The organism is Pseudoalteromonas sp. BZB3 (assembly GCF_040104455.1).
GTDB lineage: Bacteria > Pseudomonadota > Gammaproteobacteria > Enterobacterales > Alteromonadaceae > Pseudoalteromonas.
Map to the genome: position 1 here is coordinate 230,685 of NZ_JBECOS010000012.1, position 47,218 is coordinate 277,902.

General features: G+C 41.1%; 34 protein-coding genes (1 of these 34 running past the window's edge). 15 read left to right on the plus strand and 19 right to left on the minus strand.

Annotated elements, in window-relative coordinates; translation table 11 throughout:
- Positions 1 to 183, minus strand: partial view of a M28 family metallopeptidase gene (locus ABMY35_RS14580; protein ID WP_349286875.1) — the start only. 1,197 nt of this gene lie to the left of the window's left edge; 183 of the gene's 1,380 nt are visible here — the first part of the coding sequence; it begins with the start codon at positions 181 to 183; its stop codon lies beyond the left edge, outside the window.
- Positions 184 to 800: 617 nt separating this feature from the next.
- Between ABMY35_RS14580 and ABMY35_RS14585 the strand changes: the two genes are divergently transcribed.
- Positions 801 to 1,406, plus strand: coding sequence for an arylesterase (locus tag ABMY35_RS14585; protein WP_349286876.1), 606 nt, complete (start codon positions 801 to 803; stop codon positions 1,404 to 1,406).
- Between the two features lie 83 nt (positions 1,407 to 1,489).
- Here ABMY35_RS14585 and ABMY35_RS14590 read toward each other — a convergent pair whose 3' ends face one another.
- A complete protein-coding gene (locus tag ABMY35_RS14590) occupies positions 1,490 to 3,352 on the minus strand; it encodes a DUF885 domain-containing protein (protein ID WP_349286877.1) in 1,863 nt (620 codons plus the stop codon).
- Positions 3,353 to 3,725: 373 nt separating this feature from the next.
- On the opposite strand from ABMY35_RS14590, the gene ABMY35_RS14595 reads away from it, so the two are divergent.
- The 6 genes from ABMY35_RS14595 to ABMY35_RS14620 all read left to right on the plus strand — a co-directional run bounded on the left by ABMY35_RS14595 (position 3,726) and on the right by ABMY35_RS14620 (position 9,814).
- Positions 3,726 to 3,893 (plus strand): DUF2986 domain-containing protein, encoded by a 168-nt coding sequence (locus ABMY35_RS14595; protein ID WP_083496681.1) that lies wholly within the window; start codon positions 3,726 to 3,728, stop codon positions 3,891 to 3,893.
- A gap of 68 nt (positions 3,894 to 3,961) precedes the next feature.
- Complete coding sequence (locus ABMY35_RS14600; protein ID WP_349286878.1) at positions 3,962 to 5,062, plus strand: hypothetical protein; 1,101 nt, start codon at positions 3,962 to 3,964, stop codon at positions 5,060 to 5,062.
- 117 nt (positions 5,063 to 5,179) lie between these two features.
- Positions 5,180 to 5,809: a hypothetical protein gene (locus ABMY35_RS14605; RefSeq protein WP_349286879.1), complete on the plus strand. Its 630-nt coding sequence runs from the start codon at positions 5,180 to 5,182 to the stop codon at positions 5,807 to 5,809.
- 1 nt (position 5,810) lies between these two features.
- The gene (locus ABMY35_RS14610; protein WP_349286880.1) at positions 5,811 to 6,554 is read left to right on the plus strand and encodes a DUF3307 domain-containing protein; all 744 of its coding nucleotides are present in this window, start codon (positions 5,811 to 5,813) and stop codon (positions 6,552 to 6,554) included.
- Between the two features lie 200 nt (positions 6,555 to 6,754).
- Positions 6,755 to 7,129 (plus strand): transporter substrate-binding domain-containing protein, encoded by a 375-nt coding sequence (locus tag ABMY35_RS14615; protein WP_349286881.1) that lies wholly within the window; start codon positions 6,755 to 6,757, stop codon positions 7,127 to 7,129.
- A 366-nt stretch (positions 7,130 to 7,495) separates the two neighbouring features.
- Positions 7,496 to 9,814, plus strand: coding sequence for a collagenase (locus ABMY35_RS14620; protein ID WP_349286882.1), 2,319 nt, complete (start codon positions 7,496 to 7,498; stop codon positions 9,812 to 9,814).
- A gap of 115 nt (positions 9,815 to 9,929) precedes the next feature.
- On the opposite strand, the gene zapE is transcribed toward ABMY35_RS14620, so the two are convergent.
- The gene (zapE, locus tag ABMY35_RS14625) at positions 9,930 to 11,009 is read right to left on the minus strand and encodes a cell division protein ZapE (protein WP_349286883.1); all 1,080 of its coding nucleotides are present in this window, start codon (positions 11,007 to 11,009) and stop codon (positions 9,930 to 9,932) included.
- 210 nt (positions 11,010 to 11,219) lie between these two features.
- Positions 11,220 to 14,018, minus strand: coding sequence for a pullulanase-type alpha-1,6-glucosidase (pulA, locus tag ABMY35_RS14630; RefSeq protein ID WP_349286884.1), 2,799 nt, complete (start codon positions 14,016 to 14,018; stop codon positions 11,220 to 11,222).
- A 288-nt stretch (positions 14,019 to 14,306) separates the two neighbouring features.
- Here pulA and ABMY35_RS14635 point away from each other — a divergent pair, with 288 nt between their 5' ends.
- The 3 genes from ABMY35_RS14635 to ABMY35_RS14645 all read left to right on the plus strand — a co-directional run bounded on the left by ABMY35_RS14635 (position 14,307) and on the right by ABMY35_RS14645 (position 20,100).
- Positions 14,307 to 17,099 carry a TonB-dependent receptor gene (locus tag ABMY35_RS14635; RefSeq protein ID WP_349286885.1) on the plus strand — a complete coding sequence of 931 codons (2,793 nt, stop codon included), beginning with the start codon at positions 14,307 to 14,309 and terminating at the stop codon, positions 17,097 to 17,099.
- Positions 17,100 to 17,173: 74 nt separating this feature from the next.
- Complete coding sequence (locus ABMY35_RS14640) at positions 17,174 to 18,673, plus strand: tryptophan halogenase family protein (protein WP_349286886.1); 1,500 nt, start codon at positions 17,174 to 17,176, stop codon at positions 18,671 to 18,673.
- Positions 18,674 to 18,852: 179 nt separating this feature from the next.
- Positions 18,853 to 20,100, plus strand: a complete 1,248-nt coding sequence (locus tag ABMY35_RS14645) for a glutamate-5-semialdehyde dehydrogenase (RefSeq protein ID WP_349286887.1) — start codon at positions 18,853 to 18,855, stop codon at positions 20,098 to 20,100.
- 341 nt (positions 20,101 to 20,441) lie between these two features.
- On the opposite strand, the gene ABMY35_RS14650 is transcribed toward ABMY35_RS14645, so the two are convergent.
- The 11 genes from ABMY35_RS14650 to ABMY35_RS14700 form a co-directional block, all read right to left on the minus strand.
- Positions 20,442 to 20,924 (minus strand): hypothetical protein, encoded by a 483-nt coding sequence (locus ABMY35_RS14650; RefSeq protein ID WP_349286888.1) that lies wholly within the window; start codon positions 20,922 to 20,924, stop codon positions 20,442 to 20,444.
- 9 nt (positions 20,925 to 20,933) lie between these two features.
- Positions 20,934 to 21,830, minus strand: a complete 897-nt coding sequence (locus tag ABMY35_RS14655; protein ID WP_349286889.1) for a hypothetical protein — start codon at positions 21,828 to 21,830, stop codon at positions 20,934 to 20,936.
- 124 nt (positions 21,831 to 21,954) lie between these two features.
- On the minus strand, positions 21,955 to 22,149 hold the full coding sequence (locus ABMY35_RS14660; RefSeq protein WP_349286890.1) for a hypothetical protein: 195 nt from the start codon (positions 22,147 to 22,149) through the stop codon (positions 21,955 to 21,957).
- Between the two features lie 129 nt (positions 22,150 to 22,278).
- On the minus strand, positions 22,279 to 28,086 hold the full coding sequence (locus ABMY35_RS14665) for a DNA repair ATPase (RefSeq protein ID WP_349286891.1): 5,808 nt from the start codon (positions 28,084 to 28,086) through the stop codon (positions 22,279 to 22,281).
- Between the two features lie 217 nt (positions 28,087 to 28,303).
- Positions 28,304 to 30,466: an SPFH domain-containing protein gene (locus ABMY35_RS14670; RefSeq protein ID WP_349286892.1), complete on the minus strand. Its 2,163-nt coding sequence runs from the start codon at positions 30,464 to 30,466 to the stop codon at positions 28,304 to 28,306.
- An 84-nt stretch (positions 30,467 to 30,550) separates the two neighbouring features.
- Positions 30,551 to 31,153, minus strand: coding sequence for a DUF1449 domain-containing protein (locus ABMY35_RS14675; protein ID WP_349286893.1), 603 nt, complete (start codon positions 31,151 to 31,153; stop codon positions 30,551 to 30,553).
- A 32-nt stretch (positions 31,154 to 31,185) separates the two neighbouring features.
- Positions 31,186 to 31,524 (minus strand): hypothetical protein, encoded by a 339-nt coding sequence (locus tag ABMY35_RS14680; protein WP_349286894.1) that lies wholly within the window; start codon positions 31,522 to 31,524, stop codon positions 31,186 to 31,188.
- A 5-nt stretch (positions 31,525 to 31,529) separates the two neighbouring features.
- Positions 31,530 to 32,216 (minus strand): PspA/IM30 family protein, encoded by a 687-nt coding sequence (locus ABMY35_RS14685; RefSeq protein ID WP_349286895.1) that lies wholly within the window; start codon positions 32,214 to 32,216, stop codon positions 31,530 to 31,532.
- Positions 32,217 to 32,230: 14 nt separating this feature from the next.
- On the minus strand, positions 32,231 to 32,641 hold the full coding sequence (locus ABMY35_RS14690) for a DUF2170 family protein (protein ID WP_130255955.1): 411 nt from the start codon (positions 32,639 to 32,641) through the stop codon (positions 32,231 to 32,233).
- Between the two features lie 198 nt (positions 32,642 to 32,839).
- Positions 32,840 to 33,313 (minus strand): NYN domain-containing protein, encoded by a 474-nt coding sequence (locus ABMY35_RS14695; protein ID WP_058031979.1) that lies wholly within the window; start codon positions 33,311 to 33,313, stop codon positions 32,840 to 32,842.
- A gap of 98 nt (positions 33,314 to 33,411) precedes the next feature.
- Positions 33,412 to 33,618, minus strand: a complete 207-nt coding sequence (locus ABMY35_RS14700; RefSeq protein ID WP_349286896.1) for a hypothetical protein — start codon at positions 33,616 to 33,618, stop codon at positions 33,412 to 33,414.
- Positions 33,619 to 33,875: 257 nt separating this feature from the next.
- Here ABMY35_RS14700 and ABMY35_RS14705 point away from each other — a divergent pair, with 257 nt between their 5' ends.
- The gene (locus ABMY35_RS14705; protein ID WP_349286897.1) at positions 33,876 to 34,391 is read left to right on the plus strand and encodes an RNA methyltransferase; all 516 of its coding nucleotides are present in this window, start codon (positions 33,876 to 33,878) and stop codon (positions 34,389 to 34,391) included.
- Between the two features lie 11 nt (positions 34,392 to 34,402).
- On the opposite strand, the gene ABMY35_RS14710 is transcribed toward ABMY35_RS14705, so the two are convergent.
- Together ABMY35_RS14710 and ABMY35_RS14715 are read right to left on the minus strand one after the other, a co-directional pair.
- Complete coding sequence (locus ABMY35_RS14710; RefSeq protein WP_349286898.1) at positions 34,403 to 34,936, minus strand: DUF6436 domain-containing protein; 534 nt, start codon at positions 34,934 to 34,936, stop codon at positions 34,403 to 34,405.
- Positions 34,926 to 36,407, minus strand: a complete 1,482-nt coding sequence (locus tag ABMY35_RS14715; protein ID WP_349286899.1) for a methyl-accepting chemotaxis protein — start codon at positions 36,405 to 36,407, stop codon at positions 34,926 to 34,928. Before ABMY35_RS14715 ends, ABMY35_RS14710 begins: the two co-directional genes overlap by 11 nt.
- A 327-nt stretch (positions 36,408 to 36,734) precedes the next feature.
- Between ABMY35_RS14715 and ABMY35_RS14720 the strand changes: the two genes are divergently transcribed.
- Positions 36,735 to 39,542 carry a hypothetical protein gene (locus ABMY35_RS14720; protein ID WP_349286900.1) on the plus strand — a complete coding sequence of 936 codons (2,808 nt, stop codon included), beginning with the start codon at positions 36,735 to 36,737 and terminating at the stop codon, positions 39,540 to 39,542.
- A 39-nt stretch (positions 39,543 to 39,581) separates the two neighbouring features.
- On the opposite strand, the gene ABMY35_RS14725 is transcribed toward ABMY35_RS14720, so the two are convergent.
- Positions 39,582 to 40,370, minus strand: coding sequence for a thioesterase family protein (locus ABMY35_RS14725; protein WP_349286901.1), 789 nt, complete (start codon positions 40,368 to 40,370; stop codon positions 39,582 to 39,584).
- Between the two features lie 267 nt (positions 40,371 to 40,637).
- Between ABMY35_RS14725 and ABMY35_RS14730 the strand changes: the two genes are divergently transcribed.
- The 3 genes from ABMY35_RS14730 (at position 40,638) to ABMY35_RS14740 (ending at position 44,790) form a co-directional block, all read left to right on the plus strand.
- Positions 40,638 to 40,904 (plus strand): hypothetical protein, encoded by a 267-nt coding sequence (locus ABMY35_RS14730; protein ID WP_349286902.1) that lies wholly within the window; start codon positions 40,638 to 40,640, stop codon positions 40,902 to 40,904.
- Between the two features lie 364 nt (positions 40,905 to 41,268).
- A complete protein-coding gene (locus tag ABMY35_RS14735) occupies positions 41,269 to 42,705 on the plus strand; it encodes a chitinase (protein WP_349286903.1) in 1,437 nt (478 codons plus the stop codon).
- 261 nt (positions 42,706 to 42,966) lie between these two features.
- On the plus strand, positions 42,967 to 44,790 hold the full coding sequence (locus ABMY35_RS14740) for a PKD domain-containing protein (RefSeq protein WP_349286904.1): 1,824 nt from the start codon (positions 42,967 to 42,969) through the stop codon (positions 44,788 to 44,790).
- Positions 44,791 to 44,863: 73 nt separating this feature from the next.
- On the opposite strand, the gene ABMY35_RS14745 is transcribed toward ABMY35_RS14740, so the two are convergent.
- Positions 44,864 to 46,966, minus strand: a complete 2,103-nt coding sequence (locus ABMY35_RS14745) for a cache domain-containing protein (protein ID WP_349286905.1) — start codon at positions 46,964 to 46,966, stop codon at positions 44,864 to 44,866.
- Positions 46,967 to 47,218 lie beyond the last annotated feature (252 nt).

A 47,218-nucleotide genomic window follows, 5' to 3' on the forward strand; every position in this document is an offset into this window, starting at 1 on the left:
CGTATGGCGCGTGCCAAAGCTGACAAGTTTTTTGATGTCTTTTTCAATATTCGCCGCCGATATGGCTTGATTGATGTCATGAAGTTTATGTTGATCGATGTATTCTATTTGCGTCTTTGCATTCACTATTGTCGCAACCAGACTGAATAACGATGACAGTGCAATGGGTATGAAGCTCTTCATGTATTGTCGCCTTTTTTATTGTTTTAACGTTTAAGTTATGCCTTTACGGCAAGTCTCACAAGTAGAGCCATCTTGCTATACGGTGAGTTCATCCCGTACGTTTTCATAGTAGAAACATTTTTTATGAATGCACTGTCTGCATCATTTAAAATTAATAATAAAGGATGCTTTTATATGTATTCTAACGACAATAGTTGCATGTTCTAAAAATTAGGTGCAGATTTAGGAACTTGATAATGATTCTTAATAAACTTTTTAATAGGGCGTCTCTTTTAAATGGCAAAGCAAGTCTTTAAACCAAGCTCATATTTTTTAGCTGCGTTTTGTTTTTTGGCTTTATTGGTATTCAATATGATTGAAGATAACATTTATAGTGTAATGTTGTTTTTCTGCTTATTTTTCCTTTCTTTGCTCTTTGGTATTAACCAACGTTTTAACCTACTTAAATTTAAAGAGCAGAAAACGAAAAAGCCCACTACGTTTAACACCTTTCAATAGGTGAATAACGTAATCCTAATTGTTGCTTCTTAAAGCAGTCCTTTATATTCTTTTCAATCGTTTACTTGATGTTGCTTATATCTTGTTAAAAGCAATTTTCTCACAGCTAAGGTTTAAGCATGCATTTTTTGAAAATATTCAGCTTACTTTTCATTTTCTTTTTAACAGGATGCAGTGATGCGCCTAAGCTAACCCGTTTACAGCAACATGATGTTATTCTGGCCTTTGGTGACAGCTTAACGCAAGGTGTTGGGGTGTCTAAGCAATATAGTTATCCAAGTGTGCTTGAGACACTCTCTGGTGTGAAAGTAATCAACGCTGGTGTGTCAGGAGAAACAACCAGTGAGGGGCTAAATCGATTTACCGATGTCATTGAGCAACATGCGCCTGCTATTGTTATTTTATTAGAAGGGGGCAATGATATTTTACAAAATAAAAACCTCGATGAAACCCAAGCAAATCTGAATGACATGATCGAAATAGCAAAAAGCTACGGCGTTGAGGTTGTGCTCATTGGGGTGCCTCAAAAAAGTCTTTTTTCGAGTTCTGCGCCGCTTTATCAAATTCTAGCAGACAAGCATCAAATTGTATTTGAGCCCTCATTAATCGCTAAGCTAATGAAAAAGCCATCCATGAAATCTGATTACATTCACTTCAATAGGGCTGGTTATGAAACGATGGCTGAATCAATTCATCAACTTCTAAAAGACAATGGGGCGTTGTAGCCACTAGCTTTTAAACCTGCCGGATTCTAAAAACGACAATAAAAAAGGAAGCTTATCGCTCCCTTTAATGGCTGGACTTTGACTTAACTTTTTTGTGCTGTTATCCAAGCATCAACATCACTTTCAACAATGGCCAGTGGGCGTGCACCTTTAAGCAAAATCAAATCATGAAACGCTCTTATATCAAACTTGTCACCGAGCTCAGCTTTGGCTTTATCGCGCAATTCAACAAACTTAATCATGCCTAACTTATAACCTAGCGCCTGACCCGGCCATGCAATATAACGGTCTATTGCCGACACCACATCACTCATCGCTGAACCCGTGGCTTCTGCGAAATATTCGATTGCTTGCTGACGAGTCCATCGCTTGTGGTGCAAACCGGTATCAACCACTAAACGCGCTGCGCGGTAAGCTTCAGCTTGCAGACGGCCTAGGTCACCAAATGGATCATTTTGGTACATACCCATTTCATAAGCGACTAGTTCAGAGTACAGTGCCCAACCCTCAATGAAACCGTTAAATGATGCATTTTGACGCATTAGGCCAATATCTGTTTGCAACATATTTAACGCAATTTGGAAATGGTGGCCAGGTACTGCTTCATGATAAGTCAATGTTTTTAAACCAAAGATTGGGACTGCTTTCATGTCTTTTAGATTAATCGCAAAAATACCCGGACGACTGCCGTCCAGTGATGGGGCATTGTAATACCCTCCTGGTGCTCCAGCTTCAACGGCTTTAGGAATGCGTTTTACTTCAACCGCTTGTGGAGGTAAAGATGAGAATAAGTTGAGCGCTTTCTCTTCTATGGTTTTAATTTCACCACGTAAAAACGCTAATAGTTCCTCGCGACCTTCATCGCTGTCAGCAAATAAGAAGCGCGGCTCTTCGCTTAGTTTTTGCATGCGCTCGCCAACTGAGCCTTCTGTATAGCCGTTCGCTATTAAAATCGCATCCATCTGCTCTGAAATCCGTTTCACTTCAGCTAAACCCACATTATGGATTTCTTCTGCTGTCATAGCTGAGTCGGCTAAATAAGTGATCTCATGTTGATAAAACGCTTCACCGTTTGGCTGTGCCCAAATGCCTACTTTTTTCGGCGCAGTTGCCTCAAGGGCTTGCATATCTTTACTTACTTTGGCAAAGGCAGGATAAATCTCCGACTCAACAATATTCGCTGCTTTTTTAACTAAAACTGCTTTGGTTTTATCATCAAGCGTTTTGAGCTCATTAAGTTTCTCAGCAAAACTACTCACCAATGGGTGTTCAGATGCATCTGGTGCTGTGAAATTATTTAAATACCCTAAGGTGTTCGGAAAAAGTGGTTTAGGTAAGATAATGCCTTTGCTAGCATCATCTGCCAACTTGCTGCGTACCTGTTCTGTTAAATTTGCAAACGCAGACAAACGCTTAAGATAATCTGTTGCATCTTTTTCTGACGTAACAGCGTGCTGATCTTTCAATATATTTGGAATATCAATTAATGGGCCTGAAATTTGATTTACTACATATGGTAAATGCCCGCCCCACGTATCAATATAACCACCACTGAACTGCTTATCACCCGCATAATAACGAGCTATCACTTCATTTACGGCAAGATGTAAGCGGTCTTTCTCAGAGAGGTTTTTACTCTGTAATGCGTTAAGTTGCTCCGCCGCTTTGTCCATATCAATTTGCAGGGCTTGCATGCCTACCAATGAGTAATTTGGTAAACGATCTGCGTATTGACCAAACTCAGTGCTATCTAGTTTTAAAGACGTTGCTAAAGCAGGCTGATGATTGATGAAGTTTTTCGTGTAGGTATTAACCACGCTGTCGACTTCAGCTCGACTTACTTGAGCTTGTTGCGCCGCTACTGACTTTGTTTTTTGTGTTGTTTCAGTAGAGCAGCCAGCGAGTACCGCACAAACGGCAAGCGCAGTTAGGGTGTGTTTGATCATATTTGGCTCCAAAGTATTCTCATCAATATCCTAGTTTTATTGCCTGTAAATATTGATGCTTTTTATTATTCAGCTCAATTTGCACATTGTATACAATTAAAGTTTTTGTGCTAGTACAATAAGAAAGTACTTGTCGCTTTTTTGCTTAATGAAAAACAGTTATACCAGCCCTCTTAATTAAGCGCTCTATTTTTAGGCAAGGAAAACTGCTCGATAGCACGGCAAAAATTTTGCTGTTTAGTTGCTCTAAATAAAAAATTTTTAACAAAGCTAGCGTCAGTTTTAATCCCTCAAAATGATTGAGTATTATTGAGGGTTAGTATTAAAATAGCGCTCTATCAACTTAACGGGATTGGCTGCATACGCCCCAACTATGAATAGACGTAAGAAAATCTACGAAAAGCTAAAGAAGAAAGACAAAAAAGCAAATGAAAAATTGCATAAAAGCAATAAGCCAAAGTACATTTCTAAAGCTGAACGTGCCAAGTTAGAAGCCGAACAACAAGCTCAAACTGACAGTTCAACAGAAATTTGCGATTAGCAGTCATTCCTGTTTAATATGCCCTAATCAAAATACGTTTTATGCTGCTTTTAAGGATGAATAGCACAATGAAGTTGAGCCTCTTTTCTTTTACTTTTTTACTTATCACACTTGCATCTACCTCAGGGTGTAACAGCACTTTAGGGCTAAAAAAACAACAAACTAATCGTGCGCCTCACTGGTTTATCAAACCGGTTCATAATCAAATCATCGGATTTATTGGTGCAGCAGCAAAGTATGACAGCCTAGGTAGAATTAATATCTCTGGCAGCAGAAAAGCGGCCTTAGTCAAATTACAAAGCCATCATCAATTCGCTATAACAGAAATAGACGCTAAGCAACTTGCAAACACCGCTAAGCTCCTTTTACCTTCAGGAAACACAGTGCGGTTTATGCCCGAGTTTTTCTATCAAGGGGTTATTTATAGTTACGCAACATTAGAGCAAGATGCTTTTGCCTTGAGCCAACAACAGACCCTCACAAGTTTATCCACGTGCCAATTTAATCAATGTAATCCAACATGGCTATGTGATGAGCAAGCAAACACCATTACTGGCGTAAGTTTTTATACCAGCTCACCCCACCAGCAGCTTTCAATGGCGCAACAAAATGCCACCTTAATCGCTAATTTACTTGGTAAGAGCCAAGTACATGCAACAGAATTTATCAGCCAATCTTCAGACTCTCACTCGAATCGGCACACTGTCAGTTTTAATCAGCAAAGTGATGTGAAAGCAAAGGTGGACCTACATCATGGTATGATTTTAAATGAGCTCTGTGAATATCATGGCACGCTAATCGGTAATTTTGTATTACCCATTAATTCAATTGAATTAGAAGAGAATTGGCAATCTCAAGCTATTTACCAAGACCGTAGTTTGATCAAAGGCAGCTTTGGTCATGGTGGAGCTATCTCGTCAGATTTATTACTCAGTACAGCCATAGAGTTAGCAATTAAAGACGCCTTAATAGAGTTAGCTAAAATCAAAGGGATCACCATTGAAAATAACAGCAGTTTGTCATTTAGCGATGGATTTTATTTTCTCTCGAAAAGTAAAATGACTGTCAATGAGCAGGTCTCAGGACAACTCCTCGATATCAAAATCAGCTATAAGAAAGAGAACCCTATTGTGAACGTATGGGTTCTTGAAGCAAACAATCAAATTTAAAGTCTAGTGATATCTGCAAATAGAAAACCACCAGAAATGTAACCAAGAGTGGTTACATTTGAACAGGCAACCAAAATAAGTTACATTAAATCAAGTTACTCATTTTGGTTACTTATTATGTCGATTTCACAAGAAAACTATATGGGCGTGCTCACCGCTGACATTGTGAACTCACAATCACTCCGTCAAAGTGATTATGAGCAATTGCTTGTTCAATTAAAGTATTACCTAACCGCTTTAAGAGCTGAATTTGGCGCAGAGTTTCATATTTTCCGTGGTGATAGCTTTCAAATCGCCCTGCCAAAAGCAAAAGCCTTATTCAAACAGGCCATTGCAATAAGACTATTCTTTATACAGCGAGGTTTAGATGTAAAAGTGAGCCTTGCCCACGGCCCAATTAAATTATCATTAGGTGGACTTGCCACCGCAACGGGTGAAGCATTGGTAAAAGCCGGTCATGGCCTTGATAATATAAAGCATCAACGCTTGGTCTATAACAATACCTGTGACGAAAGCTTTTTACTGAATATTCGATTTATTGATCTATTACTGGGTAAATTAAGCCACAAACAAGCCCAAGTACTGCTTTTATATCTACAACAAGATAAACCTGAGCATGCGCAGCTTGCAACACAACTCAGTACCAGCAGGGCAAATGTGACTAAATTACTTAATTTAGCTAACTACACCTTAATTGATGCATTTATCACATTGAGCAAGTCTTATATTTTCAGCAAGGAGACGTAATATGGCTGAATGGCAAACACTTTTATTATGGCTGGTCCTTGGTCATGTTATCGCCGACTTTTATCTGCAACCCATGAGTTGGGTGCATGACAGAAATAATAGGCACTTTAAATCAACTAAAGTCGTTTGGCACAGTTTAGTGCATGGTGTACTTGCCTTTATCGCACTGGTGGTATGGCAACACTGCTATGACTTTGGGGTCAGTAGTGCAGCTTTTGGTTATGCGACAATTATAACTATCAGCCACTATTTTATTGATATTGGTAAATCATATTCGAGTAAGGGAGTGATACCGTTTTTGCTCGACCAACTGGCGCATTTATTCGTCATTTTACTCATAACCCTTAATTTATCTGAGCCACTCTATATAAGTGAGCAGTTACTATCATTCATTAGCACACCTAGTAACCTCATCATTGGACTTGGCTATTTATTGGTACTGACACCAGCCTCTGTGATGATCAGAATGCTACTTGAGCGCTGGGCATACATGGGGAACGAAGAAGAAAGCTTACCGCAAGCGGGTAATTTAATCGGGCAACTTGAGCGAGTGCTTTTACTAACTTGTATTCTTATCGATAGCTGGGCAGCTGTTGGCTTTATTTTAGCGGCTAAATCAGTATTTCGTTTTGGCGATTTAACCGCAAGTAAAGACAGAAAGCTCACTGAATATGTGATGTTAGGCACGCTTGTAAGCATTTTAGTTACATTGAGTGTGGCTGGATTAATTTCAACTTTCTTATAGTATGATAGCCTTGCTCAAAAATTGATAAGAAAAAACATATATGCCACACCAAGCTGCCAGCAAATAACCATATCAGCACACCCTAACTACCCTCCTTTTCATTGGCGAAATGGAAATACCCTGACCGGAGCATCAATTGAAATAAGTGAACATATATTTGCAGAGTTAGGTGTAAAAACACATGTTGTTTACATGGGACCTTGGAAAAGGGTTCTAAAAAGCGCCAAAGATGCAAAATAGACTTTATACCCGCTCTGAAAAACACGCCTGAAAGAAGGGCATATTTAGAATTTACAGAAGAGAGCTTTGCGGCTAACTCAGTTGCTGTGTTTACTCGAAAAGGAGAAATAGCGCAACTCAATGGCCTGTGGCAACTATCGAATAGTCACGGCAGCATAAATGCAGGGGATAGACATGGTGAACAGATAGATACTTTTCTAAAACAACAACACAATATTCAGCAGATCCATGGAATTGCTCAGAACTTTCAAATGTTAAAGATGAAACGAGTTGATTATGTGCTCACAGGTTTACTATCCGCACAGGATTATCAAAATCAACGGGTTAGAAAATAAATTTGATGTTGTATTAAAGCTAAATAACTATGATGTACACAATGCTTTTACTCTACACTTTTCAAAAAAATGCCCGGAAGTAGTAAAACATTTCAACTTACGCCTTCGTGAATTAAAACAACAAAACAAGATCACACCAGTACTGCAAGATTATCAACAGGTATGGTTATCTCTCTGATAAAAATCAGCCTTCTACCTCTTAATTTAATCCCAAATTTACTATCTAAAAACACTGAAACCCTTTGCTTTCAGATCATTGCCTTATAATAAAAACACAACAACTGTATACAATATATATTATTCATGTTAAAAATTTATCCCTCTTTAACATCAAGCACTAAAAAACAACAAAAAAGAGAGCTAAAAATGAATAAGAAAAGATTACTAAGCTTGTGTATCGCTTTAGCATTAACAGGGTGTAATGGCAGTGATAATGCTCAACCTGAGATACCTAAAGTCGACGAACAATCTGATTCTGGATCAAATTCTGGTAACTCAGGATCAGACAGTGAAAACTCAAGTGAAAGCGGTTTTCCATACGCAGATGAGCCTAGTTTAACGTTAGATATGGTTAAAAAAGGCCTGACTACATCGGAACCCATAGGCTTTTACATCGACCTAGAAGAAGCTGCCCCAAGCTTATTAATTAGTGTAGGTCGTGGCGAGGGCGGCTTAGAACTGGGTGATCCTGATGTTTACATTAAATACGAAGGCCTCCCTGAAGCAGGTGACGCCCCCGTGTTTGACTGTGTATCTTTTAATAGCCCGAATAGCCACGAAACTTGCATAATCGATGACCCTCAACCTGGTAGATACAATATTCTCATAGACGCCTATGAGGACTCGTCAGTGAATGATGCGACTTTATTCGCAACGACTTCGCTTTTTGCTAGCAGCGAATTATGTGCTGATATGGTACAAATTCGCATTCAAGAAAAGATGACTGAAGAAGCAAAAAAGCGTATTTGTGACACCTTGATAGAAACCAAAGCTCGCTTCGAAACTGTACTTAATGACAAACTTTCCGCTGATACTGGCGTGCCTGTACCGAATGACTTAAATGAAATCACCAATATTAATATCTTTGCGAGTTTGTCGAACCATATGAGCTGGGTTGAACACTTATGGGACTCAGATAACAGTAGCGGCATTTATTTTGAAACTGCGCCGACTGAATGGTATCACGACTCAACCATCCTTACTTTTAACGCCCTAGAGTGGAGCGGTGGTCGTTCAGTTGTACGATCACTCGCTCATGAGTATGTACACGCGCTTGATGGCCGATATAACAAAGAAGGAGGTTATAATAGCGACCTTGGATGGTGGACAGAAGGGCTGGCTGAATATGTAGGAACCTATTACCAACGCCCATACCAAATGCTGATCGATGCTAATCAAGAAACAAGTTACTCGCTCAGCGATATTACAACTCCCACCATTAGTTACAGCTCTTTTTATGATTGGGGCACTTTAGCCGTCGCTTACATGATTGAGCAGCATCCAGATGAAGTTAAAACTCTCATTACGAATATGCGTGCTGGCGAATGGGAAACGGTGAGTACACAGTTAGCTGAGTTTTCAACTGCCTACGAAGAGAGCTTTAAAACATGGCGTACAACGACCTTAGTTGATAACTTTAAAGCAAGCGCACAACCTTTAACCTTTGGTGAAGCGATGCCAATTCACGGGCGTGGTGGCTGGGTATATAGTGTCACTCTATCAGAAGAGACATCCGCGTTAACCTTCAAAACATCTGGTGGCTCGACCAACGTAGATCTTTGGGTGAGCAAAGACTCACCTGCACACCCAGCTATAGAGCAGGCTGTGCTTTGCAGCTCAACTACCGAGTCATCCAATGAAGAAACATGTACGCTTGAAACACCAGAACAAGGCACTTACTTTGTCACAGTTGGCTCTGATTTCGCTGGCGCAGATATTCTAGATCTATATTTAACGGCATGTACGGGCACAGACTGTACTGTAAATTTACCAGCACCTATGGCACTGATCACACCTGTCGAACCATACTTACCTCACTGGCCAGAAAAAGGCACATTGGGCAGCTGTAATTTAGTTGAAACCTATGGCCGAAGCCGCCAGCAGATTGAAGGTTTCACCGTCAATAATAGCTCTGACAAAGATATTCAACTTTATTGGATCAACAACTACTCGGGTACTCAGCCAAGCTCTGCATTCCAAACATTAGCAGCAGGTGAGACATTCAGCGCGGATAATTGGGTGATCGGCGATCGTATGATGCTAGGCGATGTTGCGGGTAACTGTTTAGGGGTTGCCATCGTCAACGATACTGATAATAGCTTCGAAGTGGATGCTGAGTTTGTAAAAGATGCAGTGAACGAAGCCCCTATTCCTGTCGCAACCGCTGAAATTGGTAGCTGCGAATTACTCACCACATATTCTAGACAAAGTAACTATGCCCCTGAGTTTGCAGTACATAATCAGTCTGACACACCAGTAACACTGGCATGGGTAAACAACAGTGATGGGTCTTTATATTACGGTAACTATGGCACGCTCGAATTTGGCGACAATTACGCAAATAGTAATTGGGTTGTAGGCGACCGAATGGCACTGATGGGCAGTGATGGCCAATGTTATGGCGTCCTCGACCTAAATGACAGCAGTAACATTTATGTGATTGATGAAAGCTTATTTAAAGAATAACGCTTTTTAAAAACAGACCTAATTTGAGTCACCTGCAAATAGGTGGCTCACACAAATCAAAAGAAACAAGGATGTTCTTTTCTGACAAATGAAGTGTTGCATAACCTGATCATATTTAATCAAACGACCAGCTCTGCATTTCTACTAAACGGCTTTTGGTTCTCTCAAAAGCAAAAGCTAACTGCTCTCCCACATATAACTCGCTTAAATCACACTGTGCATCGATTATCAATAAACAACGCTGCTCGTAACACTCGTCAACCAGAGCAATAAAACGTCGCGCTTCGTCATCAAAACGGGCATTTTGAATGCTTGAATGTGCGCGTTGGTAACCGTCTTCTATACCTTGAGTTACTTGCTTTTCATCTGGTTCAGCGCCCATCTTTGGCACTTTGCTAATAAATATAACTCGGTGATTTTGTGCCAGCTCGATGTAATCTGCAGTTGCTCTTGGGGTTGAACATAACGCCATAAAGTCAAACAAGTAGCCGTGTTCACTTTTACCTAATACTTCGACTTCTCTGCGGCATATCTCTATTTGTGTAGTTTCTAACACGCCATGAGCGCGTTCAAATTGAGTTAAAAACCTTGCTTGATCCTGCACAAAGTAATGGGTGTAATTCGCACCATAAGCAAAACGGTGATCAACCTCTCCTGCCACATTAATGACCTCACACTTCAAAAGTAATAAATCTATGGTCGGCAAAAACCGCTCTCGCACTAAGCCATTTTGGTAAAGCTGCTCAGGATGCGCGTTTGAAGTAGTGACCAACACAACACCTTCTTTAAATAAGGCTTCGAACAGCCTTGCCATGATCATGGCATCACCAATGTCAGTGACAAAAAACTCATCAAAGCACAATACCTTGGCTTTGATGGCCCAATCTTTTGCAACGTGTTGTAAAGGGTTAAGCGTACCTTGAAGTGTGTTAAGCGCTTGATGCACTTGTGCCATAAAGTGATGAAAATGTAGCCGCTGCTTGGTCACCCCCGATAAATGTGCAAAGAACAAATCCATCAGCATGGTTTTGCCTCGCCCAACAGGACCATATAAATACAAACTTTGACATGGCTTGCCCTGTTCAAGTGTATTCGCCAACGTATCTAAGGCATTCAACGCGATAATTTGGGCAGGATCCTGAATCAGCTTTTGAGATTGAATTTGCGAAAAGTAACTATCAGAGAGAGTTGTCATATCAGAGCGAAATAGAATAAAGATTATCTGTCGATTATTTTACAGGTTTTGCTACGAAGATAAGACTAGTTTGACTTATTAAAAAGAAAAAAGCGCCGGGGGCAGCCGGCGCTTTTAGATTCGTATTCAAGGGGAATTGAATACCTTTACTCTCAGTAATTAAACCAGTATAGATGAAATCACTAAAAGTCCAGTAAAGTATAGGTCGTTTTACTTATACTTGACTAAGACCACTGTGCTCAGTGCCGGTACATCAATTCCCTCTGCTGTAATTTTTGTCTCTTTGACCACAGGGTCATGACCCTGTTTTAGCACTGGATGTAACTGGTAATCTTGACTTTCGACAACTTTGAATGAATTTTGTTCATTATTAGCGTTGAAGATCACCAAAATACGCGAAAATTTGTTATCTACAGCCTCACCCTGAGTATCATCTAACTGCATAACAATTAGACCTGATTGATGATTTTTATCATTCACTGATTTTTGCGTATTTAAAAATTGGACTTTTTGCTGAACTTGATCTGAGGTTGCAAGACGGAATAACTCAGAACTATTTCTGATTTTCAGCATATCGATAAACATGCCTTTTGCCAGTTTAATATCTGCTGAACTCACATCGTCTCGGTCTTGGTGACCAGCAAGTACCGTTTTGATTAAAGGCCAGTTATCTTTGTCTTTATCGGCAGGTGGTAGACCTACATCATAGTTATTGTTTTGCCCTGCAAAGTCTGTGGCATTAAACCAGTCTCCATAATCATAGCTGTCACGTAAGAATGACTTTGAACGTAATAGCTCAGATCCCATATGAATAAATGGAATACCTTGACCATACATTACATAACTCATGCTTTGTGCATGTAAGCGCACACGCTCAGTGGTCGTTAAATCAAACGCTAGGCGGTACTGGCTGTTGTCCCAAAGTGTTTGGTTATCGTGCTTAGACACATAGTTAATGGTGTCTGCCGGGTCAAACGCATAGCCTGTAGGTTGGTTGCCATAAGGAACGTCTTTACCTAAACGTTTATTTAACCCATTGTATTTATTTGCCAAATCATATTCAGCGAGATTACCCGCCATACCAATACGTACTTGGTCCATCGCCACAAAATAACGTTGTTTACTTTGTGCGTCAGTTTGTAATTCGTTAGGTAATGTCAGCAGACCATTACCTACTCCTTGTGTGACACGGGTATTGTTGCCAGGGCCTCTTATCGCATCACGAAGGCGATCACTGAATGTACCAATCTCAGTGCCACCCAACTCTAACTGACTGGCCTGCACAAATTGTGCATTATTGGCTACTTCACCAAAGTTCCAACCTTCACCATAAAAGTAAGTATCAGGATCAATTTCACGTACCAGCGCTCGCGCATGTAGCATTTCTGCTTTTGGCTGATGACCCATTAAGTCGAATCTGAAACCGTCAATCTTATAATCACGTGCCCAAGTCACCAATGAATCATTCATCAGCTTTGCCATCATGGTGCGCTCAGTTGCGGTGTTACCACAGGTATAGCAAGTTGATTGCTCAACAATGCCTGTTGTTGGATTTAAACGGTGGTAGTATCCCGGCACAATTTTGTCGAGCACGGAATTTTTCGCCAAACCAAATTGATGAGTATGGTTGTACACCACATCCATGATCACACGAAAGCCCATCGAATGAAGGTGTTGTACCATTTTTCTAAATTCAACAATACGCGTTACACCCATCGAATCTGTCGCATAACTGCCCTCAGGCACTGTATAGTGAAATGGATCATACCCCCAGTTATAGTTATCAAATTGACGAAGGGCACTAACAAGCTTTTGCGCTTTAGCTGAGTCTGTTGGGTAGCTTTTTAATACATCGACTGCTCGTGTGTCTTTATCCCAAGAGTATTGACACTCGCCTAGCTCAGGCAACTGCTTGCACACAAACTGCATGTTAGAGGTGTGACCAATGACAGTTTCAGCATCTTCGTTGATACTGCCTAAATCATAAGTCGGCAGCAGATGGATGTTATTTAAACCCGCATCTCTCAGTGCCGTTAAGTGCTTCATACCATCTGAATTCATATCGGTAAAAGCAAGATATTTACCACGCCAAGCACGGTTACTTAGCGCTTTATCACTAGCACTAAAATCGCGAATATGAGTCTCGTATAATATGTTATCTTCAGGCTTATTGATGCTTGGCACCGAATGACTTGCCCACCCGGCTGGCTGTGTGACTTTGTTGTCCAAGTCAACAACTTGTGCATGAGTACTGTTTGTGGACAAACTCAATGCATAAGGGTCTGTGGTAACAATTGTTTCGACTTTTTTCGTTTCTGGATGATAAACGGTGATTTCATACTGATAATAATCAAGCGCTGCGATATTGTCCGTACTTACCTGCCAGACGCCGGTGTTTTTATCTTCTTGCATTGCAATTTTATTAGCGGGATTGTGAAGACTATTACCAAATGCTAGTAGAGATACTCTTTGCGCTGTAGGTGCCCACAACTTAAATTGCACAGAATCTGCAAGTACGGTTGCCCCTAGATCAGACACTTCATTAGCATCATTCGCCGTTAGAGTATAAAGCGAATCTAATAGCTCCCCTTGCTGTACAAAGCTCACTAGCTCACCTTTGCTATCTACGACACTGACCTGCCCTTTCGCCCAGTTTTTCGCTTTTAGATTAGTAAGTGCAACTTTATATGCCTTAAAATCAGCTAAATGAGGATAACTAGCTGCAACCCAATTAGGCAACTCAATAGCCGTTAATGTCGCTAGCTGTGACATTTGTCCTTCAAGTAAAGTAGTTTTTAGCTCTAAGCTAAGCACCTTGATAGCAGGGTCAATCAATACTAATTCTGACGTTAACCAGTGCGCTGCATATATAGCTTGTGTTGTTTCTTGCTTTGCTTGGCGCATTTCTGCTTGTGATGAAGCAACGATTTGGCAAGCGCTAAGTGATGCTAATAGTGGGATTGTTGTTATTTTCAGAAGTAAACCCAAAGATTTTGTTACTTTGCGCATTGCTATACCTCATATTTACAAAACGATATTCAACTCGTTTATAAGGTACTGAATGCTCTATATTTGACACAACCAAATAGACAGTCTTTGCATACGTATTCAGAACCTATTAACTAAACTCATCATTATGAATACGTATGCATTAACTATTCATCAACACAACACGGCTATATATTAAGCTCCGACAACCCATAAATTGTTGGCATGACCGAACGATTACACAAGTTACTATAAAGTTTGGCATGTTAACGGTATAACCGAACACCTATGGCAACGGGGATAAAACAAATGCAAAAACTAAAACCAAGCAAAGTGACTTTGGCACTTTTAGCAAGCGGCTTTGCTGCAATGAGTGCACCAATGTTTGCTGCAGCACAAGATGCCGAAAACAAAGCACAGCAAGACGTTGAAGTAATAGAAGTAAAAGGTTTCCGCCGCTCGCTAGTTGAATCAATCAACGCTAAACGTTTTTCTACTAGTGTCGTTGAAACCATTTCAGCCGAAGACATCGGTAAACTACCTGACTCTTCGATCGCAGAATCTTTATCTCGCTTGCCAGGTCTTGCTACACAGCGCTTAGATGGCCGTGCAAGTAAGATCTCTATCCGTGGTTTCGGTGAAAATGAAAGCGGCACAACATTAAATGGCCGTGAACAAGTTTCTATCAGCGACAACCGTGGCGCTGAATTCGACCTTTACCCTTCTGAAATCATGAGCGGCGTAACCGTTTATAAAACACCAGATGCAAGCATCGAAGGTGAAGGTATTGCAGGTACAGTTAACCTACAAACAATCAAGCCATTAGACCAAGATGGTCGTATTATTCAAGTTAATGGCGTTATCGAAAAAACCAGCTTTGAAAAGCTAAACCCAGACGGTGAAGACCAAGGCCACAAGGCAACATTCTTCTACCTAGACAAATTCGCTGATGACACAATCGGTGTGGCATTTGCACTTAACACCATGAGCTCTCCAAACCAAGAAAAACGTTGGAATGCATGGGGTTACCCTGAGTTTGAACAAGATGGTAAAAAGTACTCTATCTTAGGTGGTGCTAAGCCATACGTTCGCTCTTCTGAGCTTGAACGTGACTCTATGATGTTCGTACTAGAAGCGGCACCGCGTGATGACGTACGTATGACCTTCGATGCACTATATGTAGATTTCTTAGACAAGCAGCGCCTACGTGGTATTGAAATTCCATTTGCATGGGGCCAAGGTACTGTAAGCGCAAATTCAGTAGATGATGCGTCAGGCTTTATTACCTCTGGCACAACCATGGGTCAACGTGTTGTAGTGCGTAATGATTACAACGAGCGTGATGCTGAGATGAAATCGTTAGGTTTCAATACAAAGTGGGATGTTAATACTGACCTAACTTTAGACTTTGACGTAAGCTACTCAAAAGTAGAAAAGAAAATTGTTGGTATTGAAAGCTACGCAGGAACAGGTCGAGGCAATGACCGTGGTGAAGCTGACACACTAAGCTATACACTTGACGGTGGTAACACGGGCGCGAAATTTAACCACAACCTTAACTATGCTGACTACGACCTGATTCAATTAGGCGGTCCTTTAAGCTGGGGTTGGAGTGGCGCGTTAAATGATGCGTTCAACGTAACAGGTACTGATTTTGAAAACCAACTACAAGATGGTTTCATTAATACACCTGAAGTTGAAGACGAACTTAAGTCACTGAAATTTGCAGCTACACAAGCAATCGAGAATGACTTTATCTCATCAGTTTCTGCGGGTATTTCATACCGTGACCGCGAAAAAGCGAAGTTATCAGAAGGCTACTTCTTAACGCTTTCAAGCTTCAAGTACCCAAGTAACACTGGCATGATGGTAGTACCTGAGCAATATCGTCTGGGTACAGCTAATCTAGATTTCATTGGCATGGGCGAAATGATTGCTTATGACGTAAACGGCCTTGTTCGTGATGGTTATTACTATGGCCTTCAAGAGAGCTTAACTAATTCATCTCACGCAACTAAGTCTTGGACTGTACGCGAAAAAGTAACTTCTTTATTTGTAAAAGCAGATATCGACACCGAAGTCGCTGACATGCCATTAAGTGGTAACATGGGTTTACGTTATGTGCGCTCTGAGCAGTCATCAAAAGGTAATGCGTTTAACACAGTGGATGGTAAGGTAGTTACTTCACCTACTGACATCAGCCATGATTACAATCACCTTCTACCAAGTTTAAACTTAACGTTAAAGCTAGACGACGACCAATCAGTACGTTTTGGTGCAGCGAAAACCATTTCTCGAGCACGTCTTGATGAAATGAATGCGTCATTCAGTGCAACATACAATCAGCAACCTGATTCTAATGGTAACAATTGGTCAATCGGCGGTGGTAACCCAGAGCTTGAGCCAAAAGAAGCATTTGGCCTAGACTTAACTTACGAAAACTACTTCAGCAGCGAAGGCTACTTTGCAGTTGCACTATTCCATAAAGACATTACTAACTGGCATTTCGACGGTCAATATGCGGTTGATATGACTGGTGTTGCAGATCCGGCAACTGGCGCTATTCCTGCAAACCCAAATGGTACAGGTAGTGGTAAAGTGAATGGTGGTGAAGGTACGCTTTGGGGTTATGAGCTATCAGGTACATTACCCCTAAACGTTTTCTCTGAAGCACTAGACGGCTTCGGTATTATCGCAAGCTACACAGGTGTTGAGTCTGATCTGAAAAACCCTGAAGGCGCAGAATACAAGATACCAGGTCTTTCAGAAAGTATTTCAACATTCACTTTCTACTATGAAAACCACGGTTTCTCTGCTCGTGCTAGCATGCGTAAGCGTGATGACTTCAAAGGTGACGTAAACGGTATCGGTTTCACAGCGACACAAGTAGACATCATGGGCGAGACAATTTGGGATGCACAAATTGGTTATGACTTTGGTGAAGGTGGCTTCAAAGATCTTGAAGGCCTATCTGTATTCCTACAAGGTTACAACCTAACTGAAGAACCATTCACTACGCTAAGCGGTGACAATGCGTTACAGGTACGTGATTATCAAGATTACGGCCGTAACTACTCGTTAGGCTTCGCATATAAGTTCTAAACGAGCGTGATAAAGCTAAGTTAGTTATGATAGCCCTTGCGATGAAAATCCAAGGGCTTTTTTGGGAGTAAATTATGCAAAACAAAATTAACGATGTCGTTATTGTTGGTGGTGGCACAGCAGGCTGGATGACAGCCAACTTACTCGCAAGGGTGCTAGGTAAAAGCATTAACGTGACTTTACTTGAGTCAGATGACATCTCGACCGTTGGTGTTGGCGAAGCAACCATTCCGCCAATTATGCAATTCAATCAAGCCATTGGTGTCAATGAACACGCCTTTATGCAGGCTTCAAAGGCGACTATTAAGCTCGGTATTCAGTTCGAAAATTGGCTAAAGCCTAAACATAAATATATGCATGCCTTTGGTAGCATAGGTAAAAACTTCCCGTTTTGTGACTTTCATCACTTTTGGTTAAAACAGCAAAACAAAAATGAACAAGTCAATAACCTCACTTATTGGGATTTCTCACTTAACTACCAAGCCGCTAAGCACAACAAGTTCCAGAAGCTCAAACATCTTCCTAACACTAACCTGCCGGGCATTGCCTATGCGTATCATTTTGATGCAGGATTATACGCCAAGTTTTTAACTGAACATGGCAAGCAGCACGGGGTTAACCATGTTATTGGTACGGTAAAGCAAGTTAATCAAAACAACGAAACGGGTTTTATCGAAAGCTTGTTACTTGATGATGACACACAGCTCAATGGTAATTTATTTATAGACTGTACCGGCATGCATGCTCTACTCATCGAAAAGACACTTAGTACGGGCTATGAAGATTGGTCACATTGGTTACCTTGCGACCGCGCTATGGCAGTCCCAAGTGAGAACGCAGAAACGGTAGTGCCTTACACACGCTCTATTGCTCGCCATGTTGGGTGGCAGTGGCAAATTCCGCTGCAACACAGAACAGGTAATGGCTTGGTTTACAGTTCAAAACACTTGAGCGACGAAGAAGCAAAACAAACGCTGCTTGGAAATCTGCCGGGCAAACCATTAAGTGACCCAAGAATTATAAAATTTAGAACAGGTCGTCGCAGAAAAGTCTGGAATAAAAACGTCATCAGCATTGGTCTATCAAGTGGCTTTTTAGAACCATTAGAATCAACCAATATTCATCTTGTGCAAAGTGTGGCAACGCGTTTACTCAAGTTCTTCCCACACAATGGCATTAGCCAAACCTTAGTCGATGAGTTTAACCGCTTGTGCAAAGCCGAAGTTGAAGGTATTCGCGACTTTATTATCTTGCATTACAAGTTAAATGCTCGAACTGATAGTGCGTTTTGGCGACAGTGTCAGCAAATGGACATCCCCGACACGCTGAAAACTAAAATAGATTTATTTAAACATACTGGCAAAGTACACTGCGAACCAAACGATTTATTTACCGAAATCGCATGGCAACAAGTGATGCTCGGGCAAGGTATTACGCCAACCGATACTCACCCACTTGTTGATGGGTTAAGTGATGAACAAATCGATGATATGATGGAAAGCTTACGAACGCTGGTCGATAAAACCGTCGAAAATATGCCTACTCACCAAGACTTTTTAATGCAATTCAAATAATCCCACACGCTTTATTATGCAGCCTGATGATTAAACTTTCAGGCTGTTTGTACCCACTAAAAACACATGCTAATAAAGTATGTGAATTTTCTTCATTGCCAAGCCATTAGTGGTTTAAATTCGAACCGATATAACGTTAGTATGTAATCGGTTTGGTCAATTATTTAGGAGAAAATAACATGGGTTTAATTCAATCATTATCACAGCAGGCAGCTAAGGCAGCCAAAGTACTAGCACTTCTCACAACAGAGCAAAAAAACCAAGTATTACAGGCTATGGCACATGCGCTGCGTGCCGAAACCGATCAGATCCTTGTGGCAAACCAAACCGACCTAACCCATGCCAAACAAAATGAATTAAGCCCCGCAATGATTGATCGCCTAACCCTAACACCCGCACGCATCGAAGACATGGCACAAGGTATCGAAACCATCGTATCGTTAGATGACCCTGTGGGCCAAACACGCAGCATGGGCACCCGACCAAATGGCATCGAAATCAATAAAATGCGTATTCCCCTAGGCGTGGTATGTATGATTTATGAAGCACGCCCAAATGTTACCGCGGATGCGGGCGCACTGTGCTTTAAATCAGGTAATAGCGTGATTTTACGCGGCGGTAAAGAGGCGCTAGCCAGCTCAATGGCCATTGCCAAGGTCATGCACAAAACTCTAGCTGAGTTTAATCTGCCTGAAGCACTTATTACCGTCGTACCCGACCCTGATCGCGGTTTAATGATGGAGTTGATGCAACAAAAAGAGTACATCGACCTGATCATTCCACGCGGCGGTGAAGGCCTTATCAACTTTGTGACCGAAAACAGCACTGTACCTGTCATTCAGCATTTTAAAGGCGTGTGTCATTTATATGTTGATAAGGACGCCGATTTAAACATCGCAGAAGCGCTGCTTTTAAATGGTAAAACTCAGCGTACTGGCGTATGCAATGCCCTAGAAGGCTTGGTGGTTCATAAAGACATCGCCGATAAGTTCTTAAGTCAGGTAGCGCCTATTTTGCGTGCCGCTAATGTGAAAGTGAATGCCTGTAAACGCGCTGCAAAATACTTTGACGACGTCACTGTTTTAAACGACAACGAATTTGGTGAAGAATATTTAGCGCTAGAAATTGCCATTCGCGTAGTAGACGATTTTGCAGGTGCAATTGACCACATCGACAAATTTGGTAGTCATCACACTGAAGTGATCTGTACTAAAGACCAAGAAATGGCCACGCTGTTTCAACGCAGTGTTGATGCATCTGTGGTCATGGTCAATGCGTCATCACGCTTCAGTGACGGCGGTCAGTTAGGTCTAGGCGCCGAAATTGGTATCGCAACCACAAAGTTACACGCCTATGGCCCAATGGGTTTAGAGTCATTAACTACTGAAAAGTACTTAGTGAATGGCACAGGTCAGGTGAGAGATTAATTTGATAACACCTTCCCTATAAAGGAATTATCAAAGTTTCTAAATCTGTAGGCGCGGGTTCACCCCGCGCTTTTTTTGCGCGAAATAAAAATCAGACTCACAGAACGATTACACACCATATCATGAACCTGTTAGTCACCCTTAACCTGTTAGTCACCCTTAACCTGTTAGTCACCCTGAACTTGTTTCAGGGCCTAATAAACACCAGGGTTATCTAACGGTGTGAGCAAGCCACCTTAGTACCGTTCGTATAGTAAAATAGCGGCCATGTAAGCGATTATGTAAGCTTTTTAGATCCACATAGAAAACGCCTGACCAGAAATAGTGGTCAACTTAAGCATTTACTGAATAGCCAGTGGTAGTATGTTCATTTGTTTTTCATCAAGATCTAAATATAAAAGGTTTAAAGATATAGTTTTATTTTCAACATGTTCTTTAAACTTAGCCATTAAGGTTGCATCTAGCTCGTCATAAAGTTCCATAGAATAAACAATTAATTTCAACCATTCAGATGAGCCTTGAAGAAACGGACCTATGGCCATTCTATCGAGTTGAATATCTCGCCCCTCTTCGACTGTTTTTAAGCCAAATAACAAAATAAAGTCATCGCCGTTCTCACCAATGGCAACCATATCGTTGTTATATTCACCGCCAAACCTGCCGGGGAGGATAGTTAAACCTTGCCTTGATGCAATGCTTTCAAAGAGGCCTGAACGTTTAACAGCATCAGTTGAAAATTCATTCATTGGTAAAGATAGCGCTTCAGATGGTTGCTCATCTGCTTGAACTGCTTGCTTGTCTTTTAAATTATCAAAAATTGTCATAAAAATTTCCTAGGGAAGCTTTTCCATGGGTTTTGAATTCAGTGTAATGTCTAAATTATATTCACCTTGTGGCTTGGGTGTAAAAGGGGCAAACTCACCATCGAATGTTTGATATATGTCTAGCTCAGCCAACACATCGACTTCGTCCCGTGTATAGTCAGCTAATGGGTTAACTGCTATTAAATGAGCGGGATAAAGCGGCATATCAACATCTAGTTCGTAGCCGGCCAATCTAGCCAACTTACCGTAGTAAAAGGCTGCAGCAGACATAAAGTGCTCTGAGCCGATGATACCATCTGCGCCGTTGCGGTTTTGCGCTACTTTTAAGCTACACAGTGTTTGCAGTGCACTTTCCATTTCTGTTTTATTACCCTTAGCGAGAGCCAAATAAAAGGCATTATCGGTTTGAAAGCGCTTCATAGTTCTGCCCGGCGGGTTTGCCAAAATATATTCAGCACGCTCACCTAGTAAGTCGAACTTTTGCTGCGCGGCTAACAGGTCTTGAAACGCTTGGAATTCAGTGGTGCCAACTCTATTTCGATTAATCCACTTTTGGTGGGTGTTATACACTGGCAACACATGTTGGCTATACCAATGTAATAGCTCAGCATTATCACTGAGTAATACCTCAAAGAGTGGAAACAGCCAGTTGCCATCTTCGGGCCGACACTGGAAACGTAAAATATGCGACTTTGCCGAAAAATACGCATATTGGCGCATGGCATCTAGGTCTTGTTCTATAAAGCACGCATAGAGAGCCAGTTTTATGTAATCATCGTTAAGAGCTAAAGCACAGCCTTTCCTGCTACCTTTATTATTACTCAATAATTCTATGGTACTTTTTAAATCAACACCCGACCATAAACGTTCTAGTTTCAATCGTCCAGTTTTCTCACAAATTTTCATATTTTTACCTTTTAAAAAAGGGGCATTGCCCCCTTTTGTTAATCATCAGCGCTTTTAATGGGTACAAACCACAGCTGTTTGGTATTGGGGTTAATCGCCGTAACCGCTTTGGTTAAACGGCAATTTAATCACCAAACTCAGATAGCTGAGTAAACATTTGGTCTTCAGTGTGTAAAGACTGGCCAAACAACAATTTTCTGAGTTTTATTTGAATGGCTCTTTGCTCACCTTGGTCACTGTTAAACTCGGTGTCATAAGCCTTAATATGCACTACACCGTTGTCTAGCTCTGTCACGTCTACCAAAGGCACATCGAACAAGGCTGATTTTTCTAAATTAACTGCATCAATAAATTAATGTTTAAATAGAGGCTCATTCACACAGCTCATTCTTTGATTAAGTAAATCGATTTGTAAAAACTCAGGGGCACTTGGCCCCTGAATGTTGTATTACAGCATATACGGGTTGTTTGAACTACTGCCCTCTTCTTTACTCGGCAAATGCTCTAACTGAGTGAGTTTGGCAAGAATGCCATCAAGCTTGCCCGATATTGCAGGGTCCAGCGCTTGATGTTTATCAAGGTGCTGAACAAAGCTTGGCAGTGTCACTTGTAGCAACTCAGTGAGTGCCGTTAATGATTGACCTTCGCTGCTTTGCTGTTGCGACTGTGCAGTATCAAACTGAGTATGTAGCCCCTCAAGCCTTTCAACCAGTTGGCTCAACACCGCACTGTGTTGTTGCTCACTTTGCTGGGCTTGTTGCTCAGCCTGCTGGTTGAGCTGTTTACTGTTTGCCTGTAAAGCTGCTTCAGCTTGAGACAGCCTATGCTTGAGTGCATCAAATTGCGTGTTCAATTCAATATCAAACTCCGCTGAAGCACTCGCCGCATTGTGCGCTTTAAAGTCTTGTATGCCCTGAGTAAGCGAGGTAACCCCTTGTGTTAAGGCTTTATTGAGCTGCGATGATGACTGAGCCTGACTGTTCACTAAGGCATCTTGCAATGCTTGTAAGTCCGACGCCTTGGGTTTGCCTTCGGTATTGGCAAGCAGCGCTTGGAAAACGTCAGTGTAGTTATGACTCAGCTGGGTTTTATTCAGTTTGTTAGCAATCACATTAAACGCCTGTGCAATGTCCACCAGCTTATTGGCCGTAAGCTCACCACTTTGCTGACTTTGTGCAACTTGGCTTTGCAAGGTCTGATTAATACCGTTCAGCCCTTCATTGATTGCCTCAGCTCCCTGTTGGTTTTGCTGTGCGCCAATTAACTGCGCTAGCGCCTCTGAATAATCAAAGCTTAACGTATCTTTGTTCAAGTTACCCGCAATTGTTGTCATAGCGTTATTTAATCTGGCTAACTCTTCGACAGCTAAGAGCGCCGGGCTGCCTGCATCATTCGCTCTATTAAGTCGTTCATAGTCACCACAAATTTGCGCCCAACGGGATTGCTCTTCAGCCGTTAACGTACCGCGGATGGTACCCAGTTTAAGTAAGTTTTCTTCACTGCCTTTACTGAGGGTTTGCGCTTCGCCGCGGTAATGATCACGAATAAGATTTTCGAGTTCATCATCGTTCATAGCTGCAACGACTTTTTCGGCCATCTTATTCATGTTTCGATAACTGCCTTGCAGTTTAAACGGTGGCTCTACGCGGTAGTCATTATCTTGAGCGGCTGAGGCAATGTACTGGGCATTCACTTTTAATACGGTGTCGCGAATGGTCAGTAGTTTTTGTAGCACCGAGACAATTTCATTGACTTGTGCCTGTGAGTAACCGTACTCTAACTCGTTTAACGAGATATCTTCACCTTCGGCAATACGTACCAACTTGTATAAGTCTTCCATATTGCGATTCGCCAATGGCGCTAGTACGGCATTGGAGGTCAATGCGTTTTCTACAAAACTCATGGAAAATTCTTGTTCACACCCACTGAGCGTGTCACCTAGGTTGTAGATATCGGCACGGTTTGCCAACATGTCTGGGATCTTAAAGCTTTCACCTGACTCGGTATAAGGGTTACCGGCCATCACAACCGCAAATTTCTTGCCACGCAGATCATAGGTTTTACTGCGACCATTCCATACACCATCAATACGACGAGAGCCATCACACAATGAAATAAACTTTTGTAAGAACTCAGGGTTAGTATGCTGAATATCATCGAGATACAGCATGACATTGTTACCCATTTCAAAACTTTGGTTTATCTTTTCAATTTCTTTGGCTGCGGTGGCATTAATGGCCTGCGATGGGTCGAGCGATACTTGATCATGCCCTATCGACGGACAGTTCACTTTCACAAAGGTTAAGCCTAAACGGTTTGCCACATATTCAATTAATGTGGTTTTACCATAACCCGGTGGAGAGATGAGCAGCAGCATACCCATTAAGTCGGTGCGCTTGTTGCCGCCTGAGGCACCAATTTGCTTGGCGAGGTTATCGCCGATGATCGGAAAGTAGACCTTATTTATCAACTGATTTCGAACAAATGAACTCAGCGGTTTTGGCTTAAACTCATCAAGCTGAAGACGCTCTTTTTGGGTCGCTAAAATATCACTCTTAAGAGATTGGAATGCAGAGAAACCAGTCACATGCTGCTCAATATAGGCATTAGTACGGGCAAAGAATGCCGCATAATCAAGTTGTAAAGTTTGATCTTGAATCGTACGATGCTGCCCCATTAAACCCGTTACTTGCTCAGATACATTGGCATCGTGGGCATAAAACCCTGCCAGTTTGTCATTGCTCAGCAACACCATAGTCGCCGCTTCAAGGGCGATGTTGATGTTAAATGCGCTGTTTTGGTCATTACTGCTTTGCGCTTGGCTGTTTTGCGAATAAGCCACTAACCAACTGAATAATAATTTGGCTTTGTCACTCATATGGCTTGCCGCTTTTAGGGCATTTTGTAACTCACCCCAAAAGCCTTTGCTTTTCGCACTGCTTTGGAACTGCTCAGCTAAGTTTTTAACTTTACCTGACACAATAAACTTTGCTTCAGTGTGCTTTTTAGCTAATTCATCTAATAGATATTGCGCACTTAACTGCAGCGAAAAGTCATTAAATACCGCACAAATATCCGCAATTTGCGCTGAATACGCTTTAATGTCGTCAGCTAATTGCTGAATTTGAGCATTATAAAAAGCGGTATCGTTAAACATGGTCTGCATTAAATGCGCTTGCTTGGCTGACTGCTGCAGTGCAGTAAACGCCTGTTTTGACAGTTGCACTGCATAAAGCTGCGCAACAATCCGTGAACCAACCGGATAAATCAGTAAATCTAAAGCCCGCTTTTGCGCTAATAGATTCGTTAAAATCGCGCACGCATCATGATCATGAATGCCCTTTTCGTATCCTTCTTGATACCTTGGCTCAGCAAATTTTTGTACCAAAGTCAGCAATTCATCTTTTTGAACCGCCTCATTCAACACATCAAAGTTTAAGCCTTGCTCACCTTTATTGGCGCATGCCAAAATCTGAGCGGCCAAGTATTCACCTCGATAGACATCGGCATTTTCAGAAACAAGGTTTTGCTCCCAATAGGCTTTGCCCGTTTCAAGCTGCGAACGAGTTGCTGGATCTGGAATTGGCTCAAAATACTCAGTACCCGTAAGGTGCAGCATTAAGGTATCGTCACGAGGCAAGAGCGTTAAATCAAGTGCTTGTTTATTAACACTAAAACCGTGCTTGCCTATGTTTACAAGGTTACCGCCTTGCACATAAATGTCTTGTTTATCTCGAAGGGCACGAATGCCCTGATCTTTACATGACTTCAGCTTAGATAAAATATCATCTGCTTTAATTTCATCGCCAATCTCTTGCAGCTCTTGGGTTAGCCCGCGTAGCTTGCTGATCATCGGATCTGACGCAAAGTAACTGTTGATCTTTTCAAGCTCAGTAAAGCTTTGCGAACGTCGAGTCACGCCTTGTAAAATACGTTCAGCGGCATTAGCAATGTTTAAAGCTCTACGCTGGCGCTCTTCCATCAACTGTTGTTTATGCGCTTCAAAGCTTTCGTATACATCGTCACGCTTAGCCATGATCTCGGCTAAGTATTCGTCGTACTCGCTAAAGTGAGACTCAAGTTCTTCTAACTGAATTAATAGTCGCGACAGTTGTTCGTCACACTGCTCTGGGGTTTTGGCATTGTTTAAGCTGCTGGTAATACTCTGGCTAAAGAGTTTAAAGCGTGCAGAAAACTCCGCTTTGGCTTCAACAGAGCCTAAGCTCTTGCGGCGAATTTCAATGCTTGCTTTAGCTCGGTTAACCAGGCCATAGACACCACTGACATCTTCGAGGATTTGCGTACGCACTCGACTGTCTTCGATGTCTAAATCGAGCATGGTGTGGTTAAGTAAGTCGAGCTCTTCGCTTAGCGTATCTAGCTGAGCTAAAAAGCCATTTAACTCAGTCACCGCCTCGCTTTTTTCAGAGGCAGCAGTGAGCTCATCAAGCTTATTATGATAAGGTGCAAGCGCCTTGTCTTGTTGTAAAAACTGCGCCGTTGCTTGACTGAGCTGTGCGGTTTTTTCATCAACGGTTTTAAGCTCCGCTTTTAAACCTGCAAGGTCAATGTACTTCACCTCTTCAAGGCTGATGATTTTGCCTTTTAATAGCTTTAAAGCATCTAACCCAGCGACAAATTCACTGGTTAACTTAAAGCTATCGGGGCGAATATCGCGTAAGGTGTCGACCACAGTTTGCTTTATATCAGCAAGAGACTTTAACGCTGTTTCTTGAATTTGTTTTACTTTTTCAAATTCATCAAGCACTTGCTCTGAGGTTTCAAAAATCTCATGTATCAGCGCGGTGAGTGCCTCGAAATCTGCTAACCAATGGTATCTATCAAGCACACTCCGTGCTTGTGCGATTAAGGCTTCATAGTGGTTGATATTTGGGTTTTGTTCACTGATGGCTTTACAAACTGAGTATAAGTCCGAAATACCACGAACTAAGTCTGGGTTACCTATTTTGCCTAGTATGCTGGTTGGTGCTGGCGCATTTGCGGCAAATTCGACAGAGCAAAATGGGCTTTGCCAAATTTGAATGGGATGAACACGCTCAGCTTCTTCTTTGTCCGCTTTGAAAGTCAGCGTTAAACCATCGTCATACACGCCATAACCATGGCAGTAGATTGGGTTTTGTAGATTCTTTTCTATTAGATTATAGGCAAAGAGTGCGTAACGACCTTCGTTTGGCTCGTAAAACACATACAATACATCTTCACCGTTGGGTGATTTTACCTGACGATGAAACTCTAGTTTCTCAATTTGATCATCAAAGTAGCGCGTTTGACCCGACTGAAGGTAATATCCACCCGGAAAAATAATACCGTGGTCATCTGGTAATTGAATACAGGCATCGCCAATGGCATCTTGACGAATAACCGCCTCAGTGCGGCAATTGAAGATAAAGAAACGCCAATCTTTTTCACGGTAAGGCTGCACTTTAAGTAAGATCAATTCACCCACTTGAGCGTATTCAAGCTCACAGTCGGCCAACGATTGATTTTTATCTTCAACAGGTTCTGAATAGATCCCCTCACCACTATCGGTGTTATTTTCGACTTTAATGGTTAAGTCGCCACCTGTGGTTTCGACAAAAATTTTGTCGAGTACGTTAATATGACCAAAACGCCCTTCTACGTGATCGGCACGGTCGGTTTTCACCCATTCAAAGTCGTAGTCTTGCTTATCTTGTAAGTCTCGCTCACCACGATTGTCGATATACTCAAGGGTGTTATCAGCTGCGATTTCCCAACGAAATACACGAACATCAGTGAGTTTTTCACCAATTTGGAAGCAAGCAAATACTTTGCCCGCTTGTTGGAATAAATGCTGTAAACGGGTTTCTTTGTAGTAAGTGTATAGCTCTTCAAAGTCTCTTAAAAAACGTGGATTAGTAAGAAACTTGGTTTCGCTTGGATAAGGCTCTACTTCATAGTGATCGTCCTGCTCAACCAGTTTTTGAACAGTGAAAACATCACTCACATGAATGTTTTTCTTTAATCCCAAGAATACGTTGTAAGCAAAAATAAGTTTATCGCCAATTAAGACAATGTCTCTTGGAATACAGTTGTGCTCTGTACGTACACGAGCACGACCTTTTACTTTCAGCTCAGTACTACCAAAGGTATCAACGCGTTGTTGGTTTAAATCATCGGCGAGAGTACGTAATTGTGTACCTGAGTTACTCAATCTACGCTTAATTAAGTCATAGGAGCCCTGTTCGAGCGCAGCTTCATTTGCTGGATCTGCCATAATCTCTTTGTCCAAATAATCTTTAAAGAAGTTGCCCTCAAAAAAAGGGCAAAGTACGTGTAACAAGTGAAGTGTTGTCGTAGCTGAGTATGTATCGCCGTTAACGACGACCTACAATTGAAACCCTATTTGCATGTAGGCCGGTGTTTAGCCCAACCTACATCGTTTGCACAAACAGTATTTTTGTCTACGGTAAACAACTCGCTACTAAGCTGCGCTAGTCTTGCTTTTCAACTTCTTTGGCATTGCCGTTTAACAATGAGCCGCCTAACATACCTAATAACTGCTGCTTTTCAGTCTCTGATGAGTTACTAAGCTGCTGCATAAGTTTGCTCATGCTAAGGTTTTTCATTGTTTCTGACGACGCGTTCGCACCCGCTAACACCCCTTTTAGGTCATCCATGATGTTTCTGTCACCGTTTAAGTGATCTTTAAACAAAGTTTGAACTGTGTGGCTTTCATCGACTAAGCCATCGATTGATTTACCTACCGTAATGGCTTTCATGAACTGGTTGAAGAACTGGCCGTCACCACCCATGATGTTGATATCTGCATTACCCAATGTCTTAGATAAGATCTCAGCTTGGTTCGCTGCAATGTCTTTTTCAATGTCTAGTTTCGCAAGTGTTAGCTCTTTTTGCTGATTTAGCTGTAACGTGAAGCTCTCGTAGTCACGGGCATCTTGATCCATGGCATTAAGCGCTTGTAGTTTCTCTTCTAGACCTTTCGCTTCTGCTGACATTCTGCGTTCAAGGTTGATTGCTTCTGCTTCACCTTGCTTCTCAACAGCTTCTGCCATGGCAGTTTGTACTTGTGCATCTGCAAGACCTATTTCTCGCTTACCTTCAGCTTCTGCTTCAAGCTTCTGGCGCATCACCACGGCTTCTGATTCACCAATGTTACGTTTACCTTCTGCCTCAGCAGCTAATTTTTGTTGTAACACTCTTGCGTCTGTTTCACCTTGAATTGCGCTGGCTTCTGCTTTCGCTTTAATAACATCAGCTTCTGCAAGACCAGATGCGGCAATTTCCACTTTTTCAGCTTCGGCTAAAATCTTCTTAGATTCAGCTTTTTGGTTTGCAATGCGAAGCTCAGCTTCTGCCATTTTCTCTTGCTCACGAGCCTTAAATTCAGCCGCTTGCTCTTTGGCTTTCGCTGACTCAATATCTTTCACTAATGCTTCTTCAGCTTCTGCGCGAGCTCTGATGACAGTCGCTTCTTTTTCACGCTCTGCTTCGGCTAGTACCTTCACATCTTTGATACGCTCTTGCTCTTCAGCCACGGTTTTTTCTACCGCGACGCGGTCACGACGTACATCAGCAATTTCTTTTTGCTCAACTTCTAGCGCTTTTTCTTTATTAATACGCAAGATAGAAGTTTCTTTTTCGCGCTCAATGGTTTCAATTTCGCGTGCTCTGGCTACTTTTTCTTCTTCAATCGCAAGCACACGTAAACGGTTTTGCTCAGCAATATCGATCTCACGCTGTTTATTTTGCTCTGCAATTTCTAACTGCTCGTCAGTTTTCAGTTTTGCTTCTTCGGCTTTTAAGCGCTCTTCTTGTTTAACACGCTCAGCCTCAGACGCTTCACGCGCACGCACGGTTTCGATTTCACGTTGTTGTTTAGCTTGTGCATCTTCTTTTTGACGTTCAATTTCGAGTGATTTCTCTAGTGCCTCTTGGTTTTGGATCTCGATTTGCGCTTTTTCATCGCACTTTAATTGATTGGTTTTAACATTCTGTTCAGCGGTTTTTTCGGTGATACGGCGAATACCTTCTGAATCTAGGATGTTATTAGGATCTAGTTTATTAATTGAGGTTTGCTCAAGATAATCAATGGCAACGTCTTCAAGGGTATAACCAGATAAATCTTGACCAATGACTTCTTTGATTGAATCACGGAACTCATTACGATGAGTAAATAGCTCTTCAAAGTTCATCTGTTTACCCACTGTTTTTAGGGCTTCAGAGAATTTAGCTTCGAATAGTTCTTGTAACGTTTCTGGCTGAGAAGCACGCTCACAACCTACTTGCTTTGCAACCCGAAGAATATCGTCTTTGTTTTCGTTGACGCGAATGTAGAAGGTAATAGCAATGTCTGCACGAATATTGTCTTTACAAATCAACCCGCTATTTTCACGGCGCTCTAACACCATGCGCTTGGTTGAAATATCCATCACTTCCATTTTGTGAATAACCGGGTAAACAATGCCGCCCGTGGTGGTGACATCTGGCTCATTTTTCATTTTATTGATGATCAGCGCATGACCCTGATCTACTTTACGGTAGAACTTACCGACAATCATAATAACGGCAAAAATAACCGCGATCGCAACGCCGACAACTGTTAAAATCGGTCCTAAATTATTAAGAAATTCCATGTTTTCTTCCTAAATTGTGTTTTCTTTACTGGTATAAATCCAGTCTATTTTCCCAAGTGTTTAATTTTGTGTTTTTAAAATGTGTTACCAAGGCTTTTCAACCACGGTGTAAGTGTTAGCGACATCGTTGTGTTCAATTAACACCGCAATATCACCCAGTGAGAAGGCTTTATCTTCATCACATCTAATTTCTATTAATTGCTCTGTGCCATTGATTTGAACTTTGCCCTGACCAAAGCTTGTAGTGACCTTGCCTGTCGCGATGACACATTCTAGACCAATAAAATCGCTCTTAGACGCAGCCTCTTTACTTTGAAAGAACTTACGCAACGGCTTTACTAATAAGGCTGTGACAAAGAGTGAGACAAAAAAGCAGCCCAGCATCATGGCAATACCCAGCACATAGAACATCACACCATCACCTAATAAGTAGGCAAAGAATTTGTGTGCATAGAAGCTACAGAACCAACTAATTACAATCGCTAAACTTAGCGACACGGTCAGTGGTACACCGCCGAATCCCAATGAGCCAGTATCTGACTCACCTACATCCACATCGACATCACCTTCAAGCATGTCAATATCGGCAAACCCCAATAAGGCAATTAACCAAAAGCCAATCACTATCAGTAACAAAGTACTGAAAATGGCCGTGGGGAAAGTGAGTGCAATGTTAAAAAATTCCATAAGCTCCCTATGTATTTATTAATTTTCAGAGGTTAGGTTTGTTTATTTTGCTCTGTAAATTGGATCAACAAGTCGGCCACTTGTTGCTTGATTAAGCGCTTTTTACGCGCTTCATCCGGTTCAACAATGCCGAACTTCGCTCCGAGTTGATTTAGCTCTTCATCGCTTAAGTTAAAGCTCAAACGTTGTCGGGTCTTTTTTGATTTGACTTCAAGGCCAAGAATTCGACGGATCATGTCTGAGGGAGTCACCTCGTCGTCGATCGCCTGCTTCTTGATATGTTTTTGCACCTCTGAACTAAGGTCAAAGGCAAGCTGTGTTGCCCTGACCGCGCGCTCCTGCTTTTGCCAAGTATCCTTCTTGATGTTCATGGTATTTAACTATTTTTTTTCGCTTTAATGCGGGCGAGAATATCGGCGCTACTATCATTGGTTTCACCAATACCAGCGGCTTTCATTTTCTGTTCTAATGATTGCGCTTCGTCGGCTAGTTCTCTTTCAGCGGCCAATCTGTCTTGACGATCAGCTTGGCGCTGTTTAATTCGTTCAAGAGACTCTTTTGCCGAAGCCATTGAAGAGTCACCCGCGGTTAGTGTGTCACTTACTGCCAATGTTGCTTGCTGTACACTCTCTGTGGTTTTAACAATACTCAGCTGGCGTTGATTTTCTTGCAGTTGTTTTTCTGCATCTTTAATCTGTTGCTTCAATGACCCAATGTGCTGTTGGTACTGGCTTAGAGTAGGTGATTGTGCTGCTTTTTCTTCTTCAAATTCGGCAATTTTACCAGCAATTTCTAATGCTAATGGCTCTTCGCCTTTGTCGAGTGCTTGAGAAGCAAATTCTTCATGTTGTGCAATCTTATCTTCTAAGGTTTTGATATGACGCGTTAACTGCATTTCTTTAGCCATAACTTCTGTTAAGTTACGTTTGGCAGCGGTAATGGCTTCTTTGCCTTCATGGATCTCTTGTTCAAAAATGCGAATGGCGTTGGCATCAACAATGCTTTCACCTGCTTCACGAGCGCCACCTTTAACTGCTGTAAATAGTTTTCTTAACATGCTCATAATTAACTCTCCTTTTACTCGACAAAATATTCGCTGACTGCTTCTAATGCATCAATAGCATTACCAGATAAAGTCACTATTTCATGACTTAGCTGCTCAAAAGTGGAATTGGTAGACAAAGCACCAAAAATGGCGACTTTATTATCTATTTTCGCAAATGCACTGAGTGGCATTGGCACATTTAAACGCAGCAAGGTGTCGTTTAATTCTGCGCGTAATTCAGCTTTAACTTCTTGCTCTTCAAACAAGTAGCAAATACACAAAACTTGCTCATCGGTTTGAGTAACAAAAATAGGTAATTCATCGTTGCCATCAACAATGACTTGCAGCACATCTTGACCAGTACGATTGATAAAAAATGATTCGAAAGAAGCACCATCGGCTTCTTGCTTAGAAAGTTGTAGGGCGAGTTCATTGAGATCCATGTTCGCGATTCCTTAAATTTCTTTATCCTAAGAAAATAGCAGCAAGGTTTTTATCAATTGCTGCATCCTTGTTTCTCAAATTCGCACAACATGACATATTATGTCAATGCTTTTTTTATGAACAATTGAAGTTTAATTTTTACGCCTTAATGTTAGGTTAAGAATTTTTACTCTAGATCTAACCTAATTACTAGAAACCTATAGTAACCACTTACTTTCGATTGGAATGAACTTACTTGAACTATTAATCAATGAATTTGCTGTAAGTTGTTCAACCCCAATCGCCCATGTTTCAATGCCGTGTTTAGCTGCCACTTTTTGCATCAATAAATCAAAATCACCGTCGCCCGATAGCAAACAGATCACGTCTACATCTGGTGCATGTTCTAGCACATCTATAGTGATCCCCACATCCCAATCACCTTTGGCCGAGCCGTCTTTACGCTGAATAAAAGGTTTAAGCTTTACATTAAACCCTATGTGTTTGAGGGCTTTTTGAAACTTGTGCTGTGAGTCATCGTTTGGGGCTATGGCGTAGGCGTTTGCAAGAGTAATATCGCCTTGCTCAGATAAAAATTGCCAGACTTTTCGATAATTGAGTTGGCGTGAGAATGCGTCTCGAGTGGTGTAGTAAATGTTTTGCACATCGACAAAAACAGCGATTTTTTTCATTTGGCGCTCAGAGCAATTTAAAACCCCATGCTAACCAAAAAATTAAGTAGTTAAAACCAAAAGAGGCTCAGTTACCTAAGCCTCAAAGCTCTCATGTATTAATCACACATAAAGTAGCGATTTGTAAATGCGCAATCTTTACCATTCCAACATGAAATCACACCCGTACGGCATTCTGCTCGGTTTGTTGGAATACAGTCCGGCGTATCAGAATTGAAGTAACCACCAGCCACATTGGGTGTTGCTGCATTAGCGAGTACTTTTTCAGATGTTAAGTTTTTCAGCTTTTTTTTGTTCAGTTTCATAATAAATATCCTTTTAGTGCCGTTATTGGCAAAAAAAGTGTAATGAAAAAACACAGATTAAGTAAACACTCTAGTAAGAATAAGTAATTATAAAGAGAGGTTGGTTTAAATAATTTAGTGCTATTGAGTATTCATAATTAATGATTCAATCACATTAAGCAGTTAATTAGCTTTCAGCAAAGCTCAGGTTAAGTTAGAGAAAATATCTTCAGAAAGGTTTATACTGCGCCGGTTTTAATTATCAATTTAGTGTCATTATGAAAGATAAACATTCACCTTACTGCGCCGTCGGCTTATTCAACCCTAAATCACCGACGAATGTTGGCGGTATTATGCGTGCTGCTGGCTGCTATGAGGCCAATGAGGTATTTTTTTCTGGTAGACGTTACGCCATTGCAGCAAAGCATCAAACCGATACTAAAAATGTCAGTGAAAAAATTCCACTGACGCAAGTCGAAGATTTAACCCAAGCCGTTAGCAAAGATATTCCCATTGTCTGTGTTGAACTTGTTGAAGGGGCAACGCCACTGCCTTTGTTTGAGCACCCAGAGCAAGCACTCTATATTTTTGGCCCTGAAGATGGCAGTCTACCACAAGAAGTGGTCGATAAAGCCAGTGCCGTCGTTTATATGCCAACCACTGGTTGTATGAATTTAGCCGCTACGGTTAATGTGCTTCTATATGACCGCGCAGCAAAAAACACGCAGCAGTTTAATAAGCAGCAAATATTAGACTCGCGAGATAATAATAATCGGTTGAAGTTTAAGGCTTAAATAACAAATCTCTACACAGAAGTTATGTTGCAATAACACCCCTGACTCTGGGATATCACGGTTGCACCAGTCCTAGCTAATTTGCCTTTTTCAATAAATGGCTCAACCAATCCATCCCCCTCAGTGCAAAACATACCGGACGAATATGGGCCGAAATAGTTTAACTTACCAGCTTTGTCGATCACTGCAACCGCTGGAACTGAGGGAACAAACATTTTTAGCATGCTCAGTTCATCTAGCATGACAGTAACACTGTTAAACAGGTGTTTTTCAGCGAGCTTTTCTACCGAATTAATATGACTTTGCGCGACAGTCTGACAAAAACAGTCACGGCCTTGAAAATGGATCACACTACCAGCAAGTTCTAAATTATGTTTTGATAACGCTTCAACAAATACAGTATCGAAAGATAATGATAGCGCCGACTGATGTAATACATTTTGAGGGTCGAAATGTTTGGCTTTGTTACTTGCTGCATATAAGACTGCAAGCAATAAACCCGCAGTCCAAAAAATTAATAGGACTGGCAACCACTTAAACTTCAAATCGACTCATTTCCTGATTTAAGCTATTTATTTGCTGTTGCATACTTGCAAATTTTTGTCCCATTTCGGCAGTAGAGCTTTGCAAGTGCTTTGAATTACTCGCAAGTGACTGAGTTGACTGAGAAATACTGTCAGATACTGTTGTTTGCTCCTCCGCTGCACTCGACACAGACGTCATATTATCGACAATGCTTTGAATACTTTGCACCACGCCTGACATCATACCTGATGCTTCATTAGCTTGCGTCACAGTACCTTGTGCTTGTTCTAGACACTTAGCCATTTGCTCGACTGACAAAGAAGCCTCTGAGGTTAAAGATGCCGTGATATCACTGATCTGTTCGGCGTTTTCACGGGTCTTCATCGCCAATTTTCGTACTTCGTCTGCAACAACCGCGAACCCTCGACCATGCTCACCAGCCCTTGCAGACTCAATCGCCGCATTTAGCGCCAGTAAATTTGTTTGATCAGAAATGGATTTAATGGCGTTCATAACCTCTTCAATTTGATTACATTTATTAGCCAGCTCGCTGATTGTATTTGAGGTATCTGCTAACTCTTGAGTTAAAGCATCTATATTTTGACCCGAGCTGTCGATAATCGCTCTAGTTTTATCTGTGTTGATAAAGGCGTCATTGGCATTGTCATTTGCACTGGCAACCTGGCCAGATACATTACTACTAGCCACTGTCATTTCTTCTGCCGCAGTAGCTATTAAATTGATCTGATTCGCATTATCTTCACTAGCGCTTTGTGCTTGAGCGGTAAGAATGGCTACTTCTTCTGCCATGTTCGCCACGGAATCGGATACCTGTTTTGATTGCGTAATCAAATTAGAGAATGAACTAATCAGCTTATTAAAATCAGCCAATTGCTTTGACTCACTTGGCTGATAGCTGGCTAAATCAAACTTACCATTGTTTGCCAAAATGGTTTTAACACTGGACGATAAATCATGTGCTGCAACTGCTTCTCGGTGAGAGTGCTTCGCCACATACATCAACACACCGGCTTCAACAACGGCGAATAAAGCGTGGATCATCAAGATGTAAAACAACAAATGACCCTCTTCGAATATGAAAACACTAGAGCCTTGGAGCTGCATCACAAAGAACAAAATATGGTGAACAGCCACAAAACCCACACTCGCCAAAATAACTTTCCAGTCCCGGTAAAAGCTCAAGAATGCCAACATGACAAAGATTTCAAAGTGTAGCTCTGTTAAGCCCATAGTCTGCTGAATATGGAGGGCAGCAAACACCTGAACAGCAACACCAACACTGTATCTAGTGATAGAAGATTGCGGTGCGCTCTTAATGAGAAATAAAGGGAGACTGAGAGTAAACAAGCCAATAACAATGGCCTCAAACCAGGTTTGAGTGAAAAAAGCGATAAAGAGGGATAGTAAAAACTGCGCAACTAACACGCCAGAAAAGATTCTGTTCGCTTTAATTATCCATGGATAATCCATCCTTATCTCCTGTAGAGTTTAGAATATCTTAATTTAATAAGTATAAGCTATGTTTCGAGAAACGCTTTGAATTGAAGCTTTTTCTTTACCCAAAACTATTTACTAAAAATATGTTTATCGAAATACCCATAGCAGAGAATTCGATGAAAGCTTATTCTGCTTAACCTCTTACTATATTATTAATTATTAAAGACTTATTTAAAATTGATGAGTGGTTCAATAGGTTTTTGATCAACTTTGACCTATGTAAAAATACATAAAAATTGAAATAGCGGAGCATTAACTAAAAAAGCCATATAGAATACGTTCCTCTTAAAGGAGCATAGAATGAAAAGAATCCTCTCTACAATTACCGCTTTAAGCATTTCTCTACTCAGTGCAGATAGCTTGGCGACAATTAATACGAACAATCTCACACTAAAAAAAATTAATTCACATGAGATTAATCAATACGAAGCAACTTCTTCAAAAACCTTATTAAACGCATCTACGCTCGTTTTATATGGTCGAGATGGGCTGAACATTTTTGAAGTAACCGATGATGATTTTCTTTTAAAGTCTGAATATCCTCATTTGCATTTTGCCTCAGATGCTAGAAATACCGTGGAGTATGCTCTCTCTGAAAATGGTAAATCACTTCTGTCGGTTGATTTCTCCGGTAATATCATTGTTTGGCAGATCACTGAAGAATATAAGCTAGTTGAAAAGCAAGTCACAGAGTTTAATCCTGAGTCATGGAGTACATCAGGTCAGCTAACCAGCTCTGCTTTTTATGCTTACGAAAATAGTGAAAGAGCAGTCACCAAATTCACACCTTATTATTGGGACCCTGCAAACTTTTCAATCTCTAAAGGAAACAGTGTCACCATAAATGATGAAAATTTCGACCAAGGTAAACAGCACCATTACCCAGGTTTAGGCTTGGTTTTACACATAGCTAAAGATGCCTTAAAGGTGTTTGATTTAAATAACAACTATCAAGAAATGTTTAACGGTTCTTTTGACTTCAGATACCCAGGAAGGATTGCCAGTGCATATGACCCAGAAAACAATACTCTGCTCATACATAATTACGACACTGTCATTGAACTGACACTAACAACCGATAACCGTGTGGCTAACCACCGTGAAGTTTCACGCGAAACTTTCTTGCCAGATAATTTGTCAGTGCATGATATCTTCAGCACTGACAATCGTTTGCTTGCGTATAACTATGCACAACTTTTAGAGCTGACTTTAACTGCTGAGAATAATTACGCTGCGACCGAAGTATGCGCAGGCTGTGTGCCGAGTAGCCCAAACCTTGATAAAGAAACACTTCGCCTTTATTCAAAAAGTACAAGCTTAAAAGTCAATACCATTAACAATGATGGTTCTTTTAGCTCAATAGAAAGACAAGAAGAACAAGGCAGACTCAAAACCAGTGGCCCTGATTATTACCCAAATCTAGTAATTGGGGACAGCAGTAGCTTAAACTTCAACGGTCGATTTTTCACTTTATCTGCACTTTCATCTGAGCGTGGACAAACATTCACTAAAGATATCTCACTGACTGATCAGCTTCATAATCAAATTTCTTCATATAACGGTTTTTACAAATTAGGTAAGCAAGTTTTATATGTAAAAAATGACTCTTATACATTAATTTCGACGAACGCAGATGAGACTGATTTAAATTTCAAAAAAGGTAAATTAGTACTTGAAAACAGCTCTGAACTTGCAGAGTGGCAGGCTGTTTTTGCATTAACTGACACTCAAGTCGTGTTTGTTTCTGCTGGTGACTATTATTTATTTGAAGCAAGTGAAGAAGGGTTAACATACAAACAAGTCTTTGACTTGAACTTAGGATCGAGTACAAGACTTAACAAACATACAAGTTATATTGTTGATGGCATTAATATTTATGCATTTGACAGAGATTTGCAAAAATTACATCACTTACTCTTTGATAATGCTCAATTAACCCTTCATAAAACTATCGACTTACCTATATTTACTAATAGCCTAACTGATTACTATGGAGAAGTTACATACGTTAATAAGCGTTTTTATTTACCTGCATATTGGGGGTTTGGCAAAATAAGTGAACATGGTATCTACCGTCTTGAAGAGAGTGAGTTCGTTAAAGAAGATATTGCATTACCCCGAGTGCCAAAAATGAATCCAGCTCAGTTGAGCGACACTCAATCTTTGTGGTTTTTTGATGTTGGAAACTACGACACTTTAGATACTTACCTGCTTGATACTGAAGCTGAAAACATATTTTCACGTGTTGGTGAGTTCAATCTATATGAGGGAAAATACGCACAAAAAAACCATTACTTACACTTTTACTCAAAAGGTACTATGGTTATCACCAATGAGTTGTCACCAACCTCTGAGTCAGTCGAGTTAACTCTAAACCAAGGCAATCCAGCTAGCTGGGATTTAACCACCTACTTTAGCGAGCAACAGCGTCAGGACCTTAAGTTTGTCACAACACAAACACTACCGGGCGTGTCATTATCTGAAAAAGGTTTGTTGGAATTTGATGGTCAGCCTTCAAACTCTCAAAGTCTCATTGTCTCTGTCAGCAATTCATTGGAGCAAAGTACAGAGCTGTCAGTGCAACTCACATACAATAGTGCGCCAACAGCGATAAACAATTTAGAGTTTGCTGTGAAAACAGATGAAGAGTTAACAATCACGTTTGCCGAGCACTTTGTTGATGACAAAGACTTACCGATAACCGTTGAGTTAAATGGTGTTTTAGACAATATGACACTATCAAAAAATACGTTAACCATTACTTTCTCTGAAGCAGGCGAATTTAAATTACCAATCACCACTTATGACATTGAAGGCGCTTCAAGTAAGCATACTTTAATGTTTAAAGTAGAAGAAAAAGAGGATAGCTCTGGTGATTCTGGCTCTGGTGACTCTGGCGCTGGTGATTCTGGTTCTGGTTCTGGTTCTGGTTCTGGTTCTAATTCTGATGGTAGTAGCACAAACACAGGAAGCGACAATAATAATTCATCGTCTTCCCAAAATGCAGAACAAAAAAGTGAAAGCCAAGGGGGAGGCTCAGGTGGTAGCTTGTTCTACTTACTAGGCTTAATGATCGGCCTTGTTACAGTGAGAAATAGACAATCATAATCAATGGGGCTTCAGTGAAGCCCCATTTCTTTTCATGCGTTAAGCAAACACCGCTACCGTTTGTCGACTTAGTGCCAAAAGCTCCCCATCAGGGTGCCAAATTTTCGCTTCTTCAATCGCGTATCCATCAGCGCTGTTATGTGTCACCGCTTCAAAACCAAACCATTGACTCTGTTCTAGTTGCACTGGTTTTAAAAATTCAATATACCAACTCATAGTGCTTGCAGGTGCTGGGCGAGGATACATTTGCAGCATAGTCGGCGGCCATGCATCGCTCAATGCCAGCAATTGCAGCTCATCTTGAAAACCTTCATGCTCAGCAAAACGCATCCAACCACCTAAGTGAGATGTCATTGCGCCCGTAAATGGCATACCACCTTGTTGTAAGCAAATTTCAACATGCTGAAAAAATTCTGGCGTCATATTTGGGATATAAGGAATGCGTTGCTCAGGCTTAGGCGCGACTAATTGATGGGTTTTATCATTACTCACCAGTAACTCAGATTTACGTGATTCACCAAAACAAAATTGCGCAAGCACACAAGTGTTGCCGTCTTGTTCAATACGCGCCAATACTTGAGAGGCGCTTTTACCTTCACGTAAAACTTCAACTTTAATATCGAACGGCTGCTCAGCAATCAGTGGACCGATAAAGTTTGTGCTAATAGATAAGACACGACGAGTTGGCTTTACAACTTGTTTTACTGCTTGAAAAAGTAAAGCCCCAGATACGCCACCAAATGCAGTACGACCTTGGCACCAAGAGGTAGGAAGGACAATCCCTGATAGCCCTTGTTCTAATTGCGAGAGGACAGCTTGTAAATTCATAGTAAAAACCTAAGGTGGAAATCAAATAAAAAATATGTGTTTTTTATATCACAGATAAACTGGTACGACCACACTGCGAGTTTATACTACTTTCTACCTTTTCTGATTTTAAAAATCCCGTAACAAACACTGAAAATTCATCTCTACCTCAAATATAATTTTAATTAACGCAACAATAAACTAACCATTAGTAATGACTTAGTTATTACACAGACAGACTCCTAAAACCTTGACAGCGATGGCGACGACATTTTAGATGATGACGATATGTGTGCTGATACAGCCTCTGGTGCGCTTACCGATCAATGTGGTTGTTCAGGTGCACAAAACGTTACGAATGCTTGTAATTGTGCAGGCCCTCCCACCGATGTACTTTGGAAAAACCATGGTCAATACGTGAGCTGCGTAGCTCATACTAAGAATATTGAAGTGAATAATGGATTACTGACTGAGGAGGAAGGAGATGCCCTCATAGAAGCCGCTGGTGAAAGTAATTGCGGCAAACAATCAAAAGGAAAAGGTAAAGGAAAGTAAGACCCTCTATAAGCGACTGATAAAGGGGCATGATGCCCCTTTATTTTTGTATCACAAATCCCAAAATTCGCAACAGTTGATAAATATTGCTTCGCACATTCAGATGCCTTTTTTCTAAAAAATCGAAAAATATTAAGATCATGAGTTTATATAATTTAAAAAATTGGCAACCAACCTCATAACACATTAATTGAGTAAATAAGAGCAAGCTAGATACTAGGCAGCTCCCTACAGGTTCACCATCAATGAATGCTAATTTCACATTGGTTAACACGCCAACTTGACAGCGATGTCATTTGCCATCTAATGTTAAAAATAGGTTAAACAAACCCATTTTAGAAACATGCGATTCAAAGGAACTCAAATGAAAAACCATTCTCTCAAACTACTTGCGTTGCAAGTTGGTTTAATTGCTTCGGCCAATGCTTTAACGATTGTCGATGATCCAAACAACCCAAACGGTTATTTACTATCTCGAGCAGAAATTAATGCAGCCCGTGATGCTAAAGCCTCAGATCCTATGTATCAAATTTGGGCTAAAGCGCTAGAAACACGCGACAACAGTATTGTTGAAGCGATCACGCCTAGCAATGCCAACAACCCTGAAAACGTGAAACGAGTTGAACGTGTTTTTGGTCAGCAAGAATGGGATTTTTTAACCGGTATGGCTGCCCCTGAATATACTTATACGCGTTTCTTGCGTGCCATAGGTAAATTCCCGGCATTTTGTGGTGAATATACAGATGGCCGTGACTCTGATGCTATTTGTAAGAAGTCTATCATCACAGCATTTGCACACTTTGCACAAGAAACTGGCGGACATATTGCCAAAGACAATATTTCTGACAATCCACAGCAGTTAGAAGAGTGGCAACAGGCACTCGTGCATGTACGTGAAATGGGGTGGTCTGAAGGTCAACCTGGTTACACGACAGGGTGTGGGCAAAATGACTGGCAAAACCGTCGTTGGCCATGCGCTGATGGGCAAGGTTATTTTGGGCGCGGTGCTAAACAACTTTCTTATCACTTCAATTACGGTGCTTTCTCTGAAGTCATGTTCAACGGTGATGCGACTGTTCTACTAAACAACCCAGGTTTAGTTGCTGATTCTTGGCTCAACTTAGCTTCAGCTATTTGGTTTTTCTTAACACCTCAAGCGCCAAAGCCAGCCATGTTGCATGTTATCGACCGAACTTGGACACCTTCTCAAAAAGAACTGGCAGCTGGAATTGGTTATGGATTTGGCACCACTATAAATGTGATCAACGGGGGCATTGAGTGTGGCGAGCAAAACCGTACTAAAGGTCAGCCAGTAAACCGTATTCGTTACTGGGAAGGTTTATCGAACTATTACAACATCCCAATTGAAGCTGACGAAGAAAATACCTGCTGGCAGCAAACGCCTTTTGGTAGCTTAAATCTAAACGGCTCTGCCGATGTACTTTACACAAACTGGGAAGCTGACTGGACTTATCACTCAGACCGCCCAGGAGGTCAGTCATTCGAGTGTAAATTAGTAGGTTACCAAACGGCTTATTCCGCACTTGTATCAGGCGACTATGAAAAGTGTGTCACAAATTTTTATCAATCACATGTTAATTGGCCAAATGTAGCTGTGGTTGAAAAGCTTGACCCACCTAAAGACAAACCGCCAGTGGGGGGGATTGCGGCATGGGATAACACAAAAGTTTACCTAAAAGGTGACAAGGTTAGTTTCAATAATGCAATTTACACCGCGAAATGGTGGACACAAGGCGACCAACCAAAGGCTGATGGCGGACCTTGGGCGCTAGTCAAATAAGCTATCCTCGCCCAAATTAATCCATAATTTACGGGCTGACACCGCTATTAAACTACCCGAAAGGTGATTGATATGTATGTTATCAATCACCTTTTTTATCTTCTATTCACCACATTTTTAAAGAAATCTACTGCGTAACAAATACGCAATGTAAAATTAAAGTTAAAATAAAATTAACAATTATTTTACACCACGATTAATATGCGCTACTTTTATTCTCGGTTCCCAAAACCATAAACAAGTAATTGTAAGGATATAATAATGAAAGCACGCCAGATCTTGCCGCTGTTAAGTGCGGTTTCACTGTCTGTAGCAGCTCAAGCGCCACTGACAGAAACACAAATGATGAAATACACATCTCAAGCGCAAAAAACCACAATAGGTAGAGCTGCACAGCTTAACCTGCCGCTTAACAGTCAATTTGCAACTGCAAATACCGTGAACCAAACGGTCATCACACAAAAGGTTTCACACCCAAATGCCAGTTACATCAAGCTGCACTTTAAAAATATCAACTTACAGAATGGCGGCAAACTAGTCGTGCGCTCTGAGGATGGTAGCGAGCGTTATGAATACACTGAGTTCAATATGAGTACCGCAACAAAAGCGCAGGGTGATGATGGCGTTTCATCGTTTTATGCTATGTCAGTCTCAGCAGACAAAGTAATTGTTGAATACACGCCTGGTCAAATTAATAATACCTTCGCTACGCAAAGCCAAATCTCGCTGGCAGATGCTGAAATCGATAGTTACTTCCATGGCACAGAGAATGACTTTGCACAGTCTATTGATACCGATGTTGGCATTGCCTCTACTTGTGGTGCGATGGAACGCCGAGACGTGCAGTGTTGGGCTAATTCAAACCCAACAGAGTTTGAACGCTCTCGACCAGTTGCCCGATTACTTATGAACGGCAGTGGCTTATGTACTGGCTGGCGAGTTGGCAGTGATAACCGCATGTTCACCAATAACCATTGTGTGGAATCTGCATCTGAACTGGCAAATACAGAAGTCTGGTTTAACTATCAACACACAAGCTGTGATGGGAATACGCTCGAGAGTGTTGTTAAAGTCACAGGTAAAGATCTATTAAAAACCGATTACACCCTCGACTATACGTTATTTACCATTAATGATTTCGCAAAAGCGGCACCATTTGGTTATTTTGGGCTAGATGTACGTGATGCAACACAAGGTGAGCGCATTTACATTCCTCAGCATGGCTCTGGTAATCCAAAAGAGCTGTCGATTGAATCTGACAGAGATGCTAACGGTCTTTGCTCTGTAAACAATGCAAACGCGAATGGCCGTGGTACAGGTACTGACTTAGGCTACTACTGCGATACGATTGGCGGCTCATCAGGCTCTCCAGTACTTGCTGCAGCAACGAACAATGTTATCGCACTTCACCATTTAGGTGGATGTACTAACAAGGGCGCAAAAATCAGTTTAATTTGGCCTCAGGTTTCGAGTCATTTCAATGGTCAAGTGCCTTCTGGTGATAATGGCACGATTGATCCGCAACCTATCGCAGACTTCGATATTAACTGTAATCTACTGAGCTGTAGTTTTGATGGCAGCCGCTCTACTTCGCCAAATGGTGCAATTACACAATACGAGTGGCAATACGGTGATGGCTCAGCCAACGGTTTTGGTTCTAGTGTAAGCCACACTTACGCTTCAGCGGGTCAATTCTCTGCAACGCTCACGATCACTGATGAAACTGGCGCAACAGCCAGCAAAACCTATACTCTTGCCGTCGATGATGGTTCGGACCCTAAACTACTTAAAGATGGTGTAGCTAAAGTTGATTTAAGTGGCGCTAGAAACAATGAGCAATTCTTCTACTTTGATGTGCCAGCTGGCATGTCAGGTGCCACCATAGTGATAACAGGTGGTTCAGGTGACGCTGACTTATATGTTCGTAAGGGCAACGAACCAACTCGAACAACTTATGATTGCCGACCTTATCGCTGGGGTAATGAAGAGACTTGTACTGTGAGCTCTGGTGCAGGTAGATACCACGTTATGCTTAGAGGCTATAGCGCTTATAATGGCGTAAGCATAACGGCTACAGCTAACTAATTTTACCTTTATTAACAACTGCTAGCAAAGGCGACCATGAGGATAAATGATCGCCTTTTTTGCAATTAGAGCTTTAGTAATAGGTCAGTATAGTGATAACAAAAATTGAGATTGTCATCACAGGCCAGAACCAAATATTGGCTAGGCGTTTGTATATTCGTCCATCTCCTGTTTCTTCTTTCGCTTTGTAATATTGATGTGCTATCAACATAAACAATGAAGATACTAAATAAAGCAAGAAGTAAAAGATTTCAAAATAGACGACTTCATCAATTTGTAAATGCTCTCTAATACTGTAATGGGCAAGTAAAATCGTGAATACAACTGCGGTTATATTGTTACGCAAGTCACCATAAGGTGTGTACTTCATACTCACAACACACGCATATAACAGACACACCATGACCATCACAGGCAAAAGGGTCGTCACAAATGGTCCGATAAATTCACGCTCAATATTAATGTTATAGTTAAGCTCAGGCGCGACATTTTGGTTAAAGAATGTATCAAGACCAAAGTTCGTGTTGTAGCTCTCAAACCGGTACTTGAAATAGCTACTCTTTAATAACCATTCATCAAGCACAATATCGGGAGATACAGCCGGATTGTCCATCTTTGACAGCTTTTCATACGACTCAAGATCTGGCACTAAAATGACATTGCCACCCATATCTGCTTCATTAAAACTCAGCTCTATGCTCTTATGATCAAACGGGTATTTGCTGTAATCAAACTGCTGCCTTGTTTTTATCGAAAAACGCCAGCCAACTAACAAACCACCATCTTTTAAATCTTGTCGGTAAGCCTCTTCAACTTTGCTGCTAACGGTGTGATTAAAAGCCAACTTAGGCTCAATAAAGGTTTTCTGAGAAGCGGTTAGCTTTTGCCAAGCATGACCTGTCAAATGCACGTTGTTGGCATTTACAAATTCAAGAGACTCAACATACAAACCCGTTGCAACATATTCAGGCTGCGCAACATGCATTGTTTCCATCCTGTCACTATAACTTGATGAAAACGCCTCTCTTTGCGCTTGTGTTGTGATCACAACATTGTCAATTTGCTCAAGAGTTTTAAAGCTTCTTGCAAATTCAAGCACCAACGAAGTACTCAAAATCAGCGTTACTGATAAAAGTACATTGTTTTGAGTCCAAGTCAGCTTTCTTACTTTCGTCATCAATAAAATAAGAAAGATAAATGAAGCTGCGCCCCAAGCAATAATATGAATATTATTTTGGCGACGTTCGTCCCTGTCCATGTAAAACATGTCAGAAGACATCCGAGTTATCAATGTCCAATTTGTGTGAGGCACTTTTGTACAAGCAGCATAATGCTCGCTGTTATCAAGTGTTTCACCATTAAAAAAAAGGTAATCTAAATCGCTTTCAAAGCACCCTGATATTTTAGAGAGATAAGCAAACTCAGTCTCTGACACTAAGTCTTTTAAGTTTTCCATTTCTCTGACATGGCTGAATACAGGGTGAGAGATTAGGTTTTGTTGCTTAGAAAATAAAATACCATAACCACCTAAACCCAAATCAAGCTCTTTGAGTGAAGCCGTTAAATGATCCAACGATATATCTGAGGGAACCACTCCCACTGGCATTTTCCCTTCTCGTTTGGCATTTTTATATTGATAAAAAGGCACTGAATAAGTCGTCATCAACACATTGTTTTGCGGCTCATAATAAGGTTCAGTCCAGATAGGCCCCTCTTTTAACGGCCTGTGATACCAGCTAAATTCTTTATAAGGCTTGTCATAATCAACCAAGTTATATTTACGTTCGACCCCCGTTAACCTTTCATAATAAGGGCTAAAATAGCGGATATTTGGCTGGTATTGATAAGGATGAAAGGTCACATTTAAAGAATAAATATCTTCATTGACGGCAAACTCGTCTTCTAACAGCTTTAACACAAATGTTTTATCTGGCGTTGCCGTCACTTCACGGGCAAACCTATCAACACTTGTCATGATTTTTTCTAGTTCACTACCCACTTCTGCTGCGGCATTTAAAGTCTGGGTTTTGACTTGCTCACGAACGGCTTCACTAAAAGACCGTGTCTGCTGGATTTGATAAAAGCTATTTAAGATTAAACCACAAACAGAAATAATTAAAAATAAAGTCAAAAGTGGTTTCGTTAATTGGTTATCCCAGGGATCTTTTACACGCACGCTGTTTTTCCAACCTGTGTTCAAATTTTCAAAAATATTAATTCACTAAACTTCAGGCGATATTGCCCTATCAAAACAAGTTTAATATGGAATTAAGGTAGAAATATGAAGCCGAAATGTAACTCCCCCAAAAAATGAAACAGTTTATAAGTAGAATTTTCCATTAACTTAAATAGGAAAATTTACGATGAGAAAAAGCAAGTTTACCGAAACCCAAATTGTTAGCATGATCAAAGAAGCTGAGTCAGGTAT

Bases quoted from the DNA above. Each gene is read 5' to 3' on its own strand.
- ABMY35_RS14635 (WP_349286885.1), top strand. From the start codon at position 14,307: ATGCAAAAACTAAAACCAAGCAAAGTGACTTTGGCACTTTTAGCAAGC.
- ABMY35_RS14665 (WP_349286891.1), bottom strand. From the start codon at position 28,086: ATGGCAGATCCAGCAAATGAAGCTGCGCTCGAACAGGGCTCCTATGAC.
- ABMY35_RS14685 (WP_349286895.1), bottom strand. From the start codon at position 32,216: ATGAGCATGTTAAGAAAACTATTTACAGCAGTTAAAGGTGGCGCTCGT.
- ABMY35_RS14595 (WP_083496681.1), top strand. From the start codon at position 3,726: ATGAATAGACGTAAGAAAATCTACGAAAAGCTAAAGAAGAAAGACAAA.
- ABMY35_RS14680 (WP_349286894.1), bottom strand. From the start codon at position 31,524: ATGAACATCAAGAAGGATACTTGGCAAAAGCAGGAGCGCGCGGTCAGG.
- ABMY35_RS14725 (WP_349286901.1), bottom strand. From the start codon at position 40,370: ATGAATTTACAAGCTGTCCTCTCGCAATTAGAACAAGGGCTATCAGGG.
- ABMY35_RS14650 (WP_349286888.1), bottom strand. From the start codon at position 20,924: ATGACAATTTTTGATAATTTAAAAGACAAGCAAGCAGTTCAAGCAGAT.
- ABMY35_RS14720 (WP_349286900.1), top strand. From the start codon at position 36,735: ATGAAAAGAATCCTCTCTACAATTACCGCTTTAAGCATTTCTCTACTC.
- ABMY35_RS14620 (WP_349286882.1), top strand. From the start codon at position 7,496: ATGAATAAGAAAAGATTACTAAGCTTGTGTATCGCTTTAGCATTAACA.
- ABMY35_RS14655 (WP_349286889.1), bottom strand. From the start codon at position 21,830: ATGAAAATTTGTGAGAAAACTGGACGATTGAAACTAGAACGTTTATGG.
- ABMY35_RS14605 (WP_349286879.1), top strand. From the start codon at position 5,180: ATGTCGATTTCACAAGAAAACTATATGGGCGTGCTCACCGCTGACATT.
- ABMY35_RS14610 (WP_349286880.1), top strand. From the start codon at position 5,811: ATGGCTGAATGGCAAACACTTTTATTATGGCTGGTCCTTGGTCATGTT.
- ABMY35_RS14585 (WP_349286876.1), top strand. From the start codon at position 801: ATGCATTTTTTGAAAATATTCAGCTTACTTTTCATTTTCTTTTTAACA.
- ABMY35_RS14645 (WP_349286887.1), top strand. From the start codon at position 18,853: ATGGGTTTAATTCAATCATTATCACAGCAGGCAGCTAAGGCAGCCAAA.
- ABMY35_RS14590 (WP_349286877.1), bottom strand. From the start codon at position 3,352: ATGATCAAACACACCCTAACTGCGCTTGCCGTTTGTGCGGTACTCGCT.
- ABMY35_RS14690 (WP_130255955.1), bottom strand. From the start codon at position 32,641: ATGGATCTCAATGAACTCGCCCTACAACTTTCTAAGCAAGAAGCCGAT.
- pulA (WP_349286884.1), bottom strand. From the start codon at position 14,018: ATGCGCAAAGTAACAAAATCTTTGGGTTTACTTCTGAAAATAACAACA.
- ABMY35_RS14730 (WP_349286902.1), top strand. From the start codon at position 40,638: ATGTGTGCTGATACAGCCTCTGGTGCGCTTACCGATCAATGTGGTTGT.
- ABMY35_RS14700 (WP_349286896.1), bottom strand. From the start codon at position 33,618: ATGAAACTGAACAAAAAAAAGCTGAAAAACTTAACATCTGAAAAAGTA.
- ABMY35_RS14600 (WP_349286878.1), top strand. From the start codon at position 3,962: ATGAAGTTGAGCCTCTTTTCTTTTACTTTTTTACTTATCACACTTGCA.
- ABMY35_RS14705 (WP_349286897.1), top strand. From the start codon at position 33,876: ATGAAAGATAAACATTCACCTTACTGCGCCGTCGGCTTATTCAACCCT.
- ABMY35_RS14740 (WP_349286904.1), top strand. From the start codon at position 42,967: ATGAAAGCACGCCAGATCTTGCCGCTGTTAAGTGCGGTTTCACTGTCT.
- ABMY35_RS14640 (WP_349286886.1), top strand. From the start codon at position 17,174: ATGCAAAACAAAATTAACGATGTCGTTATTGTTGGTGGTGGCACAGCA.
- ABMY35_RS14675 (WP_349286893.1), bottom strand. From the start codon at position 31,153: ATGGAATTTTTTAACATTGCACTCACTTTCCCCACGGCCATTTTCAGT.
- zapE (WP_349286883.1), bottom strand. From the start codon at position 11,009: ATGACAACTCTCTCTGATAGTTACTTTTCGCAAATTCAATCTCAAAAG.
- ABMY35_RS14695 (WP_058031979.1), bottom strand. From the start codon at position 33,313: ATGAAAAAAATCGCTGTTTTTGTCGATGTGCAAAACATTTACTACACC.
- ABMY35_RS14670 (WP_349286892.1), bottom strand. From the start codon at position 30,466: ATGGAATTTCTTAATAATTTAGGACCGATTTTAACAGTTGTCGGCGTT.
- ABMY35_RS14715 (WP_349286899.1), bottom strand. From the start codon at position 36,407: ATGGATTATCCATGGATAATTAAAGCGAACAGAATCTTTTCTGGCGTG.
- ABMY35_RS14735 (WP_349286903.1), top strand. From the start codon at position 41,269: ATGAAAAACCATTCTCTCAAACTACTTGCGTTGCAAGTTGGTTTAATT.